We start from the raw sequence: 57671 nt of genomic DNA, 5'->3' as shown, positions 1-57671 counted from the left end.
ACATGGGAGCACTTTGATGATTCAATATATGGAGGAGACTTCTTAGCAAACCAACCTCCAGTTAAAGCTATGTGTGACGCAGCCCCTGGAATTATTCATTTAATGGATAGAATGGGAGTTATGTTTAACCGAACAGGAGAAGGTTTATTAGCTTTACGTCGTTTTGGAGGAACACAGCATCATCGAACAGCATTCGCTGGTGCTACAACTGGTCAACAATTATTATATGCTTTAGATGAACAAGTACGTAGACACGAAGTAGCAGGGTTAGTAACGAAATATGAAGGATGGGAATTTCTCCATGCAATCCTAGATGATGATGGTGTCTGTCGTGGGATCACAGCACAAAACTTGCAAACTGCTGAAATGGAATCATTTAGAGCAGATGCAGTAATTTTAGCAACTGGTGGTCCTGGAATTATTTTTGGTAAATCTACTAATTCCATGATAAACACTGGATATGCTGCAGCCGCTGTCTATGAGCAAGGTGCATATTATGCAAACGGTGAGTTTATTCAAATCCACCCAACAGCTATTCCGGGGGATGACAAGCTTCGTCTCATGAGTGAATCAGCACGTGGTGAAGGTGGACGAGTATGGACTTATGATGAAAATGGGAAGCCATGGTATTTCTTAGAGGAAAAATATCCAGCGTACGGAAACTTAGTACCTCGTGATATTGCTACTCGTGAAATATTCCACGTATGTGTTGACTTAAAACGAGGGATTAATGGAGAAAACATGGTTTATTTAGACCTATCTCACAAAGATCCAAAAGAGTTAGACATTAAACTTGGTGGAATTATGGAAATCTATGAAAAATTCATGGGTGACGATCCACGTAAGGTTCCAATGAAAATATTCCCAGCTGTCCATTATTCTATGGGAGGGCTTTGGGTAGATTATAATCAAATGACGAATATACCAGGACTTTTTGCAGCTGGTGAGTGTGATTATTCTCAGCATGGTGCAAACCGTTTAGGAGCTAACTCCTTACTTTCTGCAATATATGGAGGTATGGTTGCTGGTCCGAAAGCAATTGAATATATTCAAGGTCTTGAAAAATCAAGTGAAGATCTATCTTCCGATGTCTTTGATGCACAATTAAAGAAAGATCAAGATAATTTTGATGAGATCTTAAACATGAAAGGTACAGAGAATGCCTTTAAGCTTCATCAAGAGCTTGGTCAATGGATGACGGATAATGTAACAGTTGTTCGTGAAAACAAAAAGCTTCTTGAAACAGATGAAAAGATTCAAGAGTTAATGGAAAGATTTAAGAATATTAATATTGAAGATACTGCTAAATGGAGCAACCAAAGTGCAGCATTCGTTAGACAATTAGATAGTATGTTAAGTTTATCAAGAGTTATTACATTAGGTGCATACAACCGAAATGAAAGTCGTGGTGCTCATTACAAGCCTGAGTTCCCAGATCGAAATGACGAGGAATGGTTAAAAACAACGAAAGCAAAATTCAATCCAGATAGTCATGGGCCAGACTTTGAATATGAAGAAGTAGATATTTCACTAATTAAACCTCGTAAACGTGACTATACTTCTAAAAAGAAAGCGGGTGAAAAATAATGTCCGATAAAACCATTCGCTTAGTTATTACTCGTCAAAAGGATCATGACAGTAAACCGTATAAAGAGGAGTTTAGTATTCCTTATCGAGAGAATATGAATGTTATTTCTGCTTTAATGGAAATTCGTCGTAATCCTATTAATGCTCAAGGAGAGGAAACTACACCAGTTTCCTGGGACGCAAGTTGTTTAGAAGAAGTATGTGGTGCATGTTCCATGGTTATCAATGGAAAGCCACGTCAATCCTGTACTGCTCTAATCGATCACCTTGAACAACCAATTCGACTAGAACCAATGAATACTTTCCCAGTTTCTAGAGACTTAGTTGTGGATCGTAGTCGAATGTTTGACTCTCTAAAAAGAGTGAAAGCTTGGGTTCCAATTGATGGGACATACGATCTTGGACCTGGACCTCGTATGCCAGAGCCTAAACGCCAATGGGCATATGAACTATCAAAATGTATGACTTGTGGTGTTTGTTTACAAGCTTGTCCGAATGTTAACAGTAAATCAGAATTTATAGGACCAGCTGCCCTTTCACAAGTTCGATTGTTTAATGCACATCCAACAGGTGGTATGCATAAAGGTGAAAGACTACAAACTATCATGGATGGAGATGGTGGAATCACAAACTGTGGTAACTCACAAAACTGTGTTCAAGCCTGTCCTAAAGGTATACCATTGACCACATCTATTGCTTCATTGAATAGAGAAACAACGTTGCAATCATTTAAGAATTTCTTTGGAAGTGACAATATCTAAGTATGTTTAAAGAAAAGGGACAAAGAGTCCCTTTTCTTTAAAATATCAATGAATGAATAATCATTCATTTTTTGTGGTGGTTACGTATATTTCTGATTAACCGAAAGACCAATAGAATACAATATAATATGAGGTGGAATATTATGGCAAATATTCTTTATATAGGAGATTTTTCGAAATGGAAGAATTCATTTAAGTATAGTTATCCAATTACGGTTCGTTTTTCTGAAACAGATGCCTTCGGTCATGTAAACAATACAATAGCTTTTGTCTATTTTGAAGAAGGACGGATAAATTACTTTAAGGATATTGGTCTTTCGGAGGAATGGTTTTCAAAGAAGGGGAAATTAATTCCAGTAACAGCTGACTTACAGTGTGACTATAAGAAACAAGTTTATTTTGATGAAAATATTGAAGTGAGTGTTAAAATCAATATGATTGGAAAAACATCTGTAGATCTTCATTATATGATAACGAATAGTGTAGGAGAAGTATGTATGACAGGAAGAGGAAAGATGGTTCAAGTCTCTCGTGCTACAGGAGTAGCGACACCTTGGAGTGAAAGTAGTAGAAAACTATTAGAAGCCAATCACTTCTCAATTGATTAAAATTAACTATTTCACTGAAAAAATACAATGGATAATTTTTGGTTCCTCTGTGCCTTCCTAACTCTGGAAATTCTTCAGAATAACACCGCCTAATAAATAAGGTTAGACATAAATTAAAATGTAATAAAAAAATACTTTTGCCTAGCAATGTTATGTCACAGCATTTCCCTTTTTGACATAAGATAATGATGACTAAATACTATCGAAATGTATTTTGATGAAGCAACCCATGCAAGAAAGGGTGAAAGTATTGAAAGAACACGAGTTCCGACCAAAGCCGTTATTAACAAAACGGGAACGGGAAGTTTTTGAACTACTCGTTCAGGATAAGACTACAAAGGAGATCGCAGCACAACTATTTATTAGTGAAAAAACAGTACGTAATCATATTTCGAATACGATGCAAAAGCTTGGAGTTAAGGGGCGCTCACAAGCAGTTATTGAATTGGTTAGATTAGGGGAACTAAAGATTTAATGTTGGCCGGCTTCATTTTATGAAGCCGGTTTTACAATTTTTTAGATTAAATACACAATTTTTAATACTTAATGATCGGAAAAAATTTCATAAGCTTTTATGAAACAATGTTAACATAAAAAAACAAGTAGACTTCCCATGCAAGCATGATTTGCACCATGACGCATGAAAATGTTTTGACACAGCAATCACATCTTATGAATTTATAACCTTGATGTCGTCTGGTTTGGTCCAATTATACTGCAAATTGCATAAACACTGCTTGCAGGCACAGAGGAAGGGTCCATCGTTCCTGCAAAGAGTGGAAAAGAGATTTGCAGGCACGGAGGAAGTGTCCAGCGTTCCTGCAAAGAGTGGAAAAGAGATTTGCGGGAACAGAGGAAGTATCCAGCGTTCCAGCAAAGAGTGAAAAAGAGGTTTGCGGGAACAGAGGAAGTATCCAGCGTGCCTGCAAAGAGTGGAAAAGAGATTTGCAGGCACGGAGGAAGTGTCCAGCGTTCCAGCAAAGAGTGAAAAAGAGGTTTGCGGGAACAGAGGAAGTGTCCATCGTTCCTGCAAAGAGTGAAAAAGAGGTTTGTGGGAACAGAGGAAGTATCCAGCGTTCCTGCAAAGAGTGGAAAAGAGATTTGGGGGCACAGAGGAAGTATCCAGCGTTCCAGCAAAAGGTACAAAGGATTAGTGGAAAGCTTCTTAGCTACAGTAATTCATAATTTTCCTGCCTTTTGTAGACAAGCCGTTTCTAGAATGCCTCATTTGCTTATTTCACTGTTTTCCGGGCTTCTAGAAAGCTTCTTATTTTCAGGATAGACCGCCCAAGCAAGTGAAGGCTTGCACCATGGAAGATGAAAATTAATTTTAATCCAATTGGAACGAATGATTAACCTGCCCTATATTTGCTAATACTATTAATTTTGATATGAGCTATTTTCAGGGTAGAAATTTTAAGATTAAAGCATAAAACTCAACATTTCACCACAATTGTTCATATATTGGAAATAAAACTCTTACTAATTTCGTTGAAAAAAAAGTGTAAGTAACTTAAAATATAAAATGAAAACGTTGTTAACTAATCATTGATTTTTTATACATTTAAAATTCGAGGACTTCTTCAGGTGCAGCAAATGACGAGGGGAGAGTCACTCAAGGGGGCAATATAAATGAATGTAACACGATTATTTTCTGGTCTGTACGTTGCGTGCGAATGGGTCATGCGTTTAGCTATAGTTAATTTACTTTGGTTTGGTTTAACACTGCTTGGAGGAGTAATCTTTGGTATCACACCAGCATCTGTAGCCATGTTTACTATTTGTAGAAAATGGGTTGAAGGTGAGAGAGAGATTCCATTAGCCAGAACCTTTTGGAGTATTTACCGAAAAGAATTTGTTAAATCGAATTATTTAGGTGTCATATTAATTGCTATTGGGGTTCTTTTATTTGTAGATATTCAGTTCTTTTCTTCAATGGAAGGAGCAGTGTTTCAATTACTACACATTTTAATGCTACTTCTACTGTTAAACTTTGTTGTTATTATGATTTATATATTTCCAGTTTATGTTTATTATGATATTAAAACGCTTCAATACATTAAATATGCGATTATTATAGGGTTAACAAATCCGTTACAAACGTTAATTATTGCATTCTATTTTGTCATTCTGTATGTATTATCGATTAACATTGTTGCAGTATTTATCTTTCTAAGTGTTGCTCCAATGAGTATGCTCATTATGCTAGTTTCATATCGTATTTTTAATAAAATACAGCAACAGGTAGCGAATCAAGAGACTTAAGTAGAGTTTATAGTGTTCAAGAGTTTGGACAAACTTAATAACTAGAATGATAAAAGACCAAATCATATGATTTGGTCTTTTATCATTTTCAAACACATTTACTGAAGTTGATTTACAGAAAGTAAGCAGATAAGGTATGAGACTAATTGTTTAACCATCTATGATCTGGGTCTTCATATGGATATAATTTTCTTCCTGTTTTACCGGCCATAAACCACAGATAATATACTTGGTATCCACCTGCAGCATTTACTGGGTGGTATCCTTTATCGATGGCAAAACTGTCACCATGTCTAATAATGTGAGCTTCGTCAATACTTAAATCTTTCGTATAATGAAGTTGTACTCCAAATCCTTGTTCAGGATTTACTTGGAAGTGATATATTTCTTCTAGATCAGGTTCTTCTGGAAAATGCTCTCCATCATGCTTATGTGGAGGATAACCAGACCAGTTTCCAGGATCATTAAAAGTCTCACCTAAAACAATTCTATGTACTCTCCCCTCTCCATTGTCTGCAATAATATCATGAACCTCTCTTTTCCACTGCTCTTTACCTCGATGATTCACAACAAGTTCTTCCGGCTTTACAACAAAAGGGGAAAATTTTTCCTCTGCTAATGATTTACATATAGCTACTTCTAGTTCCGATTCTGCCGTGATGTTGAAATGAGACTGACATGGAGCATATACCGCTGTTGCTTTACCGTCAAACACATTTTTTCTACCACCTAAGTTTTCCCAAGTGTTTTCTTCAACAGTAATGGTAGCGGTACCTGATAAAATAACAAGAGCAGTTTCATATTTACCAGTCCCTTTATTAAATGATTCGCCCTTTTTTAAAGATAATTTTGCAAGAGCTAAATACTCCAATAAATTATCATCTTCGTGTACGATTTCTTGGTAACCATCTACTTGATCAGCTTTATAAAATCTTTTCATATCTTCCATCCTTTCTACTATGATAGATGACTTCTACTTTTCATATTAAGGTTTTAAAATATTAAATTCAATACCATAAAGGTTATTAAAATTTATAAGGAAATATATATAAAATGTTGTGAATGATCTGATAATTTAGTGTTTTTCAAGTAAATAAGTACTATAAAAGTACATGAATTTCCATATATAAGTATGATCTCCCAAATATTATAAGGTGTCAAAAAGAATAATTTTTTGTCAAAAAAATGAACAAATGATGAGGAAGTTTATAAAATGAAAATTTAAATGTATGTTAAACCCTTTATATATAAGGGTTTAACGTAGGTGGAACGTACTGTAAAATTTTTCTGTTAAATAGAAAACATACTTCATAACAAAAAAATTAATAATAAATATTGAAAGCGTTTTAAATAAATGATAACATGAATTTACAACGTTGTTATACATACAACAACGGGAATACACAACCTTCACAGCAGGTTAAGAAAATGAAAGTAGGTGTATAGATTTAAAGGTAATTTCATGAAAAGTTTTGTTTTAATGTAAGAGATTTTGTAGAAAGTTTGTAAAATTTTAAGGGGGCAAAAAAATGTCAAAAAAGTTTAAGTTACTATCATTGCTATTAGCATCAGTTTTGGCACTAGCAGTATTTACTGCATGTGGAAACGACGCAGATTCAAGTGAAGGCAATGGAACAAATGATAATGATCAAGCAAGTGGAGATGAAGATGTAGAGCTTCGTTTCATGTGGTGGGGGAACCAAGACCGTCACGATAGAACGTTAGCAGCTATCGAATTATTCGAAGAGCAAAACCAAAATATTACAATTAGCTATGAGTTCTTAAATTTCGATGATTTCTCTGAAAGATTAGCAACTCAATCTGCAGCAGGAAATGCACCAGACGTATTCCAAATGGTAGACCGTTGGTTACCACAATATACAAACAGTAATTTATTAGCTGATTTACAACCGTATGTTGATTCAGGTGTAATCAACACTGACAATATTGATCAATCTGCTTTAAACCCTGGTTACATTGGTGATCAGCTTGTAGGTTTTAACGCAGGTAGTAACGCATTTGCATTAGTATATGATCCAGCTATGTTTGATGAAGCTGGAGTTGACTATCCAGAGGCAGGATATACATGGGAAGAGTATTTTGAAATGGGACGTCAAGTTCAAGAAGCACTAGGTCTTGAATATGGACTTCGTAACGATGTTCAACATGACAGACATTTAGGAGTTATCCTAAGACAAAATGGTCAATGGTTGTACAATGAAGATGGAACTGCATCAGGTATGGAAGATGACTCTCTTTTCTTAGACATGATAAATACTTGGAATGAATTAGAAGCTGATGGTGTTACACCGCCAGCTGATGTACTAGAAGCAACTGGTTCTATTGAGAACTACCAAATCGTTACTGGTGATGCACCAATGCAAATCATTCACAGTAACCAAATCGTAGCTGTTACATCTGCAGCAAACCGTGAGTTTGAATTAACAATTTTACCATCAGGTGAAGATGGAACTTCAGGTCAGTGGGTAAGAGCATCATTATTCTATGCAATGAATGCTAACACTGAACACCCTGATGAAGTAGCTAAATTTATTGATTTCTTAACAAACGATCTTGATGCAAATGATATTATGCAAGGTGATCGTGGTGTTCCAATTTCTTCTGAAGTTCGTGATCACCTATACGACACTGCTGAAAGAACAATTCAACAACAGTTTGAGTACATTGATTTAATTTCTGAGCATGCAGAAGCAGCTCCACCACCACCGCCACCAACTGGACAAGAAATGGATAGATTCTTTGAAGATGTTTGGTATGAGGTGCTTTATGGTGTGAGTGATGCTGAATCAGCACTTGAAAAATACAAGGATGGTCTTGAAGATATTATCGCAAGATAAGTTCTAATAGGGTTATAAAAATTTGAAAAAGTAAAAGTAGAAGCCATTTTATAATGGCTTCTACTCCCTCAAGGAGGTTCAACATGGAAAATGAGGTAAAAAACCAGAGTGATTTACAGAGCATTTTTGATGCAAATCGAAAAAAGAGAAGAAGAAAAAACAATTTAATTGCAGTATCTTTCTTGTCTCCATGGCTACTTGGTTTTTTTGGATTTGTACTAGGACCAATGCTTTATTCATTATATTTATCTTTTACAAGCTACAGTATGTTAACAGCTCCATCTTGGGTAGGGCTTGATAACTATATCCGTATTTTCACTAACGACAATTTATTTTGGCTCTCATTGAGGGTTACTTTACTTTTCGTTGTAGTAGCAACTCCGTTACGATTGGCATTTGCCCTTACAGTAGCAATAATTATGAATACAGGTCATAAAGGTTCTGGATTCTACACACTAATTTATTACGTTCCTTCCATTATTGGAGGAAGTGTTGCCATCGCCGTTATTTGGAGACAAATTTGGGGTAGAGATGGTGCGTTAAATGAAATTTTAGGTTGGTTTGGATTTGAAGCTAATTATAACTGGTTCTCACATCCTGATTTTGCCATTTGGGTACTAATATTCTTAATCGTATGGCAGTTCGGATCACCAATGGTTATATTCTTAGCTGGTTTACGACAAATACCACAAGAATTATACGAAGCTGCTTCAGTTGATGGAGCTAATAAAATTCATAAATTCTTTAAGATTACAATGCCATTGATTACACCAGTATTATTCTTTAACTTAATTTTCCAAATGATTAACTCATTTATGACGTTTACGCAAGCTTTCTTAGTAACAGAAGGTGGACCGATTAACCGTACGTTATTCTATGCTTTATACTTATACCGAGAAGCATTTACTAACTTCCGAATGGGATACGCTTCTGCACTAGCATGGATTTTACTTATCGTAATCGGAACGTGTACATGGCTAGTGTTTAAGTCATCTAAGAAGTGGGTTTACTATGAGTCGGAAGGAGGCAAATAATAATGGATGAACGTAAAACGTTAAGACAAATAATTATATATCATACATTTGTTGGTGGTTTAGGTTTCGTTATGCTTTATCCTATTTTATGGATGTTTGCGAGTTCACTTAAGCCTGAGCATGAAATCTTTTTAAATGCAGCATCTTTAATTCCTTCCGAATTTCGTTGGGAAAACTATGCTATCGGTTGGGAAGGGTTCGGACGATATGGGTTTGATTTATTCTTCAGAAACTCGTTATTCGTTACAACTCTAGCTGTTATTGGTGCATTATTCTGTTCAACTGTTGTTGCATTCGCCTTTGCACGTTTACAGTTTAAATTTCAATCTGTTTTATTTGCTTGTTTATTAGCAACAGTAATGTTACCTATGCAGGTTACATTAATTCCACAATACATTTTATTCCATAACTTAGGATGGGTTAACACATTCTTACCATTAATTGTTCCTACATTTATTGGTGGTTCACCATTCTTTATCTTCCTGATGGTACAGTTCATCCGTGGTATACCGCGTGAGTTAGATGAAGCTGCGATCATTGATGGTTGTTCATGGTATGGAGTATTCTGGTATGTTATTTTACCATTAACTAAGCCAGCCTTAGTTACAGTTATGATTTTCCAATTTATGTGGACTTGGGATGACTTCTTATCTCCATTAATTTACCTACAAAATGCTAACTTATATACAGTTGCCTTAGGTTTACGTGGGTTCTCGGATCCTGATAACTTAACAGCGTGGGGACCATTAATTGCGATGTCATCATTATCCTTGTTACCACAGTTTGTACTATTCCTTTTCTGTCAAAAATATTTGGTAAAAGGTATTGCTACAACTGGTATTAAATAATAGAAATTAAAAGATAAGAATTATATAAAACGAAAAAGGGTGGATTACTGTAATGAAAAAATACGCAATTTGTGGTTTAAGTAGAAGAGCATTAAATCTATTTATGAAACCCATGATTGAAACATTTTCTACACGCACCAAGATTGTCGGTTTATTAGATTCTGATTCTAAAAGGTTTGAGGTATGTAAAACTACATACCCAAGCCTTGAGAATGTTCCTGAATATAAAGAAGAAGATTTTGATCAAATGATCGCTGAAACTAATCCTGATGTTGTTATTGTTGCTGGTAGAGATGACTCTCACATAACTTACATCATCAAGGCATTAGAAAAAGACATTGATGTATTAGTAGAGAAGCCAATGGTTACTACTGCAGCTGATTCTAAAAGAGTATTGGATGCAGAAGCAAAAAGTAAAGGAAAGGTGACTGTAACGTTTAACTACCGTTATGCACCTATTCATCAAAAAATTAAAGAAATGATTCTTGAAGATAAAGTTGGACGAATTACATCAATTGACTTAAATTGGTATATTGATACGTATCATGGTTCAAGCTATTTTCAACGTTGGAATCGTGTGAGAGAACATTCTGGTGGTCTATCCATTCATAAAAGCTCTCATCACTTTGATTTAGTTAACTGGTGGACAGATCAAAAACCAGTTGAGGCATTTGCATTTGGTGAATTAAACTACTTTGGACCAGACAGTGAATTTAATCCTAAAAAAGAAGATGGTCGTTTTTGTGAAACATGTGACTATCAACTAGACTGTGACTACTATACTCGATGGAACTCTCGTAGTGCTACTGTTAAAGTTGAGGATGATCACGTAGGTCAAGGTGGAGATTTACAACGTAAGTATACTGGCTATCGTCCAGATCAATGTATCTTTGATTCAGAGATTAATATAGAAGATACGTACGCTACAACTGTTAGATATGATAAAGGTGCTCTATTAAGCTATTCTGTAAACTTCTCAACACCATACGAGGGTTATAGATTAGCAATTAATGGAACAAAAGGTAGAATTGAATCTGTGGAATATCATATGCCACAACGAATTCCATTCCCTACTCCAATGCAAACGATTGACTATTTCCCTCTATTTGGATCAAAGCAAACGATCAATGTTGTTCATAGAGAAGGTGGTCATGGTGGAGCAGATCCAATTATGCTAGAAGATCTATTCTTAGGGAAAGATCCAAATCGTTCTTATGAAATTTTATCTGGTGCTGAAGACGGTGCTTATGCAGTTGCCTGTGGTGAAGCTGTATGGCGCTCTGTTAAAGAAAAGAAGCCAGTGAAAATTGAAGATATACTTGCTTCAAAAGAAACACAAGAAGCATAAGAAATAGTTTTTAAAGGAATTGTCTTAGGACAGTTCCTTTTTTTTTCTTCATATACAAATGACCTATAAATTTAATGTGCTATCCATTATTTCAACAATAAAATTCAAATATATATAATTCCAGCTTCATTCTTTAATAATTTATCTGAGCATTCCCTTAGCATAGATGTACTGGTCATCACTGGAAATACTATTCTAACAGTTTTGATAAGCTCTGAACAAACTTTAATGACACTTAAGGATGTCCACAGGACTAGGGCTGTACTTTGGCGGAATTGGGGTGCCTTGCGCTTTCTTATATCTATTGCTTTTCCCTCAGGACTTTGAATATGCTTCACAGAGTAATCTCCCGGACGAAGAAAATGTGATAGCATTTTGAGGAGTCTCATTATATATATAATGAGGAAAATAAACTAAATTAATATCTATTTTGTAATTTGCAGGATATTTTTTAACGTATGCTTTCGTTTGAAAAAAAGATTAAGAAATGTGTAAAACATAGCGTGAAGTATATTGAAAGTGGGTAATAATAATAAAGATAAAGACTTTCACACAATACAGTGTTTATTCAAATTTATTCTAATTAAAAAATTCGAGGAGTGTTTTATATGGCTGAAAGAAATTACAAAATAATTGCAGAAACTGGTATTCATGCACGCCCTGCAACACAATTAGTTAATAAAGCAGGACAGTATGAATCAGACGTAACGTTAGAGTACAATGGAAAATCAGTTAATTTGAAGTCTATTATGGGAGTCATGTCTCTTGGTATGGGACAAGGAGCAGAAATCACAATAAAAGCTGAAGGTCCTGATGCAGATGATGCCTTATCTGGAATTGATTCAATAATGAAAGAAGGACTTGCAGAGTAATGTCAAATAAATTTATTGGAATTGGTGCTTCAGCTGGATATGCTATTGGAAAAGTATTTCGTTTAGAAGATCCAGATTTAACTGTAGAAAAACAAAACATAAGTGATGTAGATGATGAGATTAAACTTTTTAATCAATCCTTAGAGCAATCAAAAAAGGAACTAGAGATTATCAAAGAAAAAACGAAAGATCAGCTAGGCGACGAACATGCTGAAATTTTCTCTGCTCATATACTAGTATTAAGTGATCCTGAATTGGTTGATACCATTCGTAAAAAAGTATCTGATGAGAAAATTAATGTAGCATATGCATTAAAAGAAGTATCGGATCAGTTCGTAATTATGTTTGAATCAATGGAAAATGAATACATGAAAGAAAGAGCAGCTGATATCCGAGATGTATCAAAACGAGTACTATCACACATTCTTGGTAAACCAATTGTTTCCATAGCTGAAATTAATGAAGAAGTAATTATAATTGCTGAAGATTTAACGCCTTCAGATACAGCACAACTGGATAAAAAATTTGTTCAAGGATTTGTTACAGATATAGGAGGACGTACCTCACATTCCGCAATCATGAGTCGTTCAATGGAAATTCCAGCTGTCGTTGGAACGAAAAAAATTACGGATCATGCTAAAAATGGGGAAATAATAGTTGTAGATGGAAATGATGGTACTGTTATATTGAATCCTACTGAGGAAGAATTAACGGAATATAAACAAAAACAAAACCAATTTAATGAACAAAAAAAGGAATGGGCTAAGCTTGTAAATGATAAAACTAAGACAAATGATGGAATCCAAGTTGAATTAGCTGCTAATATTGGTACTCCTAACGATCTTGACGGAGTAAAAAATAATGGTGCGGAAGCTATTGGGTTGTATCGAACAGAATTTTTATATATGGGAAGAGATGAATTGCCTACAGAAGAGGAACAGTTTGAAGCATATAAAAAAGTTGTGGAAGAAATGGAGGGTAAACCTGTTGTCATTCGAACGTTAGATATTGGTGGTGACAAAGAACTTCCATACTTAGATTTACCTAAAGAGATGAATCCATTTCTAGGATTTCGTGCTATACGTCTCTGCTTAGAAAAAGATGATATGTTTCGAACGCAGCTTCGTGCATTATTAAGAGCTAGTGCGTATGGAAATTTGAAAATAATGTTCCCTATGATCGCAACTCTTGAAGAATTCCGTGAAGCAAAGAAGTTTCTTGAAGAAGAACGACAGTCATTATTGAATAGTGGTGTAGAAGTTAGAAATGACATAGAAATTGGTATCATGGTTGAAATTCCATCAACAGCAGTGATGGCTGGCCAATTTGCAAAAGAAGTGGATTTCTTTAGTATTGGAACAAACGATTTAATTCAATACACAATGGCAGCTGATAGAATGAATGAAAGAGTCTCATATTTATATCAACCTTATAACCCAGCAATTTTAAACCTTGTGAAAATGGTTATTGATGCATCACATAAAGAGGGGAAATGGACAGGAATGTGTGGAGAAATGGCAGGAGACACTGTTGCTATACCACTTTTATTAGGTTTAGGGTTAGATGAATTTAGTATGAGTGCAACTTCCATTTTACCAGCTAGAAGTCAAATTGCATCAATAAAGAAGGGTGATGCAGAAAAACTTGTAACTAAAGCGTTACAGTTAAATACATCAGATGAAGTAAAGGAATTAGTTGAAGAACAATTTCTATAGTTCAAAAAAGCTGCAACAGTCTTTATATTTATACTGTTGTAGCTTTTTTAATGATAATATATAGATGTACAGTTTTCATGTAATTGAAAAAATTGAAGAAACCAAGGAGGGATTGCAATGTCAAATAGTAAAGCAAAGAGAAAGAGAGAACACGATATTCGAAATGGTGGACGAGATGTTAGGAATTCCCGAGGAATGAATATGAATTTTAGTACTCACGAAAGAAAAACGAAAACAAAAAAAGAAAAGGTAGTCCAAAATATCAAGAAGCATAAGAAAAGACCCCTTCAACAAATCCATGTGGATGAAGGGCTTTTTTTTTACGCTTCTTTCAGCTTCTAATATTAAATATAGAAAAAGAAACAGTGAAATATCAGTGTAACTTTTTATTTATTTCTGTTCAGAACTCATATTTTCATTTAAAATAAATAACGAGTACGTATTTAGATGGCTACCTAGAAAATAAAACTAGTTCAGGAGTGATGGGTGACGACTCCAGTGGGATCAGCACGAGTCTCGTGTAAAAGAGAAGTAATACTTGAAATTATAAATTAAAACAGGGAAAATGAAATAAATAGTTATTTCGTATATCGAAGGGAGGGTATTAAATGACAGAACAAAAACATACCATACCAATGAGTCAAGTAGCAGATATTGAAAAATCATTGAGAATGATTGCAGATATCGTTAAACAAAAAGGACGAGAAATATTAAATGAATTTCCTATCACTCCTCCTCAATTTGTAGCATTACAATGGCTTCACGAATATGGTGATATGACAATTGGTGAATTATCCTCCAAAATGTACTTAGCTTGTAGTACAACTACAGACTTAGTAGATAGAATGGAAAAAAATGAATTAGTAGAAAGAGTGAAGGATACAAACGATCGTCGAGTTGTTCGTATTCACCTTTTGGAAAAAGGTGCAATAATTATTCGAGAAGTAATTCAACAGCGTCAAGCATATTTACAAGGGATCTTGGATAATTTTTCACAAGAAGATGTGGATTTTTTAGATAAAAGCTTACATTTTTTAAATGATGAAATGAAAAGAGATTCTAAAACGTGGAAATCATTTTAATATTAACAAAAGAGGAAGTATGCGTGTGGATAAACCAATAGGAGTGATAGATTCAGGTGTGGGTGGACTAACCGTAGTATCTGAATTAATTCGACAACTACCAAAAGAAGAAATCATCTATATTGGTGATACTGCCAGATGCCCCTATGGACCTCGACCCGAAAAGGAAGTTCGAGCATTCACTTGGGAGATGATTAACTATTTACTAACTCATGAAATAAAAATGCTTGTAATTGCATGTAATACTGCAACTGCAGTTGTATTAGAGGAAGCAAAGGAAAAATTGTCTATACCTGTAGTTGGTGTCATTCATCCAGGGGCTCTAGCTGCCCTTAAGGCAACAAAGAATGACCAAATTGGAGTAATAGGAACAGAAGGTACGATCAATAGTGGTGCATATCATAGAGAATTAACAAACATTAATGACAATGTTACTGTCCAAAGTTTAGCATGTCCAGATTTTGTTCCATTAGTAGAAAAGGGAATATTCTTTGGAGATGTAGCTTGTAAAACAGTAACAGAGGGACTAAAGCCAATATTAGCTACCGAGATTGATAGTTTAATACTTGGTTGTACACATTACCCATTATTAGCTCCGTTAATTCAAGAAATTGCAGGTGAAAAAGTAGAGATTATTTGTTCAGGTGATGAGACAGCCCGTGAGGTAAGTGCCCTTTTATATCATAAAGATTTATTATATACAGGAGATCGCTTACCTAATCAATTGTTTTATGCTACCGGATCTGATTCGATGTTTGAGCAAATTGCTAAGCAATGGCTTTTATTAGATGAAGTGACAGTAGAAAAAATTCATTTAACATAATATAAAGGCTTTCCTATAATCATAGATTTAGGAAAGTCTTTTTTAAAAGAAAGTATAAAATTATAATATTTGCTATTATTTTTGCTGCTATCTGTTCAAATTCATCAGCTACTTTACGAGGAAAGAACTTTTCTATAGGCTTTTGTCTTTTCCTCTACTAGTATTACTATGATACTTTATCAATCAAGACAACTCATAGTTTATTCGACATGTTAATGCTCGCAGCTATTGCTCTTCCCCATCTAGTCACGCACCATCATCCCCAAAATCAAAGTTCTACTATTAACATCACCCTCCTTTAACATATCCTTTTTATTTCAAAACCAACTATTGCCCCTAAGAGTGCTCAGAAAATAATGATGATTGAAAGGTTCTGATATTCTCTTGGTCTAAAATAAATTATAGCTCGTATATATATTAGTACAAACTGTCAAGGGAGGAATAAGTATGCGTCGCCTAAAAGGAAAATTAGGGTGGCTGTTGACTATTGTAACAGCTATCACACTCACGGCATGTGGATCGGATCCAGTGAATGATATTGATGATGTATTAAAAGATATTGATCCGCCACAACAAATAGAATATATGGAAGAAGATGAAGAGGTTTCGTTAGAGGTGATGGAGGATGAAAATGGAACAATTGGAGATCCTGCTACGGATTTAGATGCTGACGGAATTACTGATCAAGAGGAAGTAGAGGAAAAAGGTGGAACTGTTAGTGAATCTGTTATGCGAGAGCTTTATTTAATGGATAGAAATGGTTTAGTAGCTCCTCAAACATTAACTATTCCAACGGGAGAAAATGAAGTAGAAAAAGTGGTGGAATACTTAGTAAATGGAGGCCCTGTAACGGAGGTGTTGCCAAGTGGTTTCCAAGCAGTACTTCCTTCAGGTACAGAAATCTTAGGTGCTGAAGTATCCTCAGATGGTATTGTGACAATTGATTTTTCAGAAGAATTTTCTGATTATCATCCAAACCAAGAGCTGCAAGTGCTACAAGCTCTAACATGGACTGTAACACAATTAAGTGATGTAAATCGTCTAATGATAAAAGTTGAGGGAGAGCAGTTAGAAATGATGCCTCAAAATGGGACACCAATAGCAAGTGGTTATACACGTGCACATGGAATTAATTTGGAGATGAGTGATCAAACGGATCTTGTAAACACTAATTCAGTTGTTCTATATTTTTTATCGGAAAATGAAGGACGAACCTATTACGTGCCGGTTACACGGCGTGTTCCAGCACAAGAAGATGTGTATCAAGCGGTAGTTGGTGAATTATTAAAGGGACCCAGTATGTTAACGGCACTTTTATCTGACTTTGATAGTAATGTACAATTAGTGGAGGAACCGAGATTCTCTAATGGAACTTTAACTGTTAACTTTAGCAAAGAACTACTAAATAAAAATGAAGGAACAGCACTTTCAGAGGATGTTTTAAATATGCTAGTGCTTTCATTAACAGAGCAAGAAAATGTAGAAAATGTTTCATTGTTAGTAGACTCGGAAGAGACAATTGAAGTTAGTACGGGCGAAACATTATCGACCCCAGTAAATCGTCCAAATACAGTTAATACTGGTGAATACTAAAAGCTAGCAGAATTTGAAATTCCCGTTATAAAGAATTATCATAAAGAGGTTAGCATCCAATGCAACCTCTTTTTTTGCTGTTTAGGAAATACTGATCTTAAAAAAATTAGACTTTGTTAAAGAAAAAGTGGACCGTAACGAATGATAACTTATCACAATTTTCAGGGCAGTAAGTTTTATTATTTTAAAAGGAGTGTACATAAATCATGAGACATGATGATAGAAAGACAGACGAAATGCGAAGAGTAGAAATTTCAACAAATTTTATAAAACATCCAGAAGGGTCCGTTCTAATTTCTTTCGGTGATACGAAAGTTATCTGTACGGCAAGTGTTGAAGAAAGAGTGCCCCCATTTATGAGAGGACAAGGAAAGGGATGGGTTACTGCAGAATATTCTATGCTTCCAAGAGCAACTGAACAGCGAAATATACGAGAGTCTTCGAAAGGGAAGGTTTCCGGCAGAACAATGGAGATACAGAGGCTAATAGGTAGAGCATTACGGTCTGTAGTTGATTTAAATGCTATTGGAGAAAGAACTGTTTGGATTGATTGTGATGTAATTCAAGCAGATGGTGGCACGCGGACCGCTTCCGTAACAGGTGCATTTGTTGCAATGGTATTGGCATTTAATAAACTAATGGATTCAAAAATTATATCGAAATTTCCTGTCAAAAGCTTTTTAGCTGCAATTTCTGTAGGAATTATTGAAAAAGAAGGAGCTATTTTAGATTTAAATTATATCGAGGATTCAAGTGCTCATGTGGATATGAATGTAATTATGACTGGAGATGGAAAATTTGTAGAAGTTCAAGGAACTGGTGAGGAAGCAACGTTTTCTAGGTCTGAATTAAATGCTATGCTTGATTTAGCTGAAAAGGGAATTAGTGAGTTATTTTCTCTTCAAAAAGAAGCGATCGGAGATGGGGCAGATAAATTATCCACTCCTACATTAAAGGGAAATGAAACAAAACAATATGACGAAGGTCCAGTATCATGAAAATAAATGAAATTTTTATTGCAACTATGAATAAAGGAAAGGTAGCGGAGTTTGAAGCTTTTTTTATTGATCAAGGTATTACTGTAAAATCATTACTTGATTTAGAAGAGGAAATAGAGATTATCGAGGATGGAAAAACATTTGAAGAAAACGCAATAAAAAAAGCAGAAGAAATAGGGAAGAGAATAAATAAGCCAGTTATTGCTGATGATTCAGGACTTGAGGTTGATGCATTAGGCGGAAAGCCAGGAATATATTCAGCTCGATATGCTGGTACAGAAAAAAGTGATCAGGCAAATATTTATAAGCTATTAAATGAGATGAGTAGCGTGCCCACAGATAAACGAACGGCCCGCTTTGTTTGTGCATTAGCAGTTTATATTCCAGGCTCTAAAACCAAGGTTGTTCGAGGGATATGTGAAGGAATAATCACGGAAGTGGAAAAAGGCAATAAAGGATTTGGGTATGACCCGATATTTTATTTACCTGAGCTTGGAAAAACCATGAGTCAAATAGATAGAAGTGAAAAAAATAAAAGAAGTCATCGATACGATGCATTAAAAAAGTTAAAAAATAATTGGAATGAATGGATGTAACCTAGAAAAAACATTCAATTATAAAAGTAGTAGTTAGAAATAGTTAGAAAAGGGGTAAGGTGAGGGGTTTATGAGAGCTTTAGTTATGAGTGATAGCCATGGGTGGACAAACGAAGTGCAGGAGATTGTACAGCGTCATGAACAAGAAGTAGATATTATTTTTCATTGTGGAGATTCGGAGCTTAAAAAGGATTCTTTAACAGCTGAAACAGTTAACACTGTACGTGGAAACTGTGATTTTGATGAAAGTTTTCCAAATGAATTGACAAAAGATGTGAATGGAGTAAGGTTCTTCGTCACCCACGGTCATTTACAAAATGTTAAAATGAATGAAATGATTCTTCTATATAGAGGGCTAGAACTAGGTGCTCATATCGTTTGTTTTGGTCATACTCATATACCTACGGCTATACAAAAAGACGACATTATTTTAGTTAATCCAGGAAGTATGCGTCTCCCCAGGCATGGAACTATAGGTACATATGCGATTATAAAAAAAGTCGAGAATCAAATAGAAGTAATCTATTATACGATGGATGGCCAACTCGAGAAGAACTTAAGTAAAATATTTTTAATAAACTGTTGACTTTTTATTGAGAATTGTATATATTAATTATTGTCGCTGTTAATTGTACTGTTCTCAAACGCGGGTGTAGTTTAGTGGTAAAACCTCAGCCTTCCAAGCTGATGTCGTGAGTTCGATTCTCATCACCCGCTCCATTAAATAGTCCCAGTAGCTCAGCTGGATAGAGCAACGGCCTTCTAAGCCGTCGGTCGGGAGTTCGAATCTCTCCTGGGACGCCATACATATTCTAATAAGCGTCTGTTACGAAAATAAATCGTAGTGGGCGTTTTTTTATATTCTTTCTTTATTTCATCCATATCATTAGGAATATTTAGCTATGAATAAGCCATATTAAAAACGTGGTGTTACGGAAAAATTTCCATTGTAATACTTATTTTTTAATTAGCTTAGGAGGTAAATCAAATGACTGATATGAATCATGAGAAAAATACGTCAAACAAAAGCATGCAAAAAGGACAGGCATCTAAGAGTAAATTTCAAGAAGAAAAGGCACCTGGATATGGTGACAAAAAATTAGAAGGACCAAACAGACCGTCTGAATAAAAAATTCACTTTTAATGAAGCGCATGGGAGCTATCCATGCGCTTTAATTTACAAATATTAATTGATGCACTTTCCACACAAAAGATACGAAAATGTTTAATTATTTGTTTTTCCTCATTTGAATTGGTAAACTTAATAAAAGGTAAAAATCCCTAACATATTTCATACTAAGAATGGGAAATGGTTATACATATCGTTATTGTTGTAAATTTATTTAATTTGAAATGTGTCATTTTAATATTGACTTGACGCTATTATAATGTAAGAGAGACAAGTGACATAAATAAATCGTACAAAATTTTAAAAAGGTGGTCTATTACATGGGGAAGCAAGCAAATAGTCATGAAGACAATGTCATTCTTTTTCCAGGTCTTGTGACTAGGCTTGTTGAGAAAGGGATGTCTTCATTAAAAGAAAAGAAATATTATGATGCTCTTAAGTTTTTCCAACAGTCCACAGAATTGGAACCTACTCATCCACAAGCTAGATATGGTCTTGTCATTACTAATATTGAATTAAATCGTCTAGGTGAGGCTAAAAAGCATTGTGAGTCTATGTTACGTGAAGGTATAGGCCAGTATTATGATATTTTACAAGTTTATGTTTCACTACTAATACAACTTGGGGATTATAAAGAAGTAGAAACGTTGTTGGAAACAGTTATATCGGAGGAAAAATTACCCCCAAAGATGGCAGAATCATTTTATCAGCTATTAGAATTTTCTAGACAAATGACGAAGCCACAAATTAATACAAAGGTAGATAACAGCTACCAAGAAGAGAATATTGATGAAATACATAATAAAGATGATTTAATTCATTTATTAGAGCAAGGGGAATCTGAACAGCAATGGGGAGCACTGCAAAAGCTTAGTCAAATAAATAGTAAGGAAATTGAAAGTGCATATTTTTCTTTCTTAAAAGGGGATGGTGATCCGGTTTTAAAGAGCTATATATTACAAATGCTTAAGGAACTAAAAGTAAAGGGAAAAGTGGAAGTAAGAAAATTTGATGAGGTTCATTATATTAATTTAGAAGAGCTAGAGGATGTTTTTCATCAACAGTTTGGTTCACAAGTAATTACAAAACTGGAGGATGAGCTAGGTCAAGAGAGCCCTTCATTATATGAAATGGTACAACACGTTTGGTGGCATTATCTATTCGCCCTATATCCTAAAAAGCCGATACCTTCCGATATTGCTTTGTGGGCTGCCGCTTTACATATATTAGGGACAATGCTAATGAATAATGAGCTACATAATGAAGATGTTGAAGAAATAGCTATAAAGTATAAAGTACACCACCAAGATGTAATGAAAGCAGTAGAGCATATGAAAGGTATAGAATCATATCTATTTATTCATAATAATGAGAATACATAACTTAGCAGAAAACGTTGAAATGAAGTTGTCTTGTGTTATAATAAAATGGTTGTAAATTGAACCGAAAAAAATAGGTTATTTTTTTGATTTTGGAGGGAAAGTATATCATGACTGTTAAATGGGAAAAATTAGAAGGTAACTCAGGCGTTCTTACTGTTGAAGTTGATAGTGAACGTGTGGATAATGCTTTAGATGAAGCGTTTAAAAAGGTAGTTCAGAAGGTTAATATACCTGGATTCCGTAAAGGGAAAGTACCACGTAAAATGTTTGAACAACGATTTGGAGTAGAATCTCTATATCAAGATGCATTAGACATCTTACTTCCACAAGCATACTCTGAAGCCATCGAAGAGTCTGGTATTGAGCCTGTAGATCGACCTGACATCGACGTTGATCAAATGGAAAAAGGTGAAAATTTAATTTTTAAAGCTACTGTAACAGTTAAACCTGAAGTGAAACTTGGAGAATATAAAGGTTTAGAGGTTAAAGCATCTGACACAACAGTTACAGATGAAGATGTTGAAGGAGAATTAAAGCAACTTCAAGAACGTCAAGCTGACCTTGTTGTAGTAGAAGATGGAGAAGTTGCAACAGGAGATACTGTTGTAATGGATTTTGAAGGATTTGTTGACGGTGAAGCTTTCGAAGGTGGACAAGCTGAAAATTATTCATTAGAAATTGGATCAGGTCAATTTATTCCTGGGTTCGAAGATCAACTAGTGGGGAAAAAAGCTGGAGAAGATATTGAAGTAAATGTAGAATTCCCAGCTGATTATCACTCTGAAGAGCTTGCAGGTAAACCTGCACTATTTAAAGTGAAAATCCACGACATTAAGCGTAAGGAGCTTCCAGAGCTTGATGACGAATTTGCTAAAGATGTAAATGAAGAAGTTGAGACATTAGAAGAATTAAAAACAAATCTTCGTGAAAAGCTTCAAACATCTAAAGATCAAGAAGCGGATGCTGTTAAACGTGAGTCTTTAGTAGAGAAGGCTGCTGAAAATGCAGAAATCGATGTTCCTGAAGCGATGGTTACGACAGAAACTGATCGTATGCTACAAGAATTTGGTCAACGATTACAGTCACAAGGTATGTCAATGGAAATGTATTATCAATTTGCACAAACAGATGAAGAGGGTATGAAAGCCCAGTTCCATGACGATGCTGAAAAGCGAGTACGTATTAACTTAACATTAGAAGCAATTGCTGAAGCAGAGAACATTGAAATTGCTGATGAAGATGTTGAGGGAGAAATTAATGAAATGGCTGAAACATATCAACGTTCAGCTGATGAAATCAAACAGATTTTAGCTATGCAAGGTGGGGTTGATACCCTTAAGAATGATATGAAAGTAAGAAAAGCTATTGATTTGTTATTGGAAGAAAGTAAAGAAGTAGCTGAATAATCCTTAAAGGCAAGGCATGATATAATCGTGCCTTGCCTTATACATAAGATCTATGTTTGACAAAAACTGATAAAATCCTATTTTTTATTTGGAAAGCTGACACCCTTTTTTCATACATAATTATTTCATTTTTAATCTAAGAAAAAAGGCTTAATCACAAACCAATGTTAGGTTATAAAATATCCGTTATTCTTATACGATTAAGTAACAGGATGGATATTAAATACTTCAAATGAATGCTTACTGTTTGACAGAGATAAGGTGATAAGATATCCTTGTGGAAATATAAAAGTAAATCTTACAAGGGCTTCTATTTTTAGAAATTTTATATCCTGTGGTACAATCCAATTGTAAGGATTCAGCTCGTTTTACGAATAGAAGTGATTAAAATCTAATTTTGCAACGTACAATGTAAGTAAGATAAAAAAAGAAATATGTATGGTGAGGATAAAAATACGCATTGAAGTATTAGTGCTTTTATGTTCTTAATTTACTGTAAGGGGTGAACGTTATGTTTAAATTTAACGAAGAAAAAGGGCAGTTAAAATGCTCCTTTTGTGGTAAAACACAGGATCAAGTAAGAAAGCTAGTAGCTGGTCCTGGTGTTTATATATGTGATGAGTGTATTGAGCTTTGCACGGAAATCGTGGAGGAAGAGTTAGGTAGTGAAGAAGAAGTGGAAATGGAGGATATTCCAAAACCACAGGAAATTAGAGAAATCCTTAATGATTATGTTATTGGGCAAGATCAAGCTAAGAAAACTCTTTCCGTTGCTGTATATAATCATTACAAACGTGTTAATTCAACACAGAAAAATGATGAGGTAGAGTTAGCTAAAAGTAATATTTGTTTAATTGGACCAACTGGTAGCGGTAAAACATTGCTAGCTCAAACATTAGCAAGAATTTTGAATGTACCATTTGCCATTGCAGATGCTACATCGTTGACTGAAGCAGGTTATGTAGGGGAAGATGTAGAAAATATCCTATTAAAATTAATTCAAGCTGCTGACTATGATGTGGAAAAAGCGGAACGCGGTATCATCTACATTGACGAAATTGATAAAGTAGCAAGAAAGTCAGAAAATCCATCTATTACTAGAGATGTTTCTGGTGAAGGGGTACAGCAAGCACTATTGAAAATTCTTGAAGGAACCACTGCAAGTGTCCCACCACAAGGGGGACGTAAGCATCCACACCAAGAATTCATTCAAATCGATACAACGAATGTTTTGTTCATTGTAGGCGGTGCATTTGATGGAATCGAACAAATTATTAAGCGTCGTTTAGGGAAAAAGGTAATTGGATTTGGGTCAGACGCTTCACAAGAAGATTTAAGAGAAGGTCAATACCTAGCAAAGATTCTTCCAGAGGATCTACTAAGATATGGTCTAATACCAGAATTTATCGGTCGTCTTCCGGTTATTTCAAGTTTACAGCCGTTAGATGAAGAGGCCCTTGTAGAAATTTTGACGAAACCAAAAAATGCTTTAGTTAAGCAATATCAGAAGCTTCTTGAGCTAGATGACGTGGAATTAGAATTTTCTGAGGAAGCATTAAAGGAAGTAGCCAAGCAAGCCATTGAACGTAAAACAGGAGCTCGTGGTCTACGTTCTATCATTGAAAGCATGATGCTTGATGTTATGTATGAGCTACCATCTCGAGACGATATCGCTAAATGTGTCATTACGGATGAAACTGTTCGAGATCTAAAAAGGCCTATTTTAGAGTCCCATGATGGAAAAGTAATTAATGAGAAAAAGGATTCTAAGGAAAGTGCATAACGTTATCCTGTAAAAGGGTTGTTTCATTAATTTATAATCAAAGGTGTCCCAAAGGAATTTCTTTTGGGGCACCTTTTTTTAAAAGGAAAGAATTTATAAAATTTTCACTTTGAAAGTTGTCTAGGAGACAGGACGTCGATGATTTAACCTTTGCCCACAGGACGTGGGCGTTCTTAGGTTAAATTGAGGCGCCATCACCTCATGTCAAATAACCTGTCCGCATAAAAAGTAAAAAGCACTTTTTAACGGCCAGAACATTTGCATTTCGGTGGGAGACAGGATGTTGATATTACGCCGTTGCCTAGAGGACGTAGGCTGTACTTAGGCGTAATTGGGGCGCCAAGCGCTTTTCTTATAGTAATAAACTTGACAATTATTGCCTCTCCTTAATTGACAGATTATCCAGAGCTGTTCAGGAAATACTAATCACCACAAGGAAAATTAAGGAGGGGTAAGCATGAATTTTTCGGGAATGGCCTTTTTCATACAGCTTTTTTTTGGAATTGTTATTGGCCTCTATTTTTGGAACCTATTGAGAAATCAACGAACTCAAAAAGTATCTGTAGATAAAGAATCAAAGAAGGAATTAGATAAACTAAAGAAAATGCGATCTATTGGTTTAAGTGAACCACTTTCTGAAAAAATTAGGCCAAAATCATTTAAGGATATTGTAGGACAAAAGGATGGAATTCGTTCCTTACAAGCAGCTCTTTGTGGTCCTAATCCTCAGCATGTTATTATATATGGACCTCCCGGAGTAGGAAAAACTGCTGCAGCAAGACTCGTTTTAGAAGAAGCAAAGAATAACCCTCTATCGCCTTTTCATCAACAATCTGTCTTTGTTGAGATTGATGGAGCAACTGCTCGGTTTGATGAAAGAGGAATAGCTGATCCTCTTATTGGTTCTGTTCATGATCCTATTTATCAAGGTGCAGGTGCCATGGGACAAGCAGGTATTCCACAACCAAAAAAGGGTGCCGTATCTAAAGCTCATGGTGGAATTTTGTTTATTGATGAAATAGGAGAGCTTCATTCGATTCAATTAAATAAACTGTTAAAAGTGTTGGAAGATCGAAAGGTATTTCTAGAAAGTGCTTATTATAGTGAGGAAAATCAACAAATTCCAGAGCATATACATGAAATTTTTAAAAATGGGATGCCAGCTGATTTTCGCTTAATTAGTGCTACAACACGTTCACCAGAGGAGATCCCACCTGCCATTCGATCAAGGTGTATGGAGGTATATTTTCGTCCTCTAACACCTGATGAGATCTGTGTCGTAGCCAAAAAAGCCGTTGAAAAAATCGGTGTTTCTGTAGATGAAGGAGTTTATGAGTTAACATCAAAATATGCATCAAATGGACGCGAGGCTGTAAATATTATTCAAATTGCTGCGGGAATGGCATCAACTGACGGAAATGATGAAATTTCAACGAGGGATATAGAATGGGTGATTCATTCTAGTCAACGGGCTCCTCGACCCGAGAAGAAAATTCATAAAGAAGATAAAATAGGTTTTGTAAATGGTTTAGGAGTTTTTGGTCCTAATATGGGGGCTATATTAGATATTGAAGTAACAGTCATTGAAAATATTGGGAAAGGAACAATCAACATTACCGGTATTGCAGAAGAAGAAAGCACTGGTAACCAATCAAAAACCGTTAAACGAAAGAGTATGGCAAAAGGTTCTGTGGAAAATGTACTCACTGTATTAAGAAACATGGGAGAAAATACGTTTGATTATGATATTCATGTGAATTTTCCAGGTGGAATTCCAGTTGATGGACCCTCTGCAGGTATATCAATTGCAACGGCGATATACTCTGCAATTCACAAAATTCCCATCTCTCATTCTGTAGCAATGACAGGAGAGTTAGGAATACACGGGCATGTTAAACCAATAGGTGGTGTTATAGCTAAAGTAGAAGCGGCAAAGCAGGCTGGTGCAAAGGAAGTAATTATCCCTAAAGATAACTTTCAAACTTTATTACAAGGGTTTGAAGGAGTAAAGATCCATCCTGTTGAAACGTTAGAAGAAGTGTTCCGCTTGTCGTTTGTTCAAGAGGTAAAAAAAGAAGAGAAAGAAGAGGAAGAAGAGAAGGCCTCTCTTCCTGCTGCAGCATCTTTTGCACTGAGACAATCTGAGGTCTAAAATCATAGACCTCTTATTCCTTTCCTTTAGGGAAACTATAGGTGCAGCATTGTTAGACAAAGATGATTTAATAAGATAAAATTGAACAAGACTAGGATATGGGATTAATTTTAAATGTTCTATCGAGTATGTGGTTGTTTAAATTAATCTATTGTTAGTTTCTAACAAGAAGTAGTGTAGCTAAGCAATCGGCAACATACCGATTGCTTATGATTTATCAGGTGATATTTTATTTATTGGCTCTGTTAAACTTCATGTTGATTTTTGCTATGTACAATTACACATAAAGTCAGTCTACGACCTGTGGACAACGTGCAATCCTGCCATCCTTTGGTGCGATAATGCTTATGAGGAGTCTAGCTTGATCAGCAAAAAATCACATTCTTATTAAAATCAACATTATCCTTTAACATAGCCTATTTATTAAATAGTCCTTTAAGACTTGGCATGCCAAGTTTCCTTTGTAGAGTTTTATTGTAAAAAAAGTGGAGGTGTAGTACATATGACGGAATCTTATCTAACAAAACTCCCTTTACTACCATTAAGAGGTTTACTTGTTTATCCAACAATGGTGTTACATTTGGATGTTGGACGAGACAAATCTGTACAAGCGCTAGAACGAGCTATGGTAGAAGATGAGGAAATTTTTCTAGTAACACAAAAGGAAATTTCAATTGATGAACCAGATGAAAATGATATCTTTAAAGTAGGAACGTTAGCAAAGGTTAACCAAATGCTTAAATTACCAAACGGAACGATTCGTGTTCTTATTGAAGGTAAACAAAGAGGGATAGTTAAAAAGTTTATTGAAAAGAAGGACTATTTTCAAGTGGAGGTTGAGCTACTTGATGAACGTCAAAAAGCAACAGTAGAAGAACAGGCATTAATGAGAAATGTACTTGAACAATTCGAACAATATATACATTTATCTAAAAAAGTGTCTCAAGAAACATTCGCAACTGTATCAGATATTATTGAACCAGGTCGTTTAGCTGATATTATTAGCTCTCATTTACCACTTAAAATTGTACAAAAGCAAGAAGTATTAGAAACAATTGATCTTAAGGATCGTTTAACAAAGGTCCTTCAAATTTTAAGTAATGAAAAAGAAGTTTTAGGATTAGAAAAGAAAATTGGTCAACGTGTAAAAAAGTCTATGGAGAAAACGCAAAAGGAATACTATCTGCGTGAACAAATGAAAGCTATTCAAAAAGAATTAGGAGATAAAGAAGGTAAAGAAGGAGAAATTGAAGTTTTAAGAGGGAAAATCGCTGATGCTGAGATGCCAGAGTCGGTTGAGGAAAAAGCAATTAAAGAGTTAGCTCGTTATGAAAAAATGCCAGCAAGTTCTGCAGAAAGCTCCGTAATTCGTAATTATATTGAATGGTTAACCCAAATTCCATGGAACAAAGAAACGGAAGATATGCATGATATTCATCGGTCTGAAAAAATACTGGATGAAGATCATTATGGTTTAGAAAAAGTGAAAGAACGTGTTTTAGAATATTTAGCTGTTCAGCAGCTTACGAAGGAATTGAAAGGACCAATCCTTTGTTTAGCAGGACCTCCAGGTGTTGGGAAAACATCACTAGCCCGTTCTATTGCAAGATCGCTACAAAGAAATTTTGTTCGAATTTCACTAGGGGGCGTTCGTGACGAGGCAGAAATTCGTGGACATCGGCGGACGTATGTTGGAGCTATGCCGGGACGTATTATTCAAGGGATGAAAAAAGCAAGTTCTAAGAACCCGGTATTCCTATTAGATGAAATAGATAAAATGGCAAGTGATTTCCGTGGTGATCCATCAGCAGCTATGCTGGAGGTATTAGATCCAGAGCAAAACAATAGCTTCAGCGACCATTATATTGAAGAGCCTTATGATCTATCAAAAGTAATGTTTGTTATGACTGCAAATAATATTGGAGCAATTCCACCTCCGTTAATGGATCGTATGGAAATTATTCACATTGCAGGATATACAGAGGTTGAAAAGCTTAAAATTGCTCAAGACTATTTATTACCTAAACAAGTACAAGAACATGGTCTAACGAAAGGAAAGCTTCAAGTGAAAGAGGAAGCTATTTTAAAGGTAGTTCGTTATTACACTCGTGAGGCCGGAGTTCGTAACTTAGAACGACAAATGGCAACCATTTGCCGGAAAGCTGCAAAGATAATTGTTTCAGGTGAAAAGAAAAAAGTTATTGTAACAGAAAAAACAATCGAAGACTTATTAGGGAAACCAAAGTTTCGTTATGGAAAGGCAGAACTAGTGGACCAAGTTGGTGCTGCTACTGGGTTAGCTTATACAACAGCAGGTGGTGACACATTGACAATAGAAGTCTCTCTTTCTCCAGGTAAGGGAAAACTAACATTGACAGGAAAACTGGGAGATGTGATGAAGGAGTCTGCCCAAGCTGCTTTTAGTTATATTCGATCAAAATCTGATGAATTGTCCATTGATGCTAGCTTTCATGAAAAAAATGATATTCATATACACGTTCCTGAAGGAGCAGTACCGAAGGATGGTCCGTCCGCAGGTATTACGATGGCAACAGCTCTAATTTCTGCCTTAACAGGTCGTGCTGTAAAGAAGGAAGTTGGTATGACAGGAGAAATTACACTTCGAGGAAGAGTATTACCTATTGGAGGGTTAAAGGAAAAATCTATGAGTGCTCATCGAGCTGGATTAACTCATATTATTATTCCTAGGGACAATGAAAAGGATTTAGAGGATATTCCAGAAAGTGTAAGAAAAGACTTAACGTTCATTCCTGTAGGTCATTTAGATGAGGTATTGAAGGAAGCTTTGGTGGGGGAGTAATATGAAAATTAATAGTGCAGAAATCGTAATAAGTGCAGCAAAGCCACATCAATTTCCAGCAGGGCCATTTCCAGAAGTGGCTCTTTCTGGACGTTCTAATGTTGGGAAGTCGTCATTCATTAATACGGTTTTAAGTAGGAAGGGTTTAGCAAGAACGTCACAACGTCCAGGTAAAACTCAAACCTTAAATTTTTATTTTATAAATGAACGTTTTCACTTTGTAGATGTTCCAGGATATGGTTATGCAAAGGTTTCAAAATCAGAAAGAGAAGCATGGGGAAAAGTGATGGAAATATATTTCCAGGAAAGAGAGCAATTAAAAGGGGTTGTTCAGCTCATTGACATTCGTCATAAACCAACGGAAGATGATGTGATGATGTATGAATGGCTTAAATATCACAAACATCCTGTTCTTATTATTGCAACGAAAGCAGATAAGGTTCCACGTGGAAAATGGGACAAACATGTTAAACAGATTAAGGAGCACCTAAAGTTTCAACAAGAGGACTCTGTCGTTGTTTTCTCTTCTGAAACTGGATACGGAAAAGATAAAGCCTGGAAGGAAATGACTAAGCTCATGTTTGGTGAGTAATGATAAAGCTACTATTTTCTTAAAATGAAAGGGTGTCTCATAGGCAAGTACTGAGCCATGAGACACCCTTTTAATAGTTCGTATAAGCTAATGAGTTTCGTGTAGTGATCAAATTGTTTACGATACGAATCATTTTTTTCTGAAAAATAATAAGTATAATCCAATTCCAATAAATATAATAGGCCAAAATTTATCAAATCCAGAAAAGAAACGTTGTATCCATGTTACTAATTGATTGGAATAAATGGCAAAGGCTGAAATAATTAATAATATTGTACCTGGTACTAGACCATCACGTTTGTTAACGAAATGCTTCATGAAAAAAGCAATACTAACGACTAAAGTAAAGTAGCCCCAATGATAGCTCCAATAGTGGAAGGTATATGCCCCGTGAAAGAGAACTCCTAAGCCTAGTAAAATGCTACCAGAAAACATTTTATTATCATCTCGATTTGAATAGCCTTGATATGCAAGTACTATTCCTATAGCAACAAGAATTGATGGCCAATTAAATATGACATTTGAAAATGGGATAGGAATATTTAATTGTTGGAGTAAAAAATATAAACCAATTAAAATTAAGATGACTCCAGGTAAAGCACCATTTTTTTTCATGATAAATCACTCCTCACATTGTTCAAAATGAATAGATTTGTTTTCTTAGAAAGTTTTTTAAACATTACGTTTCATTGAAAAATTAAAAATTGAAATAAATATTATATATTATGGAAATAACTATAAACTAAACTAGATTTTATTATACATAATAAAGTATAATCTTTTCAGTATGTGAAGTGTCACATAATGTTCACATGTTAATTGAACACATTTTTTTGTGATATCACTATCAAAATGTTATAATTTAATACGAAATAATTATTACAAACACAAGGTCGTTATATATAGATTTAAAGGATGGGTTACAGTTTTGGGGGGGTGAAGGCATGCACATCCTAGTCGTCAGTTTGAATTATAAAACAACTCCAGTAGAAATACGAGAAAAATTTAGCTTTCAAGAGGATATTGCTTCTGGTTTAACAAAGTTAAGGCAATCCAAAAGTATTCTTGAATGTGTTATTGTCTCTACTTGTAATCGAAGTGAGATATATATCGTAGCTGACCAGCTACATACTGGACGTTATTATACAAAAGTATTTTTATCTGAATGGTTTAATATTCCTAAAGAGGATTTCAGTCCTTATTTAGACATACGGGAAGATGAACATGCAATAGAGCATCTTTTCCGCGTTTCCTGTGGCTTAGACTCTATGATCCTTGGGGAAACACAAATCTTAGGACAGATTCGAGATAGCTTTCTGAAAGCTCAAGAGAATGGAACAACCGGAACAATGTTTAACCATTTATTCAAGCAAGCTGTTACATTAGGAAAACGAGCTCATTCAGAAACTTCTATTGGAGAGAATGCTGTCTCTGTTAGCTATGCAGCTGTCGAATTAGGTAGAAAGATTTTTGGTGAATTTACAAATAAGAATGTACTCATTCTTGGTGCAGGTAAAATGAGTGAATTAACAGCAAAGCACTTATCTGCTAGTGGTGTAAATGATATTACTGTAATGAATCGTACTAAGGCTAAGGCAGACGAGCTAGCAAGTAAATTCAACGGTCATTCAAAAGATATTAGGGAATTAGAAGCATCAATTCTTCATGCTGATATTTTAATAAGCTCTACTGGTTCAAAAGAGTATGTTGTTACAAAATCCGCAGTACAAGAATTAGCAAAGGAACGAAAAGGGCGACCACTATTTTTAGTGGATATTGCTGTACCTAGGGATATTGATCCCGCCTTAGCAGAAATTGATGATGTTTATTTATATGATATTGATGATTTACAAGGTATTGTTGCCTCGAACTTAGAGGAGAGAAAACAAGAAGCTGAAAAAATTGAGCTTATGATAGAAGAGGAATTAATTGATTTTAGTCATTGGCTTGATACTCTTGGTGTTGTTCCTGTTATTACCGCTTTAAGAAGTAAAGCTATGACAGTTCAGCAGGATACGATGGAAAGTCTCGAAAGAAAGCTAGGAAACCTCTCTGATAGAGAAAAAAAGGTCATTCGAAAACATATGAAGAGTATTGTGAATCAGCTCCTTCGTGACCCAATTTCAGCTATTAAAGAACTTCCAGAAGAAAAAAATACAGAGGACATGCTCGATTTTGTAACGAAGGTATTTGCAATAGAGAAAGAGGTTCAACAGCAAGAACAGATTTCCTTTGCAAATATACAAATTAATAAATTGGAACGCCAATGGAATGTGAAGAAGCGTAAGGCAAAACTAGCTTATAAGAAAGAGGCTGTTGCCCGCTCTATTTAAAGAGGGGATTAGAGAATGCTTTTAAATGTTTTATATATTGGGATTATTTCTCTATATGCTTTAAGTGTACTTGGATATTTTATTGATTTTATTCAAAACAACCAGAGGGTAAATCGAATCGCCTTCTGGTTGCTTTCTATTGTTTGGATTTTGCAAATTGTATTTATTGTAATGCGAACGATAGAATATAGCAGATTACCACTAATGACTATTTTTGAAGGGATGTTTCTGTACTCGTGGATATTAGTTACATTTTCTTTAATCATTAGTCGTCTCTATCGAGTTGAATTTTTAATATTACTAGTTAATTTTGTGGGCTTTGCCATTATGACTATTAGTTTAACTAATTCCACTGGTGACGTACCATCTAGCTTAGCAGACCTTATCATATTAGAACTACTTGTCATACACGTGGTTTTTCTCCTACTATCCTATGGTATGTTTACACTTTCCTTCGCATTTTCCTTTCTTTATTTTTTCCAACATCATATGTTAAAGCAAAAGCGCTGGGGAAAAAGAATGGGTCGTATTGGTAATTTATCAAGATTAGCCCATTTATCATACTTGTTTACATTGATAGGCTTCCCACTCATGCTATTAGGAGTTGTATTAGGAGTTGTATGGGCTTGGGTAAAATTTGAAATGGTTCCATGGCTTGACATTAAAGTGTTAACGTCATTTTTCATTTTGATTTTATATGGAGTATACTTATTTCAATGGGCAGTAAAGAAACGACGGGGGTATGGTTTGGCATTATTAAATATCGGAGCTTTTCTTGGATTGTTAATTAATTATTTCTTATCAAGCTCCTTTTCTAATTTTCATATATGGTAATAATATTTATCTAAGACAGGAAATGCTTTAAATACATTTAATAGTAAAACATGGAGGTTATTATGCGGAAAATTATTGTTGGATCACGAAAGAGTAATTTAGCTATGACTCAAACAAATTGGGTTATTGATCGACTAAATGAATTAGGCTTTGACGTAGAATTTGAAGTGAAGGAAATTGTTACAAAGGGAGATAAAATATTAGATGTAACCCTTTCTAAAGTAGGGGGGAAGGGACTTTTCGTAAAAGAAATTGAAAAAGCTATGTATGACGGAGAAATCGATATTGCTGTTCATAGTATGAAGGATTTACCAGCAGCAATGGCTGAAGGGTTAACGATCGGTGCTGTTCCTAAACGTGTTGACCCACGGGATGCATTTATTTCAAACAGTGGGGAGAAATTGATGGAACTTCCTCCTGGATCTATCGTTGGAACAAGTAGCTTACGTAGAGGGGCACAAGTTCTTGCCCAACGTCCAGACTTAGAAATTAAATGGATTCGAGGAAATATTGATACACGATTAAAAAAATGTCGTGAGGAGGAATACGACGCAATTATTTTAGCTGCTGCAGGGTTAGAACGAGTTGGTTGGACTAAGGATATCGTGACAGAATTTTTAGAACCTGATGTATGTCTTCCTGCCGTTGGTCAAGGGGCACTTGGTATTGAATGTAGGGAAAATGATTCAGAAATTCTTGACATGCTAGCAAAAATTAACGATCCAGTTACGGAAAAAGTAGTAACGGCAGAAAGAGCATTTCTCCATACAGTGGAAGGTGGCTGCCAAGTACCGATTGCAGGATATGCAACTCTTTTAGAGGATGGTCAAGTTTCCTTAACTGCACTCGTTGCTTCTCCAGATGGTAGAGAAATTTTTCGAGAATCTATTATAGGAAATGATCCTGAGGCTATAGGTGTTGAAGTAGCTCAGAAGATTTTGAACCAAGGAGCAAAAGAGGTTTTAGATAAAGTAAAAGAAGACCTTAACCTATAAGGGAAGGAAATACGATGAATTTACCACTTCGTCATTGTCGAATACTAAATACAAGAGCAGTTCATCAAGCTGCTTCACTAACAAACAAACTCCAAAGCTACGGGGGGATAGTGGAAGAAGTCCCCCTTATTTCTATGAGAAAACCAACGGATATGAAGCCGATCCTTACTGCTATTCATGATCTAAATACATATAAATGGATCGTTTTTACTAGTGCGAATACGGTTCAATTCTTTTTTGACTTATTAGAAAATGAGAATATATCCCCTGATGAATTTACTAGCTTAAAAGTTGCTGCTGTTGGTACAAAAACAAAGGAAAAGCTAATCGAAAAAGGTTTCCATCCTGATGTTGTTCCTCGTATTTTCGATGGAGAGCATTTAGCAAACGAAATAATTCTATCTATAAATAAGGAACAAAGAACACAAATGGAACAAGGAAGTCTACGAGTTCTTATTCCAAGAAGTCAGCTCTCTAGAGATGTATTACCTGAAAAACTGAAAGCTGCTAATATTGATGTAGATACGCCAGTTGCTTATGAAACTAGTTTCAATCTTTCAAATAAAAGCAAGTTAAATGAGCTACTAATCCAAGATCAGCTTGATCTTATTACCTTTACAAGCCCATCAACTGTCCATTCTTTTTTTAAGCAGGTGAAGCCTGAAGTGGTTCAAACAAAGTTATCCTCTATCCATTTTGCTGTAATCGGTGGAGTAACAGCAGAAGCTTTAAAGGGGTATGGAATAAAGGAGTATATTGTACCAAAATCATATACAATAGAGAACTTAATTTCAGAAATAGTGAAAGTCCTTTCAAAATGAACGAATACATAATAATGAGGAGGATAAACCATGACTAATTTTGATTTTAAAAGACATCGTCGTTTAAGAAGAACACAAGGAATACGAGACATGGTTCGAGAAACATATTTACATAAGGAAGATTTAATTTATCCTATTTTCGTAAAAGATGGGGAAAATATAAAGAATGAAATTGCTTCCATGCCAGGTATTTATCAATGGTCTTTAGATCGTGTTGATGCTGAAATTGAGGAAGTTGTAAAGCTTGGAATACGATCAATTATATTATTTGGTGTGCCGGCAGAGAAAAACGAAATAGGTTCTTCCGCTTATGCTGCTGAAGGAATCGTTCAACGTGCAACAAGACAAATTAAGAAGAATCATCAAGAGCTTACAGTTATTGCTGATACATGTTTATGTCAATTTACCGATCATGGACATTGTGGTGTTATTGAGAACGGAGAAGTACTAAACGATGAATCTTTATCGTTACTAGTTAAAACAGCAGTTTCCCAAGTAGAGGCTGGAGCTGATATTATTGCACCTTCCAATATGATGGATGGTTTTGTTGCAGCAATTAGACATGGGTTAGATGAAGCTGGCTATAATCATATTCCTATTATGAGTTATGCAGTGAAATATGCCTCATCTTTTTATGGACCATTCCGTGACGCTGCACATAGCTCGCCCCAATTCGGTGATCGTAAAACATATCAAATGGACCCAGCTAATCGTGTAGAAGCGTTACGTGAAGCAAAATCAGATATGGAAGAAGGAGCTGATTTTTTAATCGTAAAGCCAGCATTATCCTATTTAGATATTATTAGAGATGTAAAAAATAATTTTCATTTACCCGTCGTTGCTTATAATGTAAGTGGTGAATACTCAATGATTAAAGCAGCTTCTCTAAATGGATGGATTGATGAAAAAGGTGTAGTGATGGAAAAACTAGTTAGTATGAAACGAGCTGGTACAGACTTAATTTTGACTTACTTTGCAAAAGATGTTGCAAGATGGTTAGACGAATCAAAATAGTTCACGCTAGTATAGATGATCATTTTTCATAGATAAGATAGAAAGGTGGTAAATGTAATGAACAGGGGAAAATCAATAAAAGCATTTGAAGAAGCGAAAAAAGTGATGCCAGGAGGTGTAAACAGTCCTGTACGTGCTTTTAAATCTGTAAATTTAGATCCAGTTTTCATGGAACGTGGGAAAGGTTCTCATATTTGGGATATCGATGGGAATGAATATATCGATTATGTGTTATCGTGGGGACCACTAGTTTTAGGTCATGCAGATGATCATGTGGTAGAAGCACTAAAGAAAGTGACAGAAAAAGGGACAAGCTTTGGTGCGCCAAGTGAGCTAGAAACGACGTTAGCAAAACTAGTTATTGATCGTGTCCCATCTATAGAGGTTGTTCGAATGGTGAACTCAGGAACGGAAGCAACAATGAGTGCCCTTCGATTAGCACGGGGCTTTACAGGAAGAAATAAAATTGTAAAATTTGAAGGGTGCTATCACGGTCATGGAGATTCCCTATTAATTAAAGCTGGTTCTGGTGTAGCAACATTGGGGCTTCCAGATAGCCCTGGTGTTCCTGAGTCTGTAGCTCAAAATACATTAACTGTCCCATATAATGATATAGAAAGTCTTCAATTAGCCTTCGATCAATTCGGAGATGACATTGCTGGTGTTATTTTAGAGCCTGTAGCTGGAAACATGGGGGTTGTTTTACCTGAACCTGGGTTTTTAGAAGGGGTTCGTGAAATGACAGAGAAGCATGGTGCTTTAATGATTATGGATGAAGTAATGACTGGATTCCGTGTAGGATACGAATGTGCTCAAGGAAAATTAGGTGTTACACCAGATTTAACTTGTCTAGGAAAGGTTATTGGTGGAGGGTTGCCTGTTGGTGCTTATGGTGGAAAAAGAGAAATTATGGAGCAAATTGCACCGTCTGGACCAATTTATCAGGCTGGAACTCTATCAGGGAATCCATTAGCAATGACAGCTGGGTATGAAACCTTACGACAATTAACTCCAGAAAGCTATGATACATTTGAAGCTTTAGGAAGACGATTAGGAGATGGACTATCAAAAGCGGCTGCTGCATATGACATTCCTCACTATGTTAGTAGAGCTGGTTCCATGGTAGGCTTCTTCTTTACTGATGAAAAGGTGATAAATTATGAAAAAGCCACTTCATCTAATTTAGAAATGTTTAGCACTTACTTCAAGAAGATGTTAGAGCAAGGGATATCCCTTCCTCCATCACAATTTGAAGGAATGTTTTTATCCACAAAGCATACGGAAGAGGACATAGATAAGACAATTAAAGCAGCTGAAAATGCCTTTGCTTTTATTCGTGAGCAAGGGTAATCAATTTCATGTTTTACGAGTACATTAGATATTATGGTAATATGTGTGAGAAACACAATGGTGTTTATAAATTTGTTTCTGTTTGCGAATAATGATGATTATTTAGATTGAAAATGGACTTCCGATTTTTGGAAGTCCATTAAGTTGTCTATTCGCTTGTTAATTCTTTCTTTTTTCCTCCCAAAGCTGTATACGTTCTTCATGACTAACCTCTTTATGGACTTGATGTAGCATCCATACATAACCAAAAGGGTCCGTGAATATTGCGTTCGATACTCCGTAGTCAGGCATCTCTGTCACAGGTTGCACCTCCGTACAACCTAAATCCATAGCCTTTGCATAGGTGCCCTTAATGTCTAGGACAGTAACATTAACCCAACTAGTCTTAGGGTCTTCAGGTTTTGGTGCGATCAAATGAAATTCTGGGTTTTCATCTAATAGATGAAAGTGAACACCAAATAGGGTAAAAACTACCTCATTTTGACCAAGAGGAAGGTTCGTAACCTCCACACGTTCGATTTCAAATATATTTTCATATAATTCCAAAGCCTTTAAGCAATCTTTCACAACCAAATCAAGTTCTACCCCAACCATCATGACACACTCCTTTTCTCTGATTATAAAGACTCATTACCTCACCATTTTTCCCAGTTTATCAATTTAAGTATACCAAAGATCAATTTTAATAACCGCTAAAGATCGTTTTATTGTGTTTTGTGTACTTAAGGGTAATCTGATATTTCTATTCTAAATGCTTGTACAGTCAATATAAATAGTAGTAGCCCTTAAAGATTTTTATACAAGGGCCACATTACGAGATGAAACAGTCATATTTTCATCCTACAAAACATACATGTGTATCGTATAAGCAAAAATAGGAGAAAAGTGTGGACAAAGGGACTTTTTTTCAATTTCATCATGAATGACAACTAAGGAAATAGTCAGTTTAAAATAAAGGGGGAAATCACGTTGACTTATGAAAAACCGTCGTCATTGGCTTTTTCAATTAAGGAATCTGTTTGGTTGAATGGGGATAACGAAATCGATGAGATTTTATCGCTTGCTCTTGAACCTGATGTTTCTATCCGTGAAGTAGATGATCAAGTATTTGTTAGGGGATCATTGCAATTATTTGGGGAGTATCGCCCGAAGGAAACCGATGAGTTTGCAAGAAGAGAATCGTTATCTGATGAAGTATCATTTCGTTCTGTTGAAGAGGTCTCTATGACTAATGATGGTGTAGGATTGATTCGTCATTCCTTTCCATTAGATGTTACGATACCTAGAGAACGAATTAACCAATTAGAGGATCTTTTTGTTACGGTAGATGCATTTGATTATGAATTACCTGGAAAAGGCTGTATTGAGCTTGAAGCAAATGTTTCTGTATCAGGCATTAAAAATGAACGTTCTGATTCGTACGATGAAGAAGAAGATTATACTTACGATAAAGAGCATGAACGAGATGAAGCAACGTATAGTGAAGATATGAATAATACGGAAAATGTATATAGTTATGTTGGAAGCTCTTTTAATGAAGAACAAGAAACACCTGTAAATGCTATTCAAGATAATTCTGATGATCGAAGCTTTCACTTTGAAGCAGTGAGGCAATCAAATGATGAGGACGATCAAAGGGAAACCATGAACGTAGATGAAGAAGCTGATAATTTTCATAGTTCAGTAGTAAATCATAGCGACGAAACAGATGATAACTGGCACCGAAATAGTGACATTGAGGAAAATGACGTTACGGAAGAAAATAGAAATGAACAAGAAGAAGTAGAACCGTTACATGAAAACGATGGTGGATATGATCAGAATGATGTGACTGAACCAGCTGTTCGATTTTCAGCTCAACCAAATCCTGAAACGCACACGAACAGTGAGCATGAAGGGGAAGTTGATGGAAATCAAGAACGACCAGATGGAGAAGATGGAACAGATGAAGGATCCAATAAAGAAGAAAATGCTCTTTATTTAACGAAGATGTTAACAAAAGGAGAAGAGGAGTTTTCGAAACTACGAATGTGTATCATTCAAGAAGGAGAATCATTAGAAACAATTTGTGATCGATATGACTTAGAACTAAGTCAAATCATAAGAATGAACCGTTTGAATGATGAACGTGTTTCTGAAGGTCAAATTCTCTATCTACCAGTGAAACAGACTCCAACATCCAATTCTTGATTGGGGGGAGACTATGCTTAGTCTATATGAGTTACTAGATAGCTATGGATTTAAAAACGGTAAATGGAAAGTGAATGGGGAGTTATTAGAAACAGAGAAGGGACTAAAACGTCTCATACTGTGGACGAATGAAAAGGATGCAAGATGGCATATCCATTGGCGGGATAAATTAAGTGAGAAAACGGACTGCTTAACAAATCGAATGATTCAAACTATTCATGGTGAAAGAATGATACTTTGTGATGCAGGGTGGATAACCCTACATGATGAAGTAAGCAGTTTGTTCCCTTTCCGAAGTCGCGAAAAAGAGTTTGGGGCCTTTCTAGGTAAATATTTTTCAATGGAAATGGATGAGTTCGGGGTAGATATAAATGATCCACTTCTACAAGAGGAGTCCTTAAATTATCCTATGAAACAGATAGGAAATCGCATTCAAAAAAGTGAGTTACATTTTTTTGAAGCAATTAGAAAGGAATCCCTTATTCGTTTAGCTAAAGCAAAGAGTATTCAAGAAGAACATGCTAAAGTGAAAACACCAGTAGTAGCACCTATCCTATCATTAGATCAAGGCAAACTCATTTTTGAAAAATTATATTGGCAGCACACGAATCATAATCCTGAAAGAGGCTATCGATCGTTACGAACTATTCTTTCAGAATGGTTGCAACGATACGGCCAATCATCTTTTTTTGCATTGTTAAATGAAATAAATAATCACTTTCCCTTAAGTCAAGAACATGGTAAGAAATTATTAGCTGATTGTATAGCTCCATGGGAATTTATCGAATTTATACAACATATACAAACCCTAAATGATCCTAATGAATATGCTGTTTGGAAGGAAAAACTAACGTATCAATGGGAGGCATCTAGAGAGTTAGTAAAAGCATTAAATAAATGGCTGGATGTTACTAGAGAGAAGGTTAAAGTATGAATATCCAAGTCCAGCAAAAACCCATTGGATCAGTTTTATTTCAATATGATTTATCACCAGAGAAAATTGAATCATTTGGGAAAGTAAAAAAGATATATACAGCTAATGGTACATTTGCTTTGAAGGAAACAACCATGACGGAAGATGAATCTGACTGGTTTATTCATATTCACCGACGGTTAGAACGAATTGGATTTCATTATGTTGTTCCAATCCTACCAACAAAATATGGTGATACGATTGTAAGACACGGGAAAGTAGTTTATTATTTGATGCCTTGGTATGAAGACAATACGCAATTTCGACATCCAGTATACCCAGAAGAGGTGATGGTAGAGGAAATTGCAAAGCTACATGGTTTAACGGAACGAACACAGGAGTATTCTGAAGAAGTATTAAAAGAATCCTATATGACGTTAAAAAAGCGCTGGTCTTATCGCCGGTTGGAAATGGAAAGGTATGTGGAGAAGACAGAAGGAAATGTCTATTTATCTCCTTTTGAGCTTACTTTTTTAACTCATTTTAACAGAACAATATATATGGCAGAGCAAGCTGAAACTCATTTAAATTCCTGGATAGAAGGTGCTAAGGAAAAGAAGAGCTTCCGAAGTGTATTATGCCACGGAAAACCAAGTCGAAAGCATACATGCTTTGATCAGTATGGTACTGCATACTTCTTAAATTTTGAAAAAGCAGTGCTTGATACACCATCACGAGATATGGCATTGATGTTCCGTCATTTTTTCCAATCTAGACCATGGGATGAACAGGAGGGGCAACACTGGCTTCAATTATATGAAAAGCATTTTGCCTTCTTTGATGAGGAACGTCACTTGTTCATGAGTTATCTTGCTTTTCCTGAAAGTATTTATCAATCTGTTGACGCTTATCAAAATAAAGATAAAAAGCTAACGGAAGTTCAGGCGGTAACACAATTAGAACGAAAAGTATTAACAATGAATCGTATACAACGATTTATGGCAAGTGTTTTTGATAACAATGAGAATTAACATAAAAAGGTGTTCCCATACAAATGAGGGAGCACCTTTTTAATTAGTATCGTATTTAGATTATGAAAACCAACCGAATGCGTGGGAAAGATAGAGGAGGACAAGTGTTCCTAACAATATCATGTCAAAGGTAGTAGGCAAAAAAAGTGTTCGAATAAATTGAAAGATAATTAATGGAACTAAAATTTGATAAAAAATGTCCACGGTTCGTTGAAACCAACGTGGCCAACGAAAAGGCCCAACCCCTCTCCTCAATCGCTTCATAATAATCCCCTCTCTTTCCTAGGTTATAAACATTTTATGCATAGGTAAACAAATAAGTGTAACGTACACAATGTAATTAGTAAGAAAAGTATAAATCAAAATTTCTTTGCTAATAATGATGAAAACTATATTTTCTTATTTCCCAAGGTATTAGGGAATAGTAAAATTCACCAAAAAACTATTGAATCTATTTGAAAGAAAGGGTAAAATAACGAATACATATATTGAATATCAAATATGAATAACGTTGAAAGGGATTATTCATCTTGAAACTAGCAGAGAGGAAAACTATTGCTGTAGCAATGCTGGAAGGTTTTCTTAGAGGTAGAGGTGGAGTGTCGCCCTGGAGTTGCTTTAATGAACAAGTCCTGCCGCATTTATGATAGGACATTAATAGTTAAAGCCGGATAGCCCCGTTAGTGCTTTGAGGTGTACAGTCAATACATGGATCATTCATAATATTTCTTTTGATCTTTGTAGGTTATTATTGCGACAATGAAGTTGACTGTAAACAAAGGTGGTACCGCGAGGAATTCAACTCCCTTCGTCCTTTGACGAAGGGGGTTTTTTGTATTTTATAGAAATGTTAACAAAATTGTCCGGAACCTGTTCCGGGACGATTTCGTGACGATTTTAAGGAGGAAGAAAAATGGATAATCAAGAGATTTCAATGCCGCCAAAATATGATCCAAAGGCCACAGAAGCAAAATGGTACCCATATTGGGTAAATGGTAAGTTTTTTGAAGCCACATCAGATGAACAGAAAAAACCTTATACGATTGTTATTCCACCACCGAACGTAACAGGGAAGCTTCATCTCGGTCATGCATGGGATACAACGTTACAAGATATTTTAATTCGAGTGAAACGGATGCAAGGATACGATGCATTATGGTTACCTGGAATGGATCATGCTGGGATTGCAACGCAAGCGAAGGTAGAAGGGAAGTTACGAGAAGAAGGAGTTTCGCGTCATGATTTAGGTCGTGAAAAATTCTTAGAGAAATCTTGGGAATGGAAAGGAGAATATGCTGATTTTATACGTCAACAATGGGCTAAATTAGGCTTATCTCTTGACTACTCACGAGAAAGGTTCACCCTTGATGATGGGTTGTCAGATGCCGTTCGAGAAGTGTTTGTTCGTCTCTATGAAGAGGGGCTAATCTATCGTGGTGAATATATTATTAACTGGGATCCGCATACGAAAACAGCACTCTCTGACATTGAGGTTATCTATAAGGATGTTCAAGGTGCCTTCTATCATATGAAATATCCATTATCGGACGGTAGTGGTCATATTGAAGTAGCTACAACTCGTCCTGAAACAATGCTTGGGGATACAGCTGTTGCTGTCCACCCTAAGGATGATAGATATAAGCATCTAATCGGAAAAACAGTAAAGCTTCCAATCGTTGGACGAGAAATAGAAATCGTTGCAGATGATTATGTAGATATGGATTTTGGTTCAGGTGCAGTAAAAATAACACCAGCTCATGACCCTAACGATTTTGAGATTGGAAATCGTCATCATTTAGAACGAGTTCTCGTCATGGACGAAGCAGGAAAAATGAACGAAAATGCTGGGAAATACCAAGGAATGGACCGTTTTGAATGTCGTAAGCAAATTGTGAAGGATCTTCAGGACGAAGGAATTCTCTTTAAAATAGAAGATCATATGCACAGTGTTGGTCATTCAGAACGAAGTGGAGCTGTTGTAGAACCATATCTATCTACCCAATGGTTTGTAAAAATGAAGCCACTTGCTGAACAAGCCATTGAATTACAAAAATCAGAAGGTAAAGTGAACTTCGTACCAGATCGATTTGAAAAAACGTATCTTCATTGGATTGAAAATATTCGTGATTGGTGTATTTCTCGTCAGCTTTGGTGGGGACATCGTATTCCAGCATGGTTTCATAAAGAAACAGGGGAACTTTACGTAGGAAGAAAAGCACCACAAGATATTGAAAACTGGGAACAAGATGAGGATGTATTAGATACTTGGTTTAGCTCAGCATTATGGCCGTTTTCTACAATGGGTTGGCCAAACGAAGAAGCACCAGATTTTAAACGTTATTACTCCACTGACGTACTAGTTACTGGATACGATATCATATATTTTTGGGTAGCTAGAATGATCTTCCAAGGATTACATTTTACGGAAGAACGACCATTTAAGGATGTACTCATTCACGGGCTTGTCCGAGATGCAGAGGGTCGTAAGATGAGTAAATCGTTAGGAAACGGTGTAGACCCAATGGATGTTATTGATAAGTATGGTGCTGATGCTCTTCGTTTCTTCTTATCAACAGGTAGCTCACCAGGGCAAGACCTTCGTTTTTATTGGGAAAAAGTAGAGTCAAACTGGAACTTTGGTAATAAGATTTGGAATGCATCTCGTTTTGCATTAATGAATATGAACGGATTAAAGTACGAAGAGATTGACCTTTCAGGAAAAAAATCTATTGCAGATAAATGGATTCTTACACGATTACAAGATACGATTGATCACGTAACGAAATTCATTGATTCTTATGACTTTGGAGAAGTAGGAAGAGCACTTTACAACTTTATTTGGGATGATTTCTGTGATTGGTACATTGAGATGGCTAAGCTCCCATTAAATGGCGATGATGAGGAAGCAAAGCATACTACTCGTTCTGTACTAGCATACGTATTGGATCAGACGATGAGATTATTACATCCGTTTATGCCATTCATAACAGAAGAGGTTTGGCAACACCTTCCACATGAAGGAGAATCCATTACTGTGGCACCTTGGCCAACGAGAGAGGAAACCCTTGTTGATAAGCAAGCACTTAAAGATATGCAGCTCCTTCAAGAAATCATTCGTTCAGTAAGAAATACACGAGCTGAATTAAACGTTCCAATGAGTAAAGAAATTACTCTTCACATTAACGCTGATTCTGATAGTATTCTTGACCAGCTAAACCGAGGGAAAGGGTATATTGATCGTTTTTGCCGACCAAGTGAGTTAATGATGAATGTTGGCCTTGAAGCACCTGGAAAATCCATGAGCTCCGTTCTATCAGGGGTTGAATTATATCTACCATTAGCGGGACTTCTTGATCTCGATGCAGAGATCAAGCGGCTAGAAGGGGAATTAAAACGACTTGATGGAGAAGTAACAAGGGTTCAGAAAAAATTAGGAAATGAAGGTTTCGTGGCTAAAGCTCCAGAGCAGGTTGTTGCTGCTGAAAAAGAAAAAGAGAAGGACTATTTAGAACAAAGAGATAAAGTAAAGGCACGTATTGAAGAGTTAAAAAAATAAAAGATGAGAAGAAATCCAGAGAAGCCTCGTGCTGCTCTTGGATTTCTTTTTGTTTGCTGGTTACAATAAATACAAACAATTGAATTGCCAAATATATAGTAATGATTAATTAGGAAAAGTATAATTTTTTCGTAGCGAAGGATGACTCTATTACGTTCTAATAAATAAATAGGAAGGTTGTGCAGGTCTGAAGCATTGCCCGTGGAAAGCTGTCACCCGTAAAGGATGAACTACCTTAATGAGTATTTTCATCCTCCATGGTGCAAATTTTCACTTGCAAGGGTGGTCTCTACACTGAATTAAAAACGGTTCAGGAGTGGAATGACAGAGACGTGTTAAGGAGTTGCCCATCAAGGTAGAACAATATTAATATGGAGAGATAGTGAGGCTAAAAAATGAAACAGGAAAAAAGAGCAAGAGACTGGAATATAACTATTGGGACATTGCCAGCAGGACCGAGAAATAAGATTACGGATGTGAAAGGAATAACAGTTGGGCATGTTACAATAAAAGATAAAGATATACATACTGGTGTCACTGCTATTCTTCCCCATCAAGGGAATCTATTTAAAGAAAAGGTAGTAGGAGCAAGCCATGTATTAAATGGATTTGGAAAAACAATGGGAACAGTACAAATTAATGAATTAGGAACAATTGAAACACCGATTCTTTTGACAAACACACTTAGTGTTGGAAATTGTGCCACAGGACTAATAAAATATACATTAAGAGATAATCCTGAAATAGGTCGAACAACGGGGACGGTGAACCCAATCGTAGCAGAATGTAACGACATGTATTTAAATGACATTCGACACATTTCTATTAATGAGAATCATGTCTATGAAGCAATTCGTGATGCTAAAGTAGATTATGCTGAAGGGGCTATCGGAGCAGGAACTGGAATGAAATGCTTCGGTTTAAAAGGCGGCATTGGATCATCCTCAAGGGTCATTTCCATTCAGGGCAAAACATTTACTATAGGAGCACTTGCTTTAACAAACTTTGGTAGGCTTCATGATTTAATGATTAATGGTAAAAAGATTGGAGAAAGTATCTCCAACTCAATGGAAAATAGCAATGATATGGATAAGGAAAGAGGTTCAGTTATTATTATCGTTGCTACTGATTTACCAGTAACTGAACGTCAATTACAACGTATAATCAAACGCTGTGGAATTGGTTTAAGTCATACTGGATCAAAAATGGGACATGGAAGTGGGGATATTGTAATAGGCTTTACTACAGCATCGACAATTGCACATGATTCAACAAAAAAAATATTGTCACATGACTTTATCCATGAAGAAGAGCTAGATCTTGCTTTTCATGCTGTAGCTGAAGCAACAGAGGAGGGTATTATTAATTCATTACTAGCATCAGAGACAACAACCGGTCGTGCTGGAAAAAAACTAGAGTCATTGACGGAATACATTAACGATTTTTTTTAATAGTTTTTTTAATGCCTCCACTTATAAGGGGGCTACTAAAATTATTAGTTTGGGAGGAGATTTTTTTGAGAGAAATTGCTTATTATATTGATCAATTTATAGATATAGATGATAAAGTGATTCCTATTCAAGAACGGGGACATCAATTTGGTGATGGTATATATGAAGTGGTTCGTGTGTATGATGGAAGCCCATTTTTATTAAATGAACATATGGACCGTCTAGAGAAAAGTGCGGAAGGCATTGAACTTCAGTTGCCATACTCGAGAGCTGAAATAATTCGAATAATAATGGACGGCATTAAGCGTTCCGAAATGAAGGAGGCTGAAGTATATTTTCAGGTGACTAGAGGTATTTCCCCTCGTCAACACCATTATCCAGATACTTCATCTATTTTTTCCATGACCATACGACATGCTAGGAAAATGGGAGAAGAGAAAAGAAAGAATGGCATTTCTATTATGATTCTTGAGGATGAACGGTGGAAAAATTGTTACATAAAATCACTAAACCTCCTCCCAAATATAATGGCAAAGCACAAAGCGGTAGGAAATGGCTGCGGAGAAGCGGTCTTTGAGAAGGAAGGTATCATTACTGAAGGATCAAGTAGCAATATTTTTGCTGTAAAGAATAATGTGCTATATACTCATCCAGCAACAAAAGCGATTCTTCACGGTATAACCCGTGCAAAAGTCATCCAATTAGCGAAAGAAAATAATATTATAGTAAAGGAAGAAGCCTTTACAGTAGATTTCTTAAAAGATGCTGATGAGGCTTTCATAACGGGAACAACCACTGAAATCTTGCCTATCGCATTAGTTTCACAATCACGGTTACCTAATCAGCGACCTATTTCTACTTTGCTAATAGAATTATATAAAAAACAACATAATTGATAATGTAATAAGTTTGCCTTTGGATAGGAAGGAGTAATTTATCTATGGGAATTAATCCTTCCGCCCCCAACAGCAATTGATTCTCCTTGGTTACTTTACCAATCTTCTGTTAATGCGGTGCTCCCCTAAACATAAAAAAACATATCCGAAAATAGGAATTTATACTACATTTTTATAAGATTTGTAGATGAAAGTTTATTAAAATTATAGATTGGAAGATAAAGAATCATTTGGGTATTTTAATGAAAAAGCCAAGGAACAAACCTAAATATAACTGATCATTTTCAAATCTTAAGTTTAGGAGGGATTCGTTTGGTTCATGTTGTTTTAGTAGGAATAAAAGGGTATGGGAAGAAGCACTTACAAGAGCTGTTACATAGAGTAGCCCAGGGGAAAGTACAAATTGCAGGTGTTGTAGATCCTATTGAACCAGAAGGCAAAACACTTCATCTCCTTCAGTCTAACGAAATTTCACACTTTTCATCATTAGCCTCTTTCTACAGCGAAAAAAAAGCTGATTTAGCGATTATATCCACCCCAATTCAATTTCACTGTGAGTTAACCTGTGAAGCTTTAAAAAATGGTAGTCACGTACTTTGTGAAAAACCAACAGCAGCAACGATAGAAGAAGTTTTGAAAATGATGGAAGTTCGAAATCAAGCAAAAAGAAAAGTTGGAATCGGATACCAGTGGTCCTATTCTCAAGCTATGCAAGCGTTAAAAAAAGATATTATAGCAGGGAAATTTGGAAAGCCAATTCGTTTAAAATCAACTGTTTTATGGTCTAGAAATGAGGATTACTATGCTAGAGGATGGGCAGGTAGAGTAAAGGATAATAGCGGAAGGTGGGTCTTAGACAGTGTAGCAGCCAATGCAGCAACTCACTTTTTACAAAACATGTTTTTCGTTTTAGGTCAAACGTTAAATAGTAGTGCTTTTCCTCACACCCTTACAGCAGAATCCTACAAAGCTAATGACATTGAAAATTTTGATACATCCTTTATAAGAGCATATACGAAGAATAAAACAGAAATACTCTTTATGGCATCTCATGCAATCGAAAAGGATGATAATTACGGTCCAGCATTTCAATATGAGTTTGAAAAAGGAACTATCTATTACGACGAAAATAGGCGAAACGAAGAGGTAGGCTTTGATGAAGAATGTATAACTGCAATTTTTCATGACGGGAGTAAGGAATTTTATGGTTCAATAAAAGAGAATGACTATAATAAATTTGATGCAATAGTAGAAGCAATAAAGAACAATACTTCCGTAATTTGTGGTTTAGAAACAGCTAGCTCTCAAACTTTAGCTCTTTATGGGGTACATCAATCTGTACCACAACCTATTACATTTCCGGAAAATAAAATACAATTTGATGAAAAAGACCGAGTTGTTTGGGTAGAGGGGCTTAGCAAAGTGCTTATGGAGTGCTATGATCGGTGGAAGTTACCAAGCGAATTAGGAGTTGAATGGGCAATAAAAGGAAAGGAAATTGACTTATCTAAAACAGAGTTTTATGACATCATTTCAACCATCAATAAGTAACGAAAAGAAACCAAGCAAAATGAAGCTTGGTTTCTTTTTAAAAAGACATTACGATAAAAATCGGTTTTTTAGCTCAGGTGTTGGCATCATACAGCTCTCTCTTTTTCCAAACCAATGATAACGTTTTTTGGCTATGATACTATAAACGGAATCTCTTATTGGACGAGGTACAACTATAAATAAATAAAGAAGTTTCCAATTCCAATTTAAATGCCTACAAATACGGAGGGCGGCTGTAGATTTTAAATAATACTTATTGTTCTCAATGAGGATTAAGCTATCAATATCCTCAGGAATAGAAAAATCATTAAATAGCTTTTCCCCAGCTTTACTCTGAATCGAAGCAAATTGAAAATAAGCATGAGGTTCTCTTTTAATGATAAACTGAATGCTACCTACACAAAAATTACATACACCATCGAACATAATAATTCCATTCATGGCTAATCCCCTATTCTCTTCTGAAAAACTTCTTATCTAAAAGTATAGCAACGATGGAAAATTCCAACAACAAATACTCTTATTGAGGATGTTCAAAAAGTCCGGGAAAAATATCTGTCGAATCTCTGCGTTGGCTTGCTTTTCCGTTCCTCACGTATTAAAAGCATTCGCTGCGGTACTCAAAGCTACGCCGTCTTGATCTTTCGACGCACAGGACGTGCTAGTGTCGGCGTTTTAACAGGTCGTTGTGACTTTAGCCGACTCGGCTATTTTTATCCTCCTTTTTGAACACGCACTTATAAAATAATCATTAGACCGGGTCTCACAGACAAATACAACTTAAGGCTTAGTGAAAATATTTCTCTAGTTCATTATAGGAAATGTTCATTCACAGTAAGATAAAGACAAGAGATCAGTAGAGGAGGAAATATTCATGAAAAACTTTTTATTGTTTGTATTAGCGCTTATTGCTATTATCGTTTTACTTGCCAATTTAGGACCAATGATTTTTCTAGCTGTATGTATATACCTACTTTATGTTATTTTTAAGCAGTTTTCGAAAAGTGAGTCAATGGGAGCAAAGATATGTTGGATAATCGTGGGTCTTATCGTTTTAAGTATGGCCACAGCAAATTCATTCGCTATAATCGGTGTTGTTGCTTTGATTTTCTTATATATTTTGTTAAAAAATCATCATGGTGAGAAAGAAGTAACGTTTAATAAATAATTGTTAAGAAACCTATAAATGTTAGCTACTTATTAATAGTAATAAAGTGATATGATAGAAAGGTGCGAAATTTCGGCATCTTTCTCTTTATTCATATTTTAAAGGAGGGTATTCATCTTGTTTCGACGATTATCAACTGATACATTGAATTGGATAATATTAATTGGAATTGCCCTTCTGTTTATTGAATTATTCTTTTTTAATACTGGATTAGTATTTACACTTTTCTTTTTTACATTCTTAACATATATTGGAATTAAAAGTTATACTAAAACATTAGGAAAAGTATTTTTTTGGATAGGAGCTATTTTTCTCTTTTTGACAATCGTTAATTTAATCGCTATACGTTTTCTCGCAATAGCAGCAATTGTCTTGTTTTTTGTCCACTATCGTAGGACGAAAGAGAATCCAGAAAGAATAGAACCTGCTTTTGTGGAAGAAAAGGAAGGAACAAAGAAAGAACCTATAAAGAGAGTAGACACTTTATTTAAAAATCGATTCCTTGGGAGTCAAAAAACGAAAGAAATACCTTACCATTGGCGAGATGTGAATATCCATGGGGGATTTGGAGATCGTATTATCGATTTAAGTAACACTGTTTTACCGGATGAATCGGTTATTTCTATTCGACATTTTATTGGAAATATAAAAATTTATGTTCCATATGAAGTGGAGGTTTCTGTTGTTCATAGCTCTATATATGGAAGAGTAACCGTTTTTCAACATGAACATGCTTCCTTACTTAATCAAACTTTTTCCTATCATACTGAAAACTATGGTGAAAGTGGTACAAAGGTAAAAATCGTTACTTCCATCCTTTCAGGAGACATTGAGGTGAAACGTATATGAACCTCATGTTAAAGCAAATTATAGCAGGCTTAATTGGAGCATTTGTACTTACTATTATTATTCTATTCTCCACGTTTCTTGTATTTCCATTAGATAGTATGGGGCAACTATTCCATGCTAAAATATTCGATATTTCCTATCTTTTATTAATTAGTATTGTCGTAACTGCTTCTGGATTCATTATTGGAGCATCAAGTGGCTTATATGTTAAAGGAAAACTTCATTTTATTCGAGATCGCCTCGAGGAAATAAACAAAGGAATTAAATTAACGGAGAAAGCTACTGGAAAGGATAAGGATCTAGAAGATATTCCTAGTCAACTCCTACAAATAGAAAGAAAGTTCAGTCAACAAGCAGAAATCTCCCAACGACTAGTAACAGAACGGGCTGAGGAACGAGAAAAAAGCTTACAAGAAGTAGTTGTTCAAGAACGAAATCGATTAGCAAGAGAGCTACATGACTCTGTTAGCCAACAATTATTTGCAGCGTCCATGATGATGTCAGCCATTAATGAAGGGAATCCACCGGATGATCCTACTGTAAAAAAACAACTACAGTTAGTAGAAAAAATGATTGACCAGTCTCAATTGGAAATGAGGGCACTTCTCCTACATCTTCGTCCGATAGCGTTAAAGGAGAAATCTCTTCAGGAGGGAATGGATGAGCTCCTCGTTGAATTACGCCAAAAGGTTCCGATGGAAATCGATTGGAAAATCGAGAATCTTCAGTTAGAAAAAGGAATAGAGGACCATTTATTTCGAATTTTACAGGAATCTGTTTCAAATGCCCTTCGACATTCAAAGGCGAATCAACTTCATATTATGTTAATTGAACGAGATGATTTCGTTATATTACGAATTACAGATGATGGAATTGGTTTTAATGTGGAAGAGGCAAAAACAAATGGTTCATATGGATTACAGAATATGGAGGAACGAGCCAGTGAAATTGGGGCATCGTTAAAAATTGTTAGTGTGGAGCAGGAAGGAAGTCGTTTAGAGGTAAAGGTTCCAATAAGGAAAAAAGGAGGGAATAGTAATGATTAAAGTACTGTTTGCAGATGATCATGAGATGGTAAGAATCGGTGTATCTTCCTATTTATCTGCTCAAAAGGATATTGAAGTTGTGGCTGAAGCATCAGATGGTGATGAAGCGGTAGACTTAGCTTTAAAGCATAAACCAGATATTGTTTTGATGGACTTAGTTATGAAAAGAATGGATGGTATAGAAGCAACGAAACAAATTATCGCTAAATGGCCTGAGGCAAAAATTATTATCGTTACAAGCTTTTTAGATGATGAGAAAGTGTATCCAGCATTAGAGGCTGGTGCAACAAGTTATATGCTTAAAACGTCAAAAGCAAAGGATATAGCTGATGCCATTCGTTCTACATTTGAAGGACAATCGATTCTTGAACCAGAAGTGACGGGAAAGATTATGTCCAAAATGCGTCAAAAACCTGAAGAGCATCTGTATGATCATTTGACAGAACGGGAACTAGAGGTACTAAAATTAATGACTGAAGGGAAAACAAATCAAGAAATTGCAGATGAACTATATATTGCTTTAAAAACCGTAAAGGTTCATGTTAGTAATATTTTAGGAAAGCTAGAGGTACATGATCGAACGCAAGCGGTTATATATGCCTTCAAAAATAAGCTTTTTTAGATTTGTTTTGTTCAAGAGGAAATTCTCTACTAACTTACCTTTCATACTATGGTAAAATAAATAAGCAAGGAAAACCTTCGTATAAATATCAAACTCTAAACTAAAAATTAAAATTATTATTTTACTAGGAGGATATTTCATGCCTACTCCATATTACATTGGTTTATTTATCGCATTTGGATTATACGTAATAAGTGAAGTACTTTTATGGTTTTTCCCAGCTAAAAAAATAATGAAATATATTCCAAGCATGATTGGAATTTGTATTAGTCCCATTATTTTTTATATAGGCTATTCAAACACGATACAATTTAGTGAGTTTATTCATTATCTTTTTTATTCCATCGTAATTTTTTCTTTCTCATCTATCGTTGCCATTGTCATGTCAATGAGAAAGCCTTGGAAAAAAAGAAGAGAGACGGATGGGGATGAAAAGATAGAAGAAGTAGAAAATCCGTCAACATAAGGCTAATAAATGAATACATAGAAAAAAGCCCACCAGGTAGGAAAAAAACTGGTGGGCTATCTCTTTGTGCAATTTTTCATAAATAATAGCTTATATATCAGTATATTTGCAAAAAAACGTAAATACTTTCCTTCACTACATCATTTAGCTAAAATATATATTGCAAGTATTGTCTATACATGTAACAAAATTTATTAAGGTGGGGGTTTCTTGAAATTATATAAAGAAGCATGCGATTATGTTTTATCCTTAAAAAAGAATCGGAATTTTAACGGATTAGGTCGTATGGAAAAAATAGTAGAAGAGCTAAAGCATCCAGAGAAAGAATTTAATACAATACATATTGCTGGAACAAATGGAAAAGGTTCTACTCTTACTTATATAAAAGCTATCCTAATGGAAGCAGGCTTAACGGTTGGAACCTTTACATCACCGTATGTACAAAAGTATAATGATCAAATTCAAGTAAACGGGCAAACCATAAGTGATGAGGAATTTCTCTCTTTAGTAGAGGACATAAAACCTATAGTACGAAAGCTAGAAAAAAAGCAGGAGTACGGTGTCCCTGTTGAATTTGAAATAATGACTGCAATAGCATTACACTATTTTTCAAAAAGAAAAGTAGATATAGCTATTTTAGAAACAGGGTTAGGAGGGCGTCTTGATCCAACAAATATTATCCGTCCACTTGTTTCTGTCATTACGAATGTGGGCTACGACCACATGGAATTCCTTGGAGAAACATTGTCTGAAATAGGGCAGGAGAAAGCAGGTATTATAAAAAAGGACATTCCTGTAGTTTCAGGATGTAAACAACGAGAAGTTATTCATGTTGTAGAAGAAGTTGCTAAACAGCATGGTGCTGTTCTTTATCAACTAAATGACTATTTCTTTATTGATCAAAAGAAAGAAAGTTTCTCCGTTCATACTGAAAAGCATACGTATGGAGATTTAAGTACAGGAATGCTCGGTTTTCACCAGATGCAGAACGGTGCCTTGGCTATTATGGCATTAGAATGTTTAACGGAGAAACATCTTTTTCAAATCACAAAGGAACAGATAAAGAAAGGGTTAATGAAGGGAAAAATACCAAACAGAATTGAAGTTGTACAGAAGGACCCCCTAATTATCTTTGATGGAGGTCATAATAGTGAAGGCTTACATGCTTTGGTTAACACATTATCAAAAGAGTTTTCCAATAAAAGATTTACCTTTCTGTTCAGTGCAACCAAAAACAAGAATATTAACGAGATGATAGATATTATGAGACAAATTGGAAACGAAATCATTATTTGTCCGTTTAAGCATGAACAAGGAATGGATCCAGTGGAAGTATACCACTCCCTCCCAAGTACTGAGAATATTGTCGTACAAGAGGATTGGAAGCATGCATACACAAATAAGTCCCAATCATTACGTGACAATGAAGCCTTAGTTGTGACCGGATCCTTGTATCTATTGAGAGAGATAAGAAATGAATTGCGGATTTAAAGTGAAAGGAGATGTATGATGATAGCCACGTATATAGAAGCAAAAGATTATATTATTTCAAGAAAACAAGCAGGTATTCGATATGATTTAACAAGAATGAAATTGTTGATTGAAAAATTAGGACACCCAGAGAGAAGGGTAAAGACGATTCATGTTGCTGGTACAAATGGAAAGGGGTCTACCGTTACTTACTTAAGGTCTATGTTAGAAGAAGCTGGTTTCTTTGTTGGGACATTTATGACACCTGTATTTGGAGAAGAACGAGAACAAATTGGTATAAATAACAACCCTATGTCAGAGGAGGAATTTATTGAAGTAATCGCAGAAATAAAGAATGCAGTGGAAGAAACGGAAAGGGAAGTAGGAGAAAGTATTAGTGAATTTGAACTAATGACAGCTGTTGCTTTATATTATTTTTCTTTTAAAAAGCCTGTAGATATAGCTGTTATTGAGGCTGGTATGGGAGGTAGGCTTGATGCAACGAATGTAATCACACCATTAGTTTCCATTATTACAAACGTTGGGATGGATCACCAAGCCTTTTTAGGGAATACGTTAGAGGAAATAAGTCGTGAAAAAAGCGGTATTATTAAACAAGGTGTTCCTGTTATGACAGCCTGTGAAGGTGCAGCATTACAAGTATTAAAAGAAGAGGCGAAAAAGAAGAAATCCACCCTTTATTCCTTAAAGGAGCAAGTGAAAGTTCAGACATGGATTGAGAATGACGTACAAATGATGACGTATGAATCCACGTTTGGAGAACTAAAAGAAATACCATTAGGGATGGTTGGTTCCTTTCAAGGAAAAAATGCGGCTCTTTCAGTGATGGTAGTAAATTACTTGAAGCAATTTTATGCTTTATTAGTAGAGGACGATAAAATACTCCGTGGACTAGAGAAAGGGAAGCTACCTGGGCGATTGGAAGAAATAAATAATAACCCAGTAATAGTATTAGATACAGCGCATAATCAAGAAGCAATAGATGAAACAATGAATACGATTGTAACATTATATAAAAATAAAGAAATTAATGTATTATTTGCTTCCATGAAGGATAAAGCTGCAGAGGAAATGCTTAGGTCAATCGAAAAAACTGCTCATAAAATGTATGTTACATCATTCTCATCTCCTAGATCTAGGACTATAGAAGATTATAAACAACTCTCTAGTAAGTTTGATAAGCTGGAAACTGTAGATGATTCTTCTTCTTGGTTGAAAGATTGGATAAAAGAAAACAAAAATACAAGTAAGATCCTTCTTATTACTGGTTCTCACCAATTTGTAGGGGAAATAAGAACAGAATTAACGTTAATCTGAGAAAAACAATAGAAATAGAGGGATTCGAAAATAAAAGTGGAAAAAGATTATTTGAGAAGAAGGATTTTCCAATTTCTTCTCGAATAATCTTAAGATGTATTAGCATACTTAACAGACCTGAAATTATGTGGGGTAAATTCCCTATACTAAAAGTTGTGTAAAATATCCAAAAAATAGTTTAATTACTTAACGTAAACACTTTATTATGGTAAAATATTAAACATATTATGGTAAAAATTCGGAATCTTTAATTAAATTGTGTCATTATTAATTTACACCAATAATAATCTATATTTTTTCACTATTTAGAATAAAACGTTCTTACTATGTCATATGTATCGTATATAAGGAGGTGTGACGAATGACGGAGGGGAGAAAAAAAGCTGTTTGGATTGTTTGGGCTATAATCTTTCCAATACCCTCATTATTTTTTCTTACTAGAGCTCTACCAATTATTCAAGAAGAATGGACTACAATTTTAGCTTTTTTAACGTTAATATTATTAGCTTCCTTGTATCCATTACGTTTTCGTCATACAAACATTGTTCCTATACACGGAATCTCTCTAGCTGTGTTTTTGCAGTTTGGTCTTGCTATTGAATTAATCGTAATGCAACTGGCTATTATTACAACACTTTTTCGATTAAAGGTTTCGAAAAAAGAACTCTATCGCCTACCACTTAATTCATTAGTATTTTTTATTGTTTCTATTACCTCAGCTGCTGCGTACTATTTCCTAGGTGGGACAACAGGAAGTCTTACCGAAATAAATTTAACTAGCATAGGACTACCGATTATCGCCTACGCATTTATTTACTTCTTTTTAAATAACTGGTTAATTTTCTTAATTAGAAAATATTTAGTAAACATGAAAAATAGTAGATTCTTTGATGAGGCTCTAAAATGGGAAGCAATCTCTGCAGCATTAATCATTCCTATTGGTATAACACTAGTTTTGCTTTATCAACAAATAGGAAATTTAGCCATCTTTATAATCGGTGTACCTTTAGTGAGTCTTTCCTTAATATTAAAGCTATACAATGACAGTGAAAAAACGAAAAATTTATTAAAGAAGATAAGTAGTTTTGGTTATCAAGTGAATGAAAATCTACCAGTTAATCGTATTTTAGACTTATTCATCCATACAGTAACATCCATATTTCCTGTGGATCGATCCACCATTTTTGAAAAACAAGGCGGCACTCTTAAGGCGATTAAAGTATACAACTCTTTAGGGGAAGATGAGGAAGATGTTTCTGAAGTGGATGCAATAAGTCAGCGAGTGTATAAAAATGGGGAATCGAAGCTTTATACAAAGGGGAATCAATGGAAGGAATTTGTTCAGGGTGAAATAAATTTAGATTCTGCTGAATCTGTAATGGTAGTTCCAATCATTCGTAATCACGAAATAAATGGTGTGATTACCCTTTCCTCAAACAAGCAAAGAGCCTTTGAAAAAAGTCATTTAATGCTTTTAGAAATAATGGCAAATTACTTAGCTGTTGCAGTAGAGAATGCTCGTGA

At 35.4% G+C, this 57671-nt stretch carries 53 protein-coding genes and 2 tRNA genes (2 of these 55 cut by a window edge); 49 read left to right on the top strand and 6 right to left on the bottom strand.

The features are described from left to right. The 6 genes from sdhA to QA612_RS05385 all read left to right on the top strand — a co-directional run. A protein-coding gene (gene sdhA / locus QA612_RS05410) for a succinate dehydrogenase flavoprotein subunit (RefSeq protein WP_278282751.1) crosses the window boundary here: on the top strand, positions 1 to 1587 show its 3' portion. Its footprint begins 183 nt before the window's first position; the window shows 1587 of its 1770 coding nt (coding positions 184-1770); its start codon lies beyond the left edge, outside the window; it ends in the stop codon at positions 1585 to 1587. Continuing rightward, positions 1587 to 2348 (top strand): succinate dehydrogenase iron-sulfur subunit, encoded by a 762-nt coding sequence (gene sdhB, locus QA612_RS05405; protein ID WP_481804412.1) that lies wholly within the window; start codon positions 1587 to 1589, stop codon positions 2346 to 2348. The genes sdhA and sdhB overlap by 1 nt, the downstream gene beginning before the upstream one ends. 143 nt (positions 2349 to 2491) lie before the next feature. After that, positions 2492 to 2956, top strand: coding sequence for an acyl-CoA thioesterase (locus QA612_RS05400; protein ID WP_278282750.1), 465 nt, complete (start codon positions 2492 to 2494; stop codon positions 2954 to 2956). Between the two features lie 250 nt (positions 2957 to 3206). Continuing rightward, positions 3207 to 3431, top strand: coding sequence for a helix-turn-helix domain-containing protein (locus tag QA612_RS05395; protein ID WP_088076137.1), 225 nt, complete (start codon positions 3207 to 3209; stop codon positions 3429 to 3431). 314 nt (positions 3432 to 3745) lie between these two features. Next, complete coding sequence (locus QA612_RS05390) at positions 3746 to 4141, top strand: hypothetical protein (protein ID WP_278282749.1); 396 nt, start codon at positions 3746 to 3748, stop codon at positions 4139 to 4141. A gap of 447 nt (positions 4142 to 4588) precedes the next feature. Continuing rightward, positions 4589 to 5221 (top strand): YesL family protein, encoded by a 633-nt coding sequence (locus tag QA612_RS05385; RefSeq protein ID WP_278282748.1) that lies wholly within the window; start codon positions 4589 to 4591, stop codon positions 5219 to 5221. A 142-nt stretch (positions 5222 to 5363) separates the two neighbouring features. Here the strand turns inward: QA612_RS05385 and iolB are convergent, their stop codons facing one another. Continuing rightward, complete coding sequence (gene iolB / locus QA612_RS05380; RefSeq protein WP_278282746.1) at positions 5364 to 6161, bottom strand: 5-deoxy-glucuronate isomerase; 798 nt, start codon at positions 6159 to 6161, stop codon at positions 5364 to 5366. 589 nt (positions 6162 to 6750) lie between these two features. On the opposite strand from iolB, the gene QA612_RS05375 reads away from it, so the two are divergent. The 4 genes from QA612_RS05375 to QA612_RS05360 all read left to right on the top strand — a co-directional run bounded on the left by QA612_RS05375 (position 6751) and on the right by QA612_RS05360 (position 11309). Then, complete coding sequence (locus QA612_RS05375; protein WP_278282745.1) at positions 6751 to 8079, top strand: ABC transporter substrate-binding protein; 1329 nt, start codon at positions 6751 to 6753, stop codon at positions 8077 to 8079. An 83-nt stretch (positions 8080 to 8162) separates the two neighbouring features. Beyond that, positions 8163 to 9113, top strand: coding sequence for a carbohydrate ABC transporter permease (locus QA612_RS05370; RefSeq protein ID WP_278282744.1), 951 nt, complete (start codon positions 8163 to 8165; stop codon positions 9111 to 9113). Between the two features lie 2 nt (positions 9114 to 9115). Next, complete coding sequence (locus tag QA612_RS05365) at positions 9116 to 9961, top strand: carbohydrate ABC transporter permease (RefSeq protein WP_278282743.1); 846 nt, start codon at positions 9116 to 9118, stop codon at positions 9959 to 9961. Between the two features lie 52 nt (positions 9962 to 10013). Then, positions 10014 to 11309 (top strand): Gfo/Idh/MocA family protein, encoded by a 1296-nt coding sequence (locus QA612_RS05360; protein WP_278282742.1) that lies wholly within the window; start codon positions 10014 to 10016, stop codon positions 11307 to 11309. Between the two features lie 104 nt (positions 11310 to 11413). Here the strand turns inward: QA612_RS05360 and QA612_RS05355 are convergent, their stop codons facing one another. After that, positions 11414 to 11647 carry a hypothetical protein gene (locus tag QA612_RS05355; RefSeq protein ID WP_278282741.1) on the bottom strand — a complete coding sequence of 78 codons (234 nt, stop codon included), beginning with the start codon at positions 11645 to 11647 and terminating at the stop codon, positions 11414 to 11416. Between the two features lie 270 nt (positions 11648 to 11917). Between QA612_RS05355 and QA612_RS05350 the strand changes: the two genes are divergently transcribed. The 18 genes from QA612_RS05350 to yihA all read left to right on the top strand — a co-directional run bounded on the left by QA612_RS05350 (position 11918) and on the right by yihA (position 30253). Continuing rightward, positions 11918 to 12181 (top strand): phosphocarrier protein HPr, encoded by a 264-nt coding sequence (locus QA612_RS05350; RefSeq protein WP_278282740.1) that lies wholly within the window; start codon positions 11918 to 11920, stop codon positions 12179 to 12181. Beyond that, a complete protein-coding gene (gene ptsP / locus QA612_RS05345; protein ID WP_278282739.1) occupies positions 12181 to 13896 on the top strand; it encodes a phosphoenolpyruvate--protein phosphotransferase in 1716 nt (571 codons plus the stop codon). Before QA612_RS05350 ends, ptsP begins: the two co-directional genes overlap by 1 nt. A 117-nt stretch (positions 13897 to 14013) precedes the next feature. Further along, positions 14014 to 14238 carry a hypothetical protein gene (locus QA612_RS05340; protein ID WP_278282738.1) on the top strand — a complete coding sequence of 75 codons (225 nt, stop codon included), beginning with the start codon at positions 14014 to 14016 and terminating at the stop codon, positions 14236 to 14238. Positions 14239 to 14504: 266 nt separating this feature from the next. After that, positions 14505 to 14978 carry a MarR family winged helix-turn-helix transcriptional regulator gene (locus tag QA612_RS05335; RefSeq protein ID WP_278282737.1) on the top strand — a complete coding sequence of 158 codons (474 nt, stop codon included), beginning with the start codon at positions 14505 to 14507 and terminating at the stop codon, positions 14976 to 14978. Between the two features lie 25 nt (positions 14979 to 15003). Further along, on the top strand, positions 15004 to 15801 hold the full coding sequence (gene racE / locus QA612_RS05330; RefSeq protein ID WP_278282736.1) for a glutamate racemase: 798 nt from the start codon (positions 15004 to 15006) through the stop codon (positions 15799 to 15801). Positions 15802 to 16248: 447 nt separating this feature from the next. Beyond that, on the top strand, positions 16249 to 17394 hold the full coding sequence (locus tag QA612_RS05325; RefSeq protein ID WP_278282735.1) for a GerMN domain-containing protein: 1146 nt from the start codon (positions 16249 to 16251) through the stop codon (positions 17392 to 17394). Between the two features lie 206 nt (positions 17395 to 17600). Further along, positions 17601 to 18392 carry a ribonuclease PH gene (gene rph / locus QA612_RS05320; RefSeq protein WP_278282734.1) on the top strand — a complete coding sequence of 264 codons (792 nt, stop codon included), beginning with the start codon at positions 17601 to 17603 and terminating at the stop codon, positions 18390 to 18392. A gap of 2 nt (positions 18393 to 18394) precedes the next feature. Beyond that, positions 18395 to 18988, top strand: a complete 594-nt coding sequence (locus tag QA612_RS05315; protein WP_278282873.1) for an XTP/dITP diphosphatase — start codon at positions 18395 to 18397, stop codon at positions 18986 to 18988. Positions 18989 to 19058: 70 nt separating this feature from the next. After that, positions 19059 to 19574, top strand: coding sequence for a metallophosphoesterase family protein (locus QA612_RS05310; protein WP_278282733.1), 516 nt, complete (start codon positions 19059 to 19061; stop codon positions 19572 to 19574). Positions 19575 to 19634: 60 nt separating this feature from the next. Continuing rightward, positions 19635 to 19708, top strand: a tRNA-Gly gene (locus QA612_RS05305). A 7-nt stretch (positions 19709 to 19715) separates the two neighbouring features. Then, positions 19716 to 19792, top strand: a tRNA-Arg gene (locus tag QA612_RS05300). Between the two features lie 184 nt (positions 19793 to 19976). Beyond that, the gene (locus tag QA612_RS05295) at positions 19977 to 20117 is read left to right on the top strand and encodes a hypothetical protein (RefSeq protein ID WP_278282732.1); all 141 of its coding nucleotides are present in this window, start codon (positions 19977 to 19979) and stop codon (positions 20115 to 20117) included. Positions 20118 to 20437: 320 nt separating this feature from the next. Next, positions 20438 to 21499 (top strand): tetratricopeptide repeat protein, encoded by a 1062-nt coding sequence (locus QA612_RS05290; protein ID WP_278282731.1) that lies wholly within the window; start codon positions 20438 to 20440, stop codon positions 21497 to 21499. A gap of 107 nt (positions 21500 to 21606) precedes the next feature. Beyond that, positions 21607 to 22905 carry a trigger factor gene (gene tig / locus QA612_RS05285; protein WP_278282730.1) on the top strand — a complete coding sequence of 433 codons (1299 nt, stop codon included), beginning with the start codon at positions 21607 to 21609 and terminating at the stop codon, positions 22903 to 22905. Between the two features lie 511 nt (positions 22906 to 23416). Next, a complete protein-coding gene (gene clpX / locus QA612_RS05280) occupies positions 23417 to 24688 on the top strand; it encodes an ATP-dependent protease ATP-binding subunit ClpX (protein ID WP_278282729.1) in 1272 nt (423 codons plus the stop codon). Between the two features lie 457 nt (positions 24689 to 25145). Next, positions 25146 to 26840, top strand: coding sequence for an ATP-dependent protease LonB (lonB, locus tag QA612_RS05275; protein ID WP_278282728.1), 1695 nt, complete (start codon positions 25146 to 25148; stop codon positions 26838 to 26840). 502 nt (positions 26841 to 27342) lie between these two features. Then, positions 27343 to 29661 (top strand): endopeptidase La, encoded by a 2319-nt coding sequence (lon, locus tag QA612_RS05270; protein ID WP_278282727.1) that lies wholly within the window; start codon positions 27343 to 27345, stop codon positions 29659 to 29661. Between the two features lies 1 nt (position 29662). After that, entirely contained in the window at positions 29663 to 30253 is a 591-nt protein-coding gene (gene yihA, locus QA612_RS05265) for a ribosome biogenesis GTP-binding protein YihA/YsxC (protein WP_278282726.1), read from the top strand. A 129-nt stretch (positions 30254 to 30382) separates the two neighbouring features. Here the strand turns inward: yihA and QA612_RS05260 are convergent, their stop codons facing one another. Further along, entirely contained in the window at positions 30383 to 30868 is a 486-nt protein-coding gene (locus tag QA612_RS05260; RefSeq protein WP_278282725.1) for a LiaI-LiaF-like domain-containing protein, read from the bottom strand. A 329-nt stretch (positions 30869 to 31197) separates the two neighbouring features. Between QA612_RS05260 and hemA the strand changes: the two genes are divergently transcribed. The 6 genes from hemA to hemL all read left to right on the top strand — a co-directional run bounded on the left by hemA (position 31198) and on the right by hemL (position 37600). Further along, positions 31198 to 32586 carry a glutamyl-tRNA reductase gene (gene hemA, locus QA612_RS05255; protein ID WP_278282724.1) on the top strand — a complete coding sequence of 463 codons (1389 nt, stop codon included), beginning with the start codon at positions 31198 to 31200 and terminating at the stop codon, positions 32584 to 32586. Positions 32587 to 32601: 15 nt separating this feature from the next. Further along, positions 32602 to 33420: a cytochrome C assembly family protein gene (locus QA612_RS05250; protein WP_278282722.1), complete on the top strand. Its 819-nt coding sequence runs from the start codon at positions 32602 to 32604 to the stop codon at positions 33418 to 33420. Between the two features lie 62 nt (positions 33421 to 33482). Beyond that, positions 33483 to 34415 (top strand): hydroxymethylbilane synthase, encoded by a 933-nt coding sequence (gene hemC / locus QA612_RS05245; RefSeq protein WP_278282721.1) that lies wholly within the window; start codon positions 33483 to 33485, stop codon positions 34413 to 34415. Between the two features lie 14 nt (positions 34416 to 34429). Then, positions 34430 to 35236, top strand: coding sequence for a uroporphyrinogen-III synthase (locus tag QA612_RS05240; protein ID WP_278282720.1), 807 nt, complete (start codon positions 34430 to 34432; stop codon positions 35234 to 35236). Between the two features lie 30 nt (positions 35237 to 35266). Next, positions 35267 to 36250, top strand: a complete 984-nt coding sequence (gene hemB, locus QA612_RS05235; protein WP_278282719.1) for a porphobilinogen synthase — start codon at positions 35267 to 35269, stop codon at positions 36248 to 36250. A gap of 57 nt (positions 36251 to 36307) precedes the next feature. Beyond that, entirely contained in the window at positions 36308 to 37600 is a 1293-nt protein-coding gene (gene hemL / locus QA612_RS05230) for a glutamate-1-semialdehyde 2,1-aminomutase (RefSeq protein WP_278282718.1), read from the top strand. 159 nt (positions 37601 to 37759) lie between these two features. Here hemL and QA612_RS05225 read toward each other — a convergent pair whose 3' ends face one another. Next, positions 37760 to 38194: a VOC family protein gene (locus tag QA612_RS05225; protein WP_278282717.1), complete on the bottom strand. Its 435-nt coding sequence runs from the start codon at positions 38192 to 38194 to the stop codon at positions 37760 to 37762. Positions 38195 to 38569: 375 nt separating this feature from the next. Here QA612_RS05225 and QA612_RS05220 point away from each other — a divergent pair, with 375 nt between their 5' ends. Genes QA612_RS05220 through ysxE form a run of 3 tightly spaced genes read left to right on the top strand, consistent with a single transcriptional unit; the run spans position 38570 to position 41734 of the window. After that, positions 38570 to 39790 (top strand): LysM peptidoglycan-binding domain-containing protein, encoded by a 1221-nt coding sequence (locus QA612_RS05220; protein WP_278282716.1) that lies wholly within the window; start codon positions 38570 to 38572, stop codon positions 39788 to 39790. Between the two features lie 13 nt (positions 39791 to 39803). Further along, a complete protein-coding gene (locus tag QA612_RS05215) occupies positions 39804 to 40724 on the top strand; it encodes a hypothetical protein (protein ID WP_278282715.1) in 921 nt (306 codons plus the stop codon). After that, a complete protein-coding gene (gene ysxE / locus QA612_RS05210) occupies positions 40721 to 41734 on the top strand; it encodes a spore coat protein YsxE (protein ID WP_278282714.1) in 1014 nt (337 codons plus the stop codon). The genes QA612_RS05215 and ysxE overlap by 4 nt, the downstream gene beginning before the upstream one ends. Positions 41735 to 41794: 60 nt before the next feature. On the opposite strand, the gene QA612_RS05205 is transcribed toward ysxE, so the two are convergent. Continuing rightward, positions 41795 to 41998 (bottom strand): hypothetical protein, encoded by a 204-nt coding sequence (locus QA612_RS05205; RefSeq protein WP_278282713.1) that lies wholly within the window; start codon positions 41996 to 41998, stop codon positions 41795 to 41797. Between the two features lie 649 nt (positions 41999 to 42647). On the opposite strand from QA612_RS05205, the gene QA612_RS05200 reads away from it, so the two are divergent. The 4 genes from QA612_RS05200 (at position 42648) to QA612_RS05185 (ending at position 49188) form a co-directional block, all read left to right on the top strand. After that, positions 42648 to 45290, top strand: coding sequence for a valine--tRNA ligase (locus QA612_RS05200; protein WP_278282712.1), 2643 nt, complete (start codon positions 42648 to 42650; stop codon positions 45288 to 45290). A gap of 395 nt (positions 45291 to 45685) precedes the next feature. Next, on the top strand, positions 45686 to 46741 hold the full coding sequence (locus QA612_RS05195) for a DmpA family aminopeptidase (RefSeq protein WP_278282711.1): 1056 nt from the start codon (positions 45686 to 45688) through the stop codon (positions 46739 to 46741). 65 nt (positions 46742 to 46806) lie between these two features. Continuing rightward, complete coding sequence (gene dat, locus QA612_RS05190) at positions 46807 to 47637, top strand: D-amino-acid transaminase (RefSeq protein WP_278282710.1); 831 nt, start codon at positions 46807 to 46809, stop codon at positions 47635 to 47637. A gap of 312 nt (positions 47638 to 47949) precedes the next feature. Continuing rightward, a complete protein-coding gene (locus tag QA612_RS05185; protein WP_278282709.1) occupies positions 47950 to 49188 on the top strand; it encodes a Gfo/Idh/MocA family protein in 1239 nt (412 codons plus the stop codon). Between the two features lie 48 nt (positions 49189 to 49236). On the opposite strand, the gene QA612_RS05180 is transcribed toward QA612_RS05185, so the two are convergent. Continuing rightward, entirely contained in the window at positions 49237 to 49629 is a 393-nt protein-coding gene (locus QA612_RS05180; protein WP_278282708.1) for a thiol-disulfide oxidoreductase DCC family protein, read from the bottom strand. Between the two features lie 433 nt (positions 49630 to 50062). Here QA612_RS05180 and QA612_RS05175 point away from each other — a divergent pair, with 433 nt between their 5' ends. The 8 genes from QA612_RS05175 to QA612_RS05140 form a co-directional block, all read left to right on the top strand. Further along, positions 50063 to 50356: a lmo0954 family membrane protein gene (locus tag QA612_RS05175; RefSeq protein WP_278282706.1), complete on the top strand. Its 294-nt coding sequence runs from the start codon at positions 50063 to 50065 to the stop codon at positions 50354 to 50356. Positions 50357 to 50473: 117 nt separating this feature from the next. Then, entirely contained in the window at positions 50474 to 51205 is a 732-nt protein-coding gene (gene liaF / locus QA612_RS05170; RefSeq protein ID WP_278282705.1) for a cell wall-active antibiotics response protein LiaF, read from the top strand. Continuing rightward, complete coding sequence (locus QA612_RS05165; protein WP_278282704.1) at positions 51202 to 52251, top strand: sensor histidine kinase; 1050 nt, start codon at positions 51202 to 51204, stop codon at positions 52249 to 52251. Before liaF ends, QA612_RS05165 begins: the two co-directional genes overlap by 4 nt. Beyond that, entirely contained in the window at positions 52244 to 52873 is a 630-nt protein-coding gene (locus tag QA612_RS05160; protein ID WP_278282703.1) for a response regulator transcription factor, read from the top strand. Before QA612_RS05165 ends, QA612_RS05160 begins: the two co-directional genes overlap by 8 nt. A 139-nt stretch (positions 52874 to 53012) precedes the next feature. Further along, positions 53013 to 53339, top strand: a complete 327-nt coding sequence (locus QA612_RS05155) for a hypothetical protein (RefSeq protein ID WP_278282702.1) — start codon at positions 53013 to 53015, stop codon at positions 53337 to 53339. 210 nt (positions 53340 to 53549) lie between these two features. Then, the gene (locus QA612_RS05150) at positions 53550 to 54830 is read left to right on the top strand and encodes a bifunctional folylpolyglutamate synthase/dihydrofolate synthase (protein WP_278282701.1); all 1281 of its coding nucleotides are present in this window, start codon (positions 53550 to 53552) and stop codon (positions 54828 to 54830) included. A gap of 18 nt (positions 54831 to 54848) precedes the next feature. Beyond that, positions 54849 to 56147, top strand: coding sequence for a bifunctional folylpolyglutamate synthase/dihydrofolate synthase (locus tag QA612_RS05145; RefSeq protein ID WP_278282700.1), 1299 nt, complete (start codon positions 54849 to 54851; stop codon positions 56145 to 56147). A gap of 361 nt (positions 56148 to 56508) precedes the next feature. Beyond that, positions 56509 to 57671 carry the 5' portion of a sensor domain-containing diguanylate cyclase gene (locus QA612_RS05140; protein WP_278282699.1) on the top strand. It continues 532 nt past the right edge of the window, so only the first 1163 of its 1695 coding nucleotides appear in the window; the start codon lies at positions 56509 to 56511; the stop codon falls past the right edge of the window.

Origin of the sequence: Evansella sp. AB-P1, assembly GCF_029688925.1 — a bacterium.
In the GTDB taxonomy this organism is placed as follows: domain Bacteria; phylum Bacillota; class Bacilli; order Bacillales; family Salisediminibacteriaceae; genus Evansella.
Note: the sequence above shows the minus strand (reverse complement) of the source record. Positions and strands in the feature narration are given on the sequence as shown.

Bases quoted from the DNA above. Each gene is read 5' to 3' on its own strand.
- hemA (WP_278282724.1), top strand. From the start codon at position 31,198: ATGCACATCCTAGTCGTCAGTTTGAATTATAAAACAACTCCAGTAGAA.
- iolB (WP_278282746.1), bottom strand. From the start codon at position 6,161: ATGAAAAGATTTTATAAAGCTGATCAAGTAGATGGTTACCAAGAAATC.
- ptsP (WP_278282739.1), top strand. From the start codon at position 12,181: ATGTCAAATAAATTTATTGGAATTGGTGCTTCAGCTGGATATGCTATT.
- clpX (WP_278282729.1), top strand. From the start codon at position 23,417: ATGTTTAAATTTAACGAAGAAAAAGGGCAGTTAAAATGCTCCTTTTGT.
- QA612_RS05400 (WP_278282750.1), top strand. From the start codon at position 2,492: ATGGCAAATATTCTTTATATAGGAGATTTTTCGAAATGGAAGAATTCA.
- QA612_RS05385 (WP_278282748.1), top strand. From the start codon at position 4,589: ATGAATGTAACACGATTATTTTCTGGTCTGTACGTTGCGTGCGAATGG.
- tig (WP_278282730.1), top strand. From the start codon at position 21,607: ATGACTGTTAAATGGGAAAAATTAGAAGGTAACTCAGGCGTTCTTACT.
- hemC (WP_278282721.1), top strand. From the start codon at position 33,483: ATGCGGAAAATTATTGTTGGATCACGAAAGAGTAATTTAGCTATGACT.
- QA612_RS05175 (WP_278282706.1), top strand. From the start codon at position 50,063: ATGAAAAACTTTTTATTGTTTGTATTAGCGCTTATTGCTATTATCGTT.
- QA612_RS05160 (WP_278282703.1), top strand. From the start codon at position 52,244: ATGATTAAAGTACTGTTTGCAGATGATCATGAGATGGTAAGAATCGGT.
- QA612_RS05335 (WP_278282737.1), top strand. From the start codon at position 14,505: ATGACAGAACAAAAACATACCATACCAATGAGTCAAGTAGCAGATATT.
- QA612_RS05205 (WP_278282713.1), bottom strand. From the start codon at position 41,998: ATGAAGCGATTGAGGAGAGGGGTTGGGCCTTTTCGTTGGCCACGTTGG.
- QA612_RS05325 (WP_278282735.1), top strand. From the start codon at position 16,249: ATGCGTCGCCTAAAAGGAAAATTAGGGTGGCTGTTGACTATTGTAACA.
- QA612_RS05155 (WP_278282702.1), top strand. From the start codon at position 53,013: ATGCCTACTCCATATTACATTGGTTTATTTATCGCATTTGGATTATAC.
- QA612_RS05195 (WP_278282711.1), top strand. From the start codon at position 45,686: ATGAAACAGGAAAAAAGAGCAAGAGACTGGAATATAACTATTGGGACA.
- QA612_RS05250 (WP_278282722.1), top strand. From the start codon at position 32,602: ATGCTTTTAAATGTTTTATATATTGGGATTATTTCTCTATATGCTTTA.
- QA612_RS05165 (WP_278282704.1), top strand. From the start codon at position 51,202: ATGAACCTCATGTTAAAGCAAATTATAGCAGGCTTAATTGGAGCATTT.
- QA612_RS05365 (WP_278282743.1), top strand. From the start codon at position 9,116: ATGGATGAACGTAAAACGTTAAGACAAATAATTATATATCATACATTT.
- QA612_RS05370 (WP_278282744.1), top strand. From the start codon at position 8,163: ATGGAAAATGAGGTAAAAAACCAGAGTGATTTACAGAGCATTTTTGAT.
- QA612_RS05350 (WP_278282740.1), top strand. From the start codon at position 11,918: ATGGCTGAAAGAAATTACAAAATAATTGCAGAAACTGGTATTCATGCA.
- QA612_RS05340 (WP_278282738.1), top strand. From the start codon at position 14,014: ATGTCAAATAGTAAAGCAAAGAGAAAGAGAGAACACGATATTCGAAAT.
- QA612_RS05215 (WP_278282715.1), top strand. From the start codon at position 39,804: ATGCTTAGTCTATATGAGTTACTAGATAGCTATGGATTTAAAAACGGT.
- ysxE (WP_278282714.1), top strand. From the start codon at position 40,721: ATGAATATCCAAGTCCAGCAAAAACCCATTGGATCAGTTTTATTTCAA.
- QA612_RS05310 (WP_278282733.1), top strand. From the start codon at position 19,059: ATGAGAGCTTTAGTTATGAGTGATAGCCATGGGTGGACAAACGAAGTG.
- QA612_RS05145 (WP_278282700.1), top strand. From the start codon at position 54,849: ATGATAGCCACGTATATAGAAGCAAAAGATTATATTATTTCAAGAAAA.
- yihA (WP_278282726.1), top strand. From the start codon at position 29,663: ATGAAAATTAATAGTGCAGAAATCGTAATAAGTGCAGCAAAGCCACAT.
- rph (WP_278282734.1), top strand. From the start codon at position 17,601: ATGAGACATGATGATAGAAAGACAGACGAAATGCGAAGAGTAGAAATT.
- QA612_RS05295 (WP_278282732.1), top strand. From the start codon at position 19,977: ATGACTGATATGAATCATGAGAAAAATACGTCAAACAAAAGCATGCAA.
- sdhB (WP_481804412.1), top strand. From the start codon at position 1,587: ATGTCCGATAAAACCATTCGCTTAGTTATTACTCGTCAAAAGGATCAT.
- QA612_RS05290 (WP_278282731.1), top strand. From the start codon at position 20,438: ATGGGGAAGCAAGCAAATAGTCATGAAGACAATGTCATTCTTTTTCCA.
- QA612_RS05360 (WP_278282742.1), top strand. From the start codon at position 10,014: ATGAAAAAATACGCAATTTGTGGTTTAAGTAGAAGAGCATTAAATCTA.
- QA612_RS05200 (WP_278282712.1), top strand. From the start codon at position 42,648: ATGGATAATCAAGAGATTTCAATGCCGCCAAAATATGATCCAAAGGCC.
- lonB (WP_278282728.1), top strand. From the start codon at position 25,146: ATGAATTTTTCGGGAATGGCCTTTTTCATACAGCTTTTTTTTGGAATT.
- QA612_RS05375 (WP_278282745.1), top strand. From the start codon at position 6,751: ATGTCAAAAAAGTTTAAGTTACTATCATTGCTATTAGCATCAGTTTTG.
- lon (WP_278282727.1), top strand. From the start codon at position 27,343: ATGACGGAATCTTATCTAACAAAACTCCCTTTACTACCATTAAGAGGT.
- QA612_RS05225 (WP_278282717.1), bottom strand. From the start codon at position 38,194: ATGGTTGGGGTAGAACTTGATTTGGTTGTGAAAGATTGCTTAAAGGCT.
- QA612_RS05260 (WP_278282725.1), bottom strand. From the start codon at position 30,868: ATGAAAAAAAATGGTGCTTTACCTGGAGTCATCTTAATTTTAATTGGT.
- QA612_RS05240 (WP_278282720.1), top strand. From the start codon at position 34,430: ATGAATTTACCACTTCGTCATTGTCGAATACTAAATACAAGAGCAGTT.
- QA612_RS05180 (WP_278282708.1), bottom strand. From the start codon at position 49,629: ATGAATGGAATTATTATGTTCGATGGTGTATGTAATTTTTGTGTAGGT.
- hemL (WP_278282718.1), top strand. From the start codon at position 36,308: ATGAACAGGGGAAAATCAATAAAAGCATTTGAAGAAGCGAAAAAAGTG.
- hemB (WP_278282719.1), top strand. From the start codon at position 35,267: ATGACTAATTTTGATTTTAAAAGACATCGTCGTTTAAGAAGAACACAA.